Here is a 57,671-nt window from a genome sequence, read left to right as displayed (position 1 = left end):
GCGCGGTCTGGCGGCTGGCGGCGTAGCCGAGGCAGAATTCGTTGGAGCCGACGGTGTAGCTCTCGGCACCGATGCCGAACAGCTTGCTTTCCACGGCGTCGATATGGTGCGCCGGGTTCAGTTTTTCGCTGATGATCTCGTCCAGCGAATTCATCAGGCGCTGGCGCGGTGCCAGACGATCCACCGTCAGATCCTTCATGCCGTCCGGCACCCAGATATTCATCACCGACGGCGTACCCAGCTGCTCGCCAAACCAGGCAGAGATTTTGCGGCTGGCCTTGCAGTGTTCGATCCAGAACTGGCGAATTTCAGCGTTGGCATGGGCCAGGGTAAAACCATCGGCGCTTAATGCGTGCGAGAAGCAGGTCGGGTTAAAATCCAGCCCGATCTTCTGCTGCTTCGCCCACGCCACCCAGCCGGCAAAATGCTCGGGTTTGATTTCATGGCGATCCACCGCCTGCTCGCTTTCCAGATAGATGGCGTGCAGATTGAGGCGTTTCGGGCCGGGGATCAGCGCCATGGCCTGTTCCAGGTCGGCACGCAGTTCGTCCGCGCTGCGGGCGCGTCCCGGGTAATTACCGGTGGCCTGAATGCCGCCGGTCAGCGCGCCCTGCGGGTTTTCAAAACCGCGCACGTCATCACCCTGCCAGCAGTGCATGGAAACCGGTAAGCGATCGAGCTGCGCCAGCGCGGCTTCCACATCAATACCGATATCGGCAAAGCGCTGCTTCGCCAGCGCGTAGGCCTGTTCAATAGCCTGGGTCATATACATAGCTCCTTATCTGAGTGGGTCAGTGACTGAAAGCGTGCCTGACTGCGGCGAAACGCCTCACTGCCCTGGGAATCAAAACGAATGAGGGGGAAATTATGGGTAATCAGCTGGCGGAAGGCGCTGACGTCCGCCACATCGCCCGCGGCAATCAGCTGGCAGCCGATATTACCGAGCGTGGAGGCTTCAACCGGCCCGGCATACACCGGAATGCCGCAGGCATTGGCGCATAGCTGGTTAAGAAACTGGTTCTGACAGCCCCCGCCGACGATATGCAGCTGGCTGAACGCCCTGCCGCGCAGGCGTTCCAGCTGCTGCAGGACTTCCCGGTAGTACAGCGCCAGGCTGTCGAAAATACAGCGGGCCAGCTCGGCGGGCGTGGCCGGTACCAGCATCGCCTGTTCGGCGCAGGCGTCCTGAATTTCACGCACCATGCTGGCCGGATTCAGGAAGCGATCGTCATTGGGATTGATCAGCCACTGGCAAACCGGCTGCCGTTCGGCATCGGCAATCAGCTGGCAGAGATCGTCAATCGCCAGCTCGTCGCAAACACGCTGCAGCAGCCACAGCCCCATGATATTTTTCAGCACCCGATAGCGGCCTTCGGCCCCGCCTTCGTTGGTGATATTGGCGGCCAGCGCCGCCTTCGAGGTAAACGGCTCTCGGCTCTCAAAGCCCATCAGTGACCAGGTGCCCGAGCTGAGATACGCGGCCTGCGCATCGGCCAGCGGAGCCGCCAGTACCGCACTGGCGGTATCATGCGTGGCGACCGCAATCACCGGAATCGCCTTTCCTGACGGGCTGTGCCAGTGCCCCACCTCGCGCCCCGGCTGCGACGGCAGACCGAACCACGCCGGATTTGCCCCGGTCCAGTTCAGCAGATCGCGGTCCCACTCGCCGCTGCGGATGTTCAGCAGCTGGGTGGTGGTGGCGTTGGTGTATTCCCAGTTCAGCTTTCCGGTCAGACGGAAGTGCAGATAGTCGGGGATCAGCAGCGCATGTGCCACGCGGGTCAGTTCCGGCGGGTTATCGCGGCACAGCGCGCGCAGCTGATAAAGGGTATTAAACGGCAGAAACTGAATGCCGGTGCGCTGATAGATAGCGTCGTGGCCCAGCTCCCGGGCCGCCTCGGTCATCACGCCGTGGGTGCGTTCATCGCGATAGGCGATCGGCAGCCCCACACGTTCGCCCTGCTCGTCCAGCAGCACATAGTCCACGCCCCAGGTATCAATACCGATGCTGTCAACCCGGATCCCCCGGCGATCGAGCTTCTCCAGCGCGGCAACGATAAACGCTTCCAGCGCATCCAGATCCCAGCACTGATGATTATCGACGGTGACCAGCTGATTCACACAGCGGCTCACCTCTTCGAGGGTGATGCTCTGGCTGTGTAGATCGTGGCGGGCCAGGATCACGCGACCACTGGATGCGCCAAGGTCAATAGCCACAAGGTGACGAACAGTCATTTGATTTACTTCCTGATGATTCAATGTCACCAGTGTAAAACAGCGTAGTTTCGCCACCTTCTTGTTACTGCCAGCGGATTTCCCCTGCTGGCAGGATGGCAAAGATGAACGTGAAGCAGTTCACATTTTCGCATCCTGTCCCCTTGGCAGGGCGGGATGTGATGCCTGCCGCAATTCTCAATCTTTCCCGTCGTTTCTTTAAAAATTAGCGCCATGGCGGGGATTTAACGTCAAAAATTCAAGGTGGCAGCGCTCACGGCTTCGTACACTCTGTTGCAGGCATGTTACGAGGAAACCATCATGACCGTGTTACACAGCGCCGATTTTTTCCCCTCCGGGCACAGCCCGGTGGCTATCGAACCCCGCGCGCCGCAGGGGGCGTTCCCGGAGCATCATCACGATGATTTTCACGAAATTGTCATCGTCGAACAGGGTTCCGGGATCCACGTCTTCAACGGCCAGTCGCAGCCGCTGTGCAGCGGCTGCGTGTGCTTCGTGCGTAATCATGACCGCCATATGTATGAGCAAACGGAGAATCTGACGCTGACCAACGTGCTGTTTCGCGGGCCGGAGTCGTTCCGTTTTCTTACTGGGCTACAGCACCTGCTGCCCGCCGAGCACGATGGGGTTTACCCCTCGCACTGGCGCATCGGTAATAAAGTGCTGGCCCAGGCCAGACAGTTGATCGAGGGGCTGGTTAATTCCCCGCACCGTGCGGGCATCGCTGGACAGGCGGAGCAGGAAATGCGCTTTATGCAGCTGCTGGTGCTGCTGCAACAGGGCTGCAGCGCCGCGCAGGGCGACGATCAGGATGGCCGCCTGCGCGCGCTGCTCGACTGGCTGGCCGAGCACTACAGCGAAGAGATTGACTGGGAAAATCTGGCGGACAGCTTCTCGCTGTCCCTGCGCACGCTGCATCGCCAGCTGAAGCAGCAGACCGGCAGTACCCCGCAGCGCTACCTCAATCGTTTGCGTCTGCTGGAGGCGCGCCACCTGCTGCGCCACAGTGAGATGCGGGTGACGGATATTGCCTTCCACTGCGGTTTTGGTGACAGCAATCACTTTTCTACGCTGTTTAAACGCGAGTTTGGCTGCTCACCGCGTACACTGCGGCAAAATGACTGAAAAGGACATGCATGGTGACTGCCCCTCTGCGGCTGGCCAAAGCCGACTATATTCCCGCCGAACAGATGCCGGTTGCGGTGGCCGAACGCACGCCGCAGCCCTCCTTTCCGCCCCACGTTCACGAGTTTAATGAGATCGTGCTGGTCTGGCGCGGTAACGGCCTTCACGTGATGAACGATCGTCCCTGGCCGGTGACCTGCGGGGATATCTTTTATCTGCACGCCGACGACTGCCACAGCTACGAATCGGTGCAGGATCTGGTGCTGGATAATATTATCTACTGCCCGGAACGCTTCCAGCTGGCGCTGGACTGGCAGCAGCTGTTGCCCGCCCGCCACGAAGGATGCTGGCGGTTGACCACCCGCGGGATGGCGCTGGCGCGCGGGGTGATTAAGCAGCTGGAAGTGGAAAGCCGCAAAAGCGACCTGCTTTCAAGACAGCTGACCGAAGCGCTGTTCCTGCAGCTGGCGCTCATTTTACAGCGCCATCGCTACGCCTCCGATCTGCCGTGGCAGTTGCCGGAGGGCGAACAGCTGGATCTGCTGATGGCGGCGCTTCAGGGCCATATCGCCAGCCCGTTCGATCTCGCCACGTTTTGCCAGCAGCATCGCCTGTCAGAGCGGGCGCTCAAGCAGCTGTTCCGCCAGCAAACCGGCATGACTATTGGTCACTATCTGCGCCAGCTGCAGCTGTGCCAGGCGAAATACCTGCTGCGCAGCGGCGATCTGCTGATTGGCGAAGTCGCCTCGCGCTGCGGGTTTGATGACAGTAATTACTTCTCGGTGGTATTCACCCGTGAAACCGGCTTCACGCCCAGCGCCTGGCGTCAGCGCTTTATCAGCAGCGGCGAGGCGCAGCGCCTGCATAATGCAAAAGGCTGACCCGGAGGCCAGCCTTTTTGTGACAACGTCACGATAACGCTATGACACCATTCCCATCCCCACGATGTTAGCCGCAAGGATAATCACCACGCAGCCCACGCTCAGCACGCGTACCGGCCTGCGCCCGACGTTGCTCCACTCTTTCAGCAGCAGGCCCACCAGGCCACCGCACAGTACGTAGAAGCTCATATGCAGCATCCAGCTGACGAAATCATACTGCGCCGGTATGCGGGCGTGGCCCCAGGCATAGAAGAAGAACTGCAGATACCACATCGTGCCGCCGAGCAGCGACAGGCCGATGTTAGCGAACAGCAGCGGTTTTGCCACCGAGAAGTCGGCTTTGACCGACAGGTTCGATTTGGTGGCCAGGCGAATGAAGCAGTAGCCGAGGTTAATCAGCGCCCCGCCGCCCATAATCACCACGTAGCTCGGCAGCGCCACGTACAGCGGGTCAATACCCGCGGCGGCGGCGGCTTCGTGCATCGGTTTCGCCGCGTCCATCGCGAATGACATACCGGCGGAGAAAATACCGCACAGCACCGCCAGCACAAGACCTTTCTTGAGATTAAAGTCTTCCGCCGCAATGCCCATCGCCCGCTCTTTCAGCAGCCCGGCGCGGGAAACAATCGCCACGCCAACCAGCGCCACCAGCACGCCGAGCAGCGTCAGCCGACCGCCGGTAGAGCTGAACAGCTCAACGAAGCGCCCCTGTAAGAGCGGCGTCATCAGCGTGCCGACTACCAGCGTAATGCCGATGGCAATGCCGATGCCCATCGACATGCCGAGGTAGCGCATGGTTAAACCGTAGTTAATGTTACCAATGCCCCACATCGCGCCAAACAGAAACACCGGCATCAACTGGGAGAGAGAGAACGAACTGTAGTAGCCCCAGAAGCTGGGCAGCAGCATGGCGCTGATTGCCCACGGCAGGATGATCCACGACATCACACCGCCCACCGACCACATGGTTTCCCACGACCAGTTGCGGACCTTCTTTAATGGAGCATAAAAGCAGGCGGCGCTGGCTGCACCGACCAGATGCCACAGAATACCCGAGAGAATGGCTTCACTCATTTTGTTTACCTTCGTTGTTGTTTGCCCTGTATGACGAAGGAGTCTACGGATAAGCGCCACCGGGCAACCTTACGCTGGCTGCCCCACCGGCGGCAGATCTGGCAAAATTCAGCGCCTTCAGCCGACTTCGATCACAATTCGCTCATCTGATGTCCGGCGGCCACATCCACCCGGATTTTCGTTAAGTTGCTCATAATTATCACTAAATAGTAAAAATGCCAGATCGGGCATCTGCTTCTTTTCGTTTTTGCCACCCGTCTCTCATTGCTGGCAGCCAGATCAAGGTGATTACTCCTCGGCTGTAGCACTTTCTAAGACCTGTAACAGTTATTCTGCTGTTAATTAACACACCGATAAAAAATGCGTCACGGAGAACCAGCCATGAACCCAGTTCAGCAACAAATGTATATCAACGGTCAGTTTGTCGAGAATCGTTCCGACCGCTGGATAGAGGTGATCAACCCGGCCACCGAGGCGCTGCTGTCGCGCATCCCGGAAGGCAGCGTTGAGGATGCGCAGCGCGCCATTGACACCGCAGCTGATGCACAGCCGGGCTGGGAGGCGCTGCCGGCCATCGAGCGCGGCAACTGGCTGCGTAAAATCGCCGCGGGCGTGCGCCAGCGTGCGGCGGAACTGACCGCGACGATCGTTGCCGAAGGCGGTAAAACGCAGGAACTGGCCGAAACCGAGGTGTTTTTTACCGCCGACTACCTCGACTATATGGCCGAGTGGGCGCGCCGCTACGAGGGTGAGATCGTGCAAAGCGACCGCCCGCAGGAAAACATCCTGGTGTTCAAAAAGGCAATTGGCGTCACCACCGGGATCCTGCCGTGGAACTTTCCGTTCTTCCTGATCGCCCGCAAGGCGGCCCCGGCGCTGCTGACCGGCAATACCATTGTGATCAAACCGAGCGAGCTGACGCCCAACAACGCGATTATCTTCGCTGAAATCGTCAATGAGATCGGCCTGCCCGCCGGGGTGTTTAACCTCGTGACCGGCTACGGCCCGGTCATTGGCCAGGAGCTGGCGGCCAACCCGAAAGTCGGGCTGGTCAGCCTGACCGGCAGCGTGAACGCCGGGATCGCCACCATGAAGGCGGCGGCGCAGAACGTCACCAGGGTATCGTTAGAGCTGGGCGGCAAAGCCCCGGCTATCGTGATGAACGATGCCGATTTAGACCTGGCCGTGAAGGCCATCGTTGCCTCACGCATGATCAACACCGGGCAGGTGTGCAACTGCGCCGAACGGCTCTACGTGCAGGAGGGCGTTTACGATGAGGTGGTGAAGCGCCTGACCGCCGCGTTTGAGCAGGTTACCTTTGGCGATCCTGCCAAGCAAAAAGGGCTGGATATGGGTCCGCTGATCACCGCCGCTGCCCTGCAGCGCGTGGAGCAGAAGGTCACCGATGCGGTAGCGGCAGGCGCGACGGTGGTCACCGGCGGCAAACGTGCGGGCAGCACCGGGTTCTTCTTCGAACCCACGCTGCTGACCAACGTCAGCCAGAAGATGAACATCATGCAGGAAGAGACGTTTGGCCCGGTGCTGCCGGTGATGAAGTTCAGCACCTTCGAGGAAGCGATCGCGCTGGCCAACGACAGCGAGTACGGCCTGACCTCATCAATCTTTACGCAGAACCTGAATACTGCCATGCAGGCGCTGAAGCAGCTGAAGTTTGGCGAAACCTATATCAACCGCGAAAACTTCGAGGCGATGCAGGGCTTCCATGCCGGATGGCGTAAATCCGGCATCGGCGGTGCCGACGGGCGTCACGGCCTGGAAGAGTATCTGCAAACCCACGTTGCCTATCTGCAATATCAGTAATTCACTGCCGCGCGGCGTCTCCACCGACGAGACGCTGCCGCTCCACGCTTTATGCCCTCATGCCGCTGTTGTATTTCTGCAGCGTTATGTTCCTGCCGCATATCGTTATCAGATCAACTCGCTAAGCCGCCTTCATGCATTTTGATATGTTTTTCTGACAGCGCTTATCACTTCGGGAAATAACATGAACAAAGCACTTCTTAGCGGCCTGATTAGCGGCCTGGTAATTGCCACCAGCGTTTCGGCTACCGCAGCGGAAAAACTGCCGGAAACGGTGAATATCGGCTATCAGAAAGCCAACATCTTTGCCCTGCTGAAATATCGCGGCACGCTGGATGAACAGTTTAAAAAACAGGGGATCGCGGTGAAGTGGGTGGAATTCCCCGCCGGTCCGCAGATGCTGGAAGGGCTGAACGTCGGCAGCATCGATCTGGCCGCCACGGGCGATGCCCCGCCAACCTTTGCCCAGGCGGCGAAAGCCGATCTGGTGTACCTCGGCCACTCTCCGGCGAACCCAAAAACGGAAGCGATTGTCGTTCCTGAAAATTCGCCGGTGAAATCGGTTGCCGATCTGAAAGGCAAGCGCGTGGCGCTGAATAAAGGCTCGGACGTTAACTATCTGCTGGTTCGCGCGCTGGAAGATGCCGGACTGAGCTACAAAGATATCACCCCGGTTTATCTGCCTCCGGCGGATGCCCGCGCCGCATTTCAGCGCGGTGCGGTGGATGCCTGGGTGATCTGGGACCCGTTCCTGTCTGAGGTGGAAACCAATGCCAAAGCCCGACTGGTGAAGAACGCCGAAGGGCTGGTACCGCACTACACCTTCTATCTTGCCAGCCGTAAATTTGCCGATACCTGGCCGCAAACCGCGAAGCAGGTGGTGGATGAGTTAGGCACGCTCAGCCAGTGGGCGAACGGCCATCCGCAGGAGGCGGCGAAGATCCTTTCCACCTCGACCGGCCTGCCGGAACCGATCTGGCAGCGGGCGCTGGCGAGAATGCCGTACGGCGCAGAGCGCATGACCCCGAAGGTCTTTGCCGAACAGCAGGCGCTGGCGGATAAATTTACCCAGATCGGTCTGCTGCCGGTGAAAGTGGACGTCAGCAGCGCAACCTGGTCGCTGGATAAGTAATTTTTATTGCCGATGGTTAGAGATGCCGGGCAGCGATGCCCGGCAAAGGCGGTTATGGCGCACTCACCCCTTTTCCCATGCGTCTCTGGCGCGCAATGTCGATTTCTACCGCCATTCTGATGGCCTCCTTCTGTAACGCGATCGCGTCGATTTGCTTTTCCATACTTTCCAGCCGCGCCTCCAGTGCTTTTATGTTCTCAGGATTGCGTTCATATTTTAATTGCACCTCCGGCTCGATCATCTCCATTTTTATTTGGTGGATGCGCTGATTATGCGACTCCGTCTTTTCACCGATGATTCTGTTTTTCTCGTTGTACCAGTGCAGACTTTCATTGACCTGCGCCAGACCGGCGTTGGTACTGGATAACACGCTGGACACCGTGCTGGAAACCGGGCCGGGCTCCTGCTGTTTTTTAGCAGATAACTTCATCAACAAACCGGAAATGACAATAACCGGCACGGCCACGTAGGTTAAATAAACACCAACATAGGTCACGGTCAGTAACGTCAGGACGTAAAGAATCAATGTGGAATAAAAAACGTATTTTGAGAATGCGTGCATGCTTCAGACCAGAGTGGGGGTTGACGGTAATACAATTAAGCTAAAATTTTGCTCTATGCCGCACAACTCGTCCAGCCGTTTCTCATTCAGCATCTCAGAGTGACGTGAACGGCCTGAGCATCATTTAACTGGCGTGAAACAGGATCCCCTTCAAACAATCACAAATTCGTATGCCCGAAATTCTGAATTCTGTTGCACAACAGGGCACCTTCTCTCACGATAGGTAGAACGTTCTACTAAAACGTTCTACTCACAACAATAGCGCATCATCTGCGCAGAATAATGGTCGGTAATCGGGGGAAATCGGGATGGGACTGTTATCAGGGTTTATTAAATCGCTATCAAAGCTGTCGATGATTGGCCGCGCGCTTATGCTGCCAATTTCACTGCTGCCTGCCGCCGGTCTGCTGCTGGCATTCGGTGATAAGTTCCACCTGCCGCTGATGATGAACGCGGGCGGGGTGATCTTCGACAACCTGCCGCTGCTGTTCGCCATCGGTTCGGCGGTGGGCCTGGCGTCGGAATCGGGTATCGCTGCCCTTTCCGCCGCCGTTTCGGTGTTTATTACCAACATCACCATCGGCACCGTGCTGTCAATTACGCCAGAAATGGCGGCGCAGGGCGGAAAATATGCCATGGTGGTCGGCATCCCGACCCTGCAAATGGGCGTTTTCGGTGGGCTGATCTGCGGTATTCTCGCCGCCTGGTGCTATAACCGCTTCCATACGCTGCAGCTGCCGGAATTCCTCGGCTTCTTTTCCGGTAAGCGCTTTGTGGCGATAGCGACGGCGTTTATGTCGTTTATCCTCGGCCTGCTGCTGCCCTATGTCTGGCAGCATATTCAGGCGGGGATCGATGCCCTGTCGGTGATCGTCAACGGTGATAACCAGGCCGCGTCGACCTTTATCTTTGGTCTGGTGGAGCGCGCGCTGATCCCGCTCGGCCTGCACCATATCTGGTATCCGTCGTTCTGGTACTCTTTCGGCGACTACACCACGCAGGCCGGTCAGGTGATCCACGGCGACCAGACCATCTGGTTCAAAATGCTGGAAGAAGGCACCAAATCCTTCAGCAGCAGCACCTATCAGAACGCCGGTAAGTTTATGCAGGGTGAGTTTCCGCTGATGCTGTTCGCGCTGCCCGCCGCCTGCCTGGCGATGTACCACGAGGCGCATACCAAAAACAAAAAGATTGCCGCCGGTATCCTGTTCTCCGCCGCGCTGACCTGTTTCCTGACCGGGATTACCGAACCGGTTGAGTTCACCTTTATCTTCGTCGCACCGATTCTGTACGTTTTCAACGCCATCATGGCCGGTCTGGCCTACATGTGTATGTATCTGCTGCATGCGCATATTGCCAAGTCCTTCTCCGCCGGGCTGATCGACTACATCTCCTTCGGCATCCTGCCGTCGTTTAACGGATATCAGACCAACTTCCTCAGCGCGGTGATGATTGGCGTGCCGATGGCGCTGATTTACTACTTCACCTTCCGCTTTGTGATCCGCCGCTTTGACGTGAAAACGCCGGGCCGCACGGAAATCTCGGTCAATGCCAGCGATAAAACCGATGACGAACTGGTCAGCGAGATTATTGGCCTGCTGGGCGGAGCGAAAAATATCGATTCCGTCGGTTCCTGTATCACCCGCCTGCGTATCGAAGTGCTCAACGGCGATCGCGTGGATAAAGAGGGGCTGAACGGCGTGGGCGCACGCGGCGTGGTGTTCGTTGGCGACAAGGGCGTACAGGTGATTTTCGGCGCACGCGCGCAGTTTATTGCCCAGGCGATGTCAACAACGCTTGGCAAATAGCCCGGTGCTGTTAAGGTAGCTAAGCCTCCCGTATCTTTACGGGGGGCTTTACTGTTTCTGTCTGATTATTCTGGTGTTTCAGGGAGCGCGTTTGAAAAAGGTCAGCATTATTGATGTCGCTAAACTGGCGGGCGTTTCCGTCTCAACCGTGTCTCTGGTGCTGCGCCAGAAGGGAAAAATTTCCGAAGCGACCATCGAACGCGTCCACTCGGCGATAAATGAGCTGGGCTACGTGCATAATGTCGCCGCGGCAAACCTGCGCTCCAGTACCTCAAACCTGATTGGGCTGATCCTGCGGGATTTCAGCGACAGCTTTTCTATTAAGGTGATGGCCAGCATCGTCAAGGAACTGGAGCGTGAGGGCTTTATGGCGTTTCTCGGCCAGCCGCAGGATGACCAGCAGCACCTCGAGCGCTGCCTGCTCTCCTTCAAACAGCAGGGCGTGGCGGGCGTGATCTATCTGGCCAGTGATGCGACCACCGACCGCCTGCCGGAAAAAATTTGCCAGTGTCCGCTGCCGCTGGTGGTGGTCTCGCAGGCACTGCCGGAACAGCCCTGCAACCTGGTGATGCGCGATAACCGCCAGGCGGCCAGCATGGCAATTCGCTATCTTATCGATCGCGGGCACCGCAACATCGCCTATATCGGCGGGATGGAAAACGATCGGGTGCGCCACCAGCGTCTGCTGGGCATGCACGGCGCGCTAAAGCAGAACGGGCTGGCGCTGCGCGATGAGTTCACGCCCGCCTGCCAGGAAAGCACCCATTCGGTCAGCCTGGCTACCCGCCAGCTATTGGAAAAGAACAACACCATTACCGCGCTGCTGTGCCATTCGCCGACGGCGATCATTGGCGCGATCGGCGGCATTCATCAGGTGGGGCGCACCGTCGGTAAGGACGTGTTCCTCACCCAGCAGGTGGCGTTGATTGGCTTTGAGGATATGCTGCACGTTAATCTCACCTCGCCGTCGTTTACCTATGTTTCCTCAGCCAGTGAGGAGACCGGTCGCCAGGCCGCGGGACTGATGATGCGCAGGCTGAAAGAGCCGGAGCTGCAAACCCAGCGCATCACCCTTTCCGGCCAGTTGGTAATCCAACAATCAGCCTAGCGACCTTTCTTCTTACGTCCCGGCTGAGCAAAGCGCTTACGCCCGGCAGCAGCAGCTGCACCCGCGCTTTTCTCGCCGGGTTTAGATGCCGGTTTGGCCGCCGGCTTTTTCTGCGGTGAGGATTTCGGCGGAGATTTTTTGGCCGTAGCGTCTTCCGAGCTGGAGTCTTCGATCAGCTTAAACAGGTCGATCAGCTCATCATCGGTCAGATCGCGCCATTCGCCCGGCGGCACGCCCTTCAGGCTGACGTTCATGATGCGCGTACGTTCCAGCTTGGTGACTTCATAGCCGAAGTGCTCGGCCATTCGGCGGATCTGGCGGTTAAGCCCCTGAACCAGAATGATGCGGAAAACGAAGGTCGACTCTTTCTTCACCTTACATTTTTTGGTCACCGTGCCCAGCATCGGCACTCCGGCACCCAGCCCGCGAATAAACTCTTCGGTAACCGGCTTGTTGACGGTGACCAGGTATTCTTTCTCGTGGTTGTTCCCGGCGCGCAGGATCTTATTCACCAGGTCGCCGTGGTTAGTCAGGAAGATCAGCCCCTGCGAGTCTTTATCCAGTCGCCCGATCGGGAATATGCGCTTGCTGTGGTTAACGAAATCGACAATGTTGTCTTTCTCGCCGTCTTCGGTGGTACTGACGATACCCACCGGTTTGTTCAGTGCAATCAGCACCAGATCTTCGGCATCACGGGGTTCAATCAGTTGACCGTTCACTTTAACTACGTCACCGTCCGACACCCGATCGCCCACCGTGGCGCGCTTGCCGTTGATGAAAACATTTCCCTGTTCGATATAGCGGTCGGCATCGCGGCGAGAGCAGATACCGCTTTCGCTGATGTATTTATTAAGACGTGTGGATGAGTTGGTCAGCATGTTACCCCCGTGCAAAAAAGCGGACTATACCTTACCGCCGGGCAAGCCTGGAGTAAAAAATGCAGATTTTGTCGAAAGCGCGGCATTCCGCGGCCGTCGGGCCGTTTTTTCGGCACACGGCGCGGAATACCGCGCTTTAATAATACGCAAAAAGCAGGCTTAACACCCGGAACCGTCAGCGGCGTTGGAGCCAGCCAGTAGCTGGTTGGCAACGCTTTCGGCATGCTCGGCCACCTGCGGCAGCCCCATCAGTTCGCCGAAGCGGCCGCGCGCGGCGGGGCCGGCCACCCAGAGATGCAGATTCGGTGCGCCAAAGCGGTTAACGGCCTGCGAACGGCCATTCACCTTAATACCCAGCGCCAGCTCGTCCGGTTGGATTACGCCGTCCAGCGCCAGCTGGTGCAGCAGCGCATCGCTTTGCAGCAGCCCGCCGTGCGCCGGACCGGTGGTGACGATCAGCCGATCAACCTTCAGGGTGCGAGGCGCGCCGCGCCGGGGCTGCAACGCCAGCCGGATGGCGCGTCCTTCCGCCGTCACGGTTTTCAGGCGTGCGGCCAGTACCGCCAGCTGACCGCTGGTCTGCCACTGCTCCAGCACCGCATTGACCTGCGGAGCGATGCGGTAGCGGTGAACGTCCCACCATGGTCGCAGATGGCGCAGAAAACGCCGCTGTTCGGACAGCGAAAGCCGCTGCCAGATCGCCTGGCCGTTTACGCGAACATCATCCAGCACCAGCTGCCACGGCAGCCGTTCTTCGGCGGCCGCGTTCACCTCGCGGCGAATACGTCGCAGCCAGCCGAGCGCGGTGTCCGGCTGAGGCGACGCATAATCCAGCGCTCTCGGCTCAAAGCTGCCGCTGAGATTGGAACGCGGCAGCAGCCCGCGCCGGGAGAAAGCGACGATCGACCCGCGATGCCCGTGACGGTGTAACGTCGCGACGGTGTCGGCCATGGTCAGACCGCTGCCGATAATCGCGATGGATTCATCCGGCGCGATATCCGCCAGCGCGTTGTGACGCCACGGATCGGCAATCAGCCTCGGATGCCCTTCCAGCGCCAGCGCGATTGCACGCGGCAGCGCGGGCGGCGGATGACTGATCGCCAGCACCAGCTCATCTGCCCGCAGTCGTTCACCGCCTGCGGTAACGACTTCACCGTTTTCCAGCGCCACGGCGCGGTCGCGCAGATGGCGCAAATCCACCGCTGATTCCCTTTGCACCTCGGCAAACAGCCCGGCGATCCAGGCGGCAAACTGGCCGCGCTGCGGATAAACCCGCCCGTCCTGCCAGCGCGCCGCCGGATCCTCGGCATAAGCCGCCGAGGCGCGGAACCAGCGGTCGAAGTCGCCCTGTTCCGCAGCGGTCAACTGCATGCGATCGGCGGGCACGTTAATGCGGTGCGCCGGATCGCGACTGCCGTAGGCCACGCCCTGCGCCACGCCTTCGCGCGGTTCGATCACCGTGACCTTCAGCCCGGCACGACCGCCGCGCGCCAGATGGATAGCCAGCGCGGTGCCGCTGAAGCCGCCGCCGACGATCACGATATGGCGATCAGCCATGCGCCAGTTCCCGCTCTTTCTGCCGCTCCAGTTCGCGTACCAGCGGGATCACCTCGCGACCGAAGAACTCCACCTCTTCCTGGAAATGCAGGAAGCCCAGCAGCATCAGGCTCACGCCCGCCTCCTTCAGCGCGATAATGCGTTCGGCGATCTGCTGCGGCGTGCCGATCAGGTTGGTTTTGAAGCCGTCGTTGTACTGCACCAAATCCTCCAGGGTCGATTTTGCCCAGTTGCCTTCGCCCTCCGGTGAGGCGCTGCCGGCATTTTTCACCTCGTGCTGGAAGCCTTTGACCGCGTCCGGGTTGGCGTGGTCGAGGATCTCCTGCAGCACCTGCTGCGCTTCTTCCTCGCTATCGCGGGCGATAACAAAGCCGTTAACGCCGACTTTGACCTGGTGCTGATTATAGGCCGCCTTGCGCTGGATATCCTCCACCTGCTGACGGATGCCGTCCACGGTGTTGCCGTTGGTGAAGTACCAGTCCGATACGCGTGAGGCCATATCGCGGGCGGCGCGGGAGCTGCCGCCCTGGAAAATTTCCGGGCGCGGCGACAGCGGTTTGGGCTTCAGCGAATAGTCGCGATAGCGGTAGAAATCACCGGCGAAGGTAAAGCTCTCCTCCTGCCAGATGCCCTTCAGGCAGCGGATAAACTCTTCCGAGCGCAGGTAGCGCTCTTCGTGATCCAGCCACGGTTCACCGATGGCTTTGAATTCGCCACGGAACCAGCCGCTGACGACGTTGACCGCGATGCGCGCGTTGCTCAAATGGCTGATGGTGGCGATCTGCTTGGCGGCCAGCGTCGGGTTCCACGGACCGGGCAGCAGCGCGGCAATCACTTTGAGTTTTTCCGTCGCGCCCAGCAGGCCCTGCGAAAAGCTGACCGATTCGTGCTGGTTATCCGCGCCGTATCCGGCGGTAAAGCGGATCTGGGTTAGCGCATAGTCAAACCCGGCGCGCTCGGCAATCTGCGCCAGCTTGCGGTTATAGTCAAAATCCCAGCTGGTGCGCTGCGGAATATTGCTGATCACCAGGCCGCCGGACACGTTCGGCACCCAGTAGGCGAATTGAATAGGTTGTTGGCTCATTGTTGTTCTCCTCAGCTCACGCTGGTCTGTTTTTGTGGCCGGCGGTCGCCGCCAATCGTTTCACCAAATGGTCCGGTATTGACCGTTCCCTGACGTTTTTCACCGTTTGTCGCCAGCGGCAGCAGCGGCATGACCAGCTCGGCAAAGCGGTGTGCTTCTTCAAGATGCGGATAGCCGGAGAAGATAAAGTTGGTGATCCCCAGTGCCTGATATTCGCGGATACGTGCTGCAACCTGCTGCGGGTTCCCCACCAGTGCGGTGCCCGCCCCGCCGCGAACCAGGCCGACCCCCGCCCACAGGTTTGGCGCAATGCGCAGATCGTCGCGCGATCCGCTGTGCAGCGCGCTCATTCGCGCCTGGCCAGTAGAGTCCATGCGGGCAAAGATTTTCTGCGCGCTGGCGATGGTTTCGTCATCCAGATGGGCAATCAGCTTATCGGCAGCGGCCCAGGCCTCTTCTTCGGTTTCCCGCACGATAACGTGCAGGCGGATGCCGTAGTCGAGTTGACGACCGCGCTGTTCGGCGCGCTGACGCACCACCGCCAGCTTTTCAGCCAACTGCTCCAGCGGTTCGCCCCACGTCAGGTAGGTATCCACCTGATTGGCTGCCACGTCGATCGCCTCATCCGACGAGCCGCCGAAATAGAGCGGCGGGCCATTTTCCTGCACCGGCGGGAAGAGGATTTCAGCGCCTTCCACGCGGATATGCGCGCCGTCGTAATCCACCTTTTCGCCTTTCAGCAGGCGGGTATAGACATCGAGAAATTCGCGGGTGACCTGATAGCGATCGGCGTGGCTGAGGAAGATGCCGTCACCGCGGTTCTCTACCGGATCGCCGCCGGTGACCACGTTGATTAAAAGCCGCCCCTCCGACAAACGATCGAGGGTGGCGGCCATGCGCGCGGCGAGGCTTGGCGGCTGTAAGCCCGGGCGCACCGCCACCAGATAGCGCAGGCGACGGGTCATCGGGGCCAGCGCCGAGGCGACCAGCCACGAATCCTCACAGCTTTTTCCCGTGGGGATCAGTACGCCGTAGTAACCAAGATTGTCCGCCGCTAACGCAACCTGCTGTAAATAAGGCAGATCGACCGCCCGCCCGCCTTCGGCGGTCCCCAGGTAGCGCCCGTCGCCGTGGGTAGGCAGAAACCAGAATACGTTGATGTTGTCCTGTACCGACTCGCTCATTTGCCATTTCCTATATAACTACATCTGAATTTATTCATTAGAAAATACCGCTTTGGTTATAAAACACTAAGCAGGAAGCATGCCAGTTCTCAATTTGATTTTTATCGTTAACAATCAGTATTTTAAAATTATTTCCATCGACATTTTTTGCTGCAAATGCAGCAGCAAATGATGTTGGCCTGCTGCAATTGCAGCAGCCGGGCCCTTTACCCCTCTCGTCGCCGCCTCCGCGCCAGGCTACTCTGGCCGCAGACGCTATCCCGCAGGAGTGAACCATGCAGAATCCCGCCCCCATACTGATCGACCCGGCCTCCATCGCCTTTCAAAGCGTGCTGGACCGGCTGGCCCCGACCGACGCCACGGTGCTGATCGTCGGCGAAACCGGCACCGGTAAAGAGGTGGTGGCGCGCTATCTGCATCATCACAGCGCGCGGCGCGGCCAGCCGTTTCTGGCGGTGAACTGCGGGGCGCTGACCGAATCGCTGGCGGAATCGGAGCTGTTTGGTCACGAAAAAGGCGCGTTTACCGGCGCGGCCGAACGCCATCAGGGCTGGTTTGAGGCGGCGGAAGGCGGCACCCTGCTGCTGGATGAAATCGGTGAGCTGAGCCTGCCGCTGCAGGTGAAGCTGCTGAGGGTACTGCAGGAGCGTGAGGTCACCCGTGTGGGATCGCGCCGCCCGGTGAAGGTTAACGTGCGGGTAATTGCCGCCACCCACGTCGATCTGGCGCAGGCGATCCGCGAACGCCGCTTCAGGGAAGACCTGTATTATCGCCTGAACGTGGCTGCGGTGACCCTGCCGCCGCTGCGCCAGCGCCGCGAGGATATTCCGCTGCTGGCGGACCATTTCCTTAAGGTGTATGCCACACGGCTCGGGCGGCCGCAGCTGCGGCTGGCGGAAGATAGCGTCGCCACGCTGATGGACTATCCGTGGCCCGGCAATATCCGCGAGCTGGAAAATACCCTGCACAACGCGGTGCTGCTGAGCCGCGAGGCGGTTATCACGCCACAGCAGCTGCGGCTCAACCCGGTGGCGCTGGATCCGCAGCCCGCCAGCGAACTGGCGCTGGACCGCTTTCTGCGCCAGCAGCTGAGCGTCGACAGCGGGCAGATTTATCAGCGGGTGCTGGACTCGCTGGTGCGCAATGCGTTTGAACTCAGCGACGGCAACCAGCTGCAAACCGCCGCGATGCTCGGCGTCAGCCGCAACACGCTGCGCACCCACCTCGGCCATCTGGGGTTGATCAAGGCGCGGCGCAGCACAGCACGCGGTCAGCGCTTTGATGTGGCTCCGGCCGCGCCGCAGGAGCGTGAGCTGCGCATCGGCTATCAGAAGTTCGGCAATCTCGGCATTCTCAAGGCGCGGCAGAGCCTGGAAGCCGAGTTTGCCACCCGGGGCATCAGCGTGCTGTGGAGCGAATTTCCCGCCGGGCCGCAGCTGCTGCACGCGCTGACTCACCACGAGATCGATTTCGGCACCACCGGCGAGGTGCCGCCGGTGTTTGCCCAGGCCAGCGGCAGCCCCCTGCTTTACGTGGCGTGGGAACCGGCCGCGCCGCAGAGCGTGGCGCTGATGGTTGCCAACGACAGCCCAATTCGCACCATTGCCGATCTGCGCGGTAAGCGGATTGCGGTCAATAAAGGCTCCAACGTGCACTATCTGCTGGTGCAGATGCTGGATGAGGCGAATATGAGCCTGGCCGATGTGCGGGTGGTTTATGCGCCGCCGAAATATCCGCTGACGCCGAGCGATCATCACGCGGTGGATGCCTGGATGATGTGGGATCCGCTGCTCAGCGCGGCGGAATATGACGGACAGCTGCGGGTGGTGGGCGACGGGCGGGGCCGGGTGAACAATCATCAGTTTTATCTGACCCACCGTGACTTCGCCGCGCATTCCGCCGACCTGCTGCATACGCTGCTGGCGGCGCTGGAGCAAACCGGGCGTTATATTGACGGCAATCGCCGGGAGGCCAGTGCACTGCTGGCAACGGAGCTGGGGCTGGCACCACAGGCGCTGTCGGACGCGTTGGTGCGCCGCAGCCATCAGACGAAACGGATGGATCTGACAGTGATCCGTCAGCAGCAGGTCATCGCCGATCGCTTCTTCGCGCTGGGGCTGCTACCCCGTGCGGTCAGAGTGCGTGAAGCGATATGGCAGGATCATTCCGCCATATCGCCTGCTTATGATTAAGCGCTACGGGCCTACGGCTGGAGCAGCGCCGGATCGTTTAACAACCGCTGGTAGGCCGGCTGCGCCTGTGGCGCATTCCACTGTCCGTCAAACAGGGTGTACGTCACCCAGCCCCGGCTCAGCCATCCGCCATCGGTGTCACTGTTATCCGCCGCAAAAAGCTGCTGGTTTAAACTCTGCCGCGCTTTACCGTCGGGCAGAAGGTCATAATAGAACTGCGGCGTGGGGTGCAGTTCGTTAGCCACGTATTTCACGCCTTTAATCTCGCTCTTTGCCAGCGGCGGATAGTTGATGCTCAATCCGCTGCCTGCGGGCAGCAGAGGCTGACCGGGTTGCTGCTGTTTAGCCAGCGTGTCCACCACCCGCACCACGTAGTCCACCGATTCCGGCCAGTATTTTTTAGTCTGCGGCCAGCCGGCCTTCATCTCTTCCCGGGTCATGATATTGCCGACGCTGGCGGCAATCGCCGGATAGCCAAAGCGCAGGGCGCGGACCGCTGCGGCCAGCGTGCCAGAATTTAGCTGCGCCGCGCCGGTATTCGGCCCGTCATTAACCCCGGAGATCACCAGATCCGGTGGCGTATCTCGCAGCAGGCCGTGCAGGCCAAAATCGACGGAATCGGACGGTGTACCGGGGAAACAATACTGCCGGTCCGTGATTTTCTGGACCTCAAATTCCTTGCCCGGTTTGAAGGTGATCGCTGACCCGATCGCACTTTGATTGGTGGCCGGAGCGACCAGCCAGACATCATAGCCTTGTGCTGCCAGCTTCGATTGCAGACGGGTGATGCCCGGAGAATGACAGCCATCGTCATTCACCAGCAGGATCCGCAGTGGCGCGGCGTGAACCATACTCGCCACCGCCAGCGCGGCACCGGTCAGAGCTATCGTGACTACCTTTTTCATCTTACTCTCCTTGTTGTGATTGCTCGTTAAGCCGTTCAGAACAGCCCAAACTTATATTCAATACTGACCACGCTGCCAACGCTGCGGGAGTGATGATAGCCTTCTCCATCGACGGTCAGCGTCGGTTTGCCATGGGTATATTTCCAGCTGGTGCTCGGGCCAAGCGCGGCCAGCAGCGTCAGGCCGTGTAGCGACTCCGGTGCCCATGAGACAAAACCGCCAAACTCATATTCATGCAGCGAAACGCCCTGATAGCGCATGCCGTTGCCGTAATAGCCGTAGATCCCGGTCAGCCACTCGGGCGACAGCTGGTATTGCCCGTAAAGGTAAAACATCTGTTCGCCGTCATTAACGTAATCGTTGCCCGGCCCATCGGCCTTGCTGTTAAATGCCCCGCGGGTATTTTTCCCCATATGCCAGTAGAAGCGCCCGAGATTATTGCTGAGGTGCGCGCGGGTTTTCGACCAACCGAAACCGCCTTCAACCCGGTCGTTCTGCAGCCCGGCAAGGCCATAAAGGTGTTCGGCATGATGGTCGAAACCGCGCGCGCCCTCCCACTCACTCAGGCCGCTATTGCGATACCACACCCCGCGCAACAGTAGGTTCAACTCGGCCGTCAGCGGCTGTGTCCAGGCGGTTTCGATACCTTCCCGACGCAAATAGTCCTTACTTTCGCCCGCCACCAGCGTCACCGCCCGCCCTTTCTGTGGCTGCCAGGTCAGATCGCCGGTGGCGATGTAGTCGATACGTTTATTGCTTTTCAAGGTCCTGATATGACGTTTTTCGGGCTCATCGCGCTCGGAAAATTGATTGACGACCGCACCGCGGAGGTAAAACTGCTGGTAACGCGCCTCACCGCTGATACCCTGCCAGCTGCTGGGCGCAGCACGGCTGTGGGTCACGTTCAGTACGGCAAATTTATTAAGCTGCTGCCAGCCACCTTTCATTTTGAGGAAGTGCTGTTTATCTCCCCACTGCGTACGCAGGTAGAGCTGCCCCAGCTTTTGGAAACCTTCAGCATGACCATGATGATCCCGCACGAGGTCACGCCCGGCAAATGAGCGGTTGGCGTGCAGTTTACTGACACCATACCAGGAGGCATCCAGCCCCAGCCATTCCTGAAACCAGCCGCTGCGGTAATCGACCAGCAGCGCCTGAGCCCAGACATTCTGTGGGCCGATATCATCCTCCGCGAAAGCATTATTGGTGTTGACCATCCAGATATTTTTTAAGGTTAAATCCAGGTGGCTTTGTTGGAAAAATCCTTCTTCATCAGACGCGTTCGCCTGAATACCGCTGAGGGCAAAACCGCTAATTAGCAGTACCATCGCCCAATTAAGTTGCTTAACGTTCATTCCCTGCTCCCTGTCTGGCCTGTCCCGCATTGCTAAGGGAGCCGCATCATGCTGCCCCCACTTTGCAGGCAAAAAAAAACCTAAACCCCGGGCATGAAAACTCTTCATACGCGGGATTTAGGTTTTGCCTGCTATTCAGTAACAACCCTAAATAATCACCAGGGTTACGATATCATTGCCAATCTTCTGTTCCAAACAGAAATTTTCTGGAGTGATTAAACTGTGATCGAAGTAACAACCTGACGATTAATAAGGTTATTACTGGCATCAATACGATTACTTTCCGCACGGTATCCGGTCTGAAACCGGATACCGTTAGGCCTGGATTAGCGGCCGGTACGCCGCTGGCTATTCAGCAACGCCACGGCGCTGATCAGCGCCAGAATCACCAGGTAGTAACTCGGTGCCAGTGGCGTTCCCGTCAGGCTAATCAGCAGCGTACAGATCAGCGGGGCAAAGCCGCCAAACACCGTCACCGCCACGTTGTAACTGATGGCCATACCGCTGGCGCGGGTGGTCATCGGGAACAGATCGGCCATCATCGACGGCACCGTCGAGAAGTAGACCGATTTCAGCAGCGCCATCCAGCCCACCAGCAGGATCAGTGTGGTCGGGCTGGTGTGATTCACGACCAGCAGGAACGCCGGATAGATGGTCACGGCCAGCATAATCAGCGAGCCCCACAGCAGCGGCAGCCGCCCCACTTTCTCCGCCCACAGCCCCATTAGCGGCGTGACCACGGTCAGAATAATCCCGGCCACCAGCGTGGCGGTAAACGCCGTCGAGCCCGGCAGATGCAGATTTTTGGTGGCGTAGGTTGGCACGTAGTTCAGCATGTAGTTGACGCCGGTGGAGATCACCATCAGCCCCATCGCCAGCAGCAGCAGGTTTTTCTGCTGTCCCATCAGGGTTTTCACCGGCGCGACGGATTTCTCCTGGCTGACAAAGCTGGCCGGTTCATGCACGTGGCGGCGGATATACAGCCCCACCGGACCGATCAGCAGGCCAAAGGCGAAGGGAATACGCCAGCCCCATTCCTGGATCTGCGCTTCGGTCAGCCAGGCCGTCAGCCCCAGGCCAAAGGCCGACGCCATCAGCGTGCTGGCCCCCTGGGTAGCGAACTGCCAGCTGGCGATGAAGGCACGGCGCTCCGGGAAGTGCTCAACCAGAAACGCAGTGGAACTGCCGAACTCACCGCCGGCGGAGAAGCCCTGAATCAGCCTTGCCAGCAGGATCATGATTGGCGCTATCACCCCGATGCTGCTGTAGGTCGGCATCACGGTAATCATCAGCCCGCCGACCATCATCAGGGTAATCGACAGCAGCAGCGCTTTTTTACGCCCGACGCGGTCGGCGTAGTCTCCCAGCACAATCGCGCCGAGCGGACGGATCAGGAACGACACGCCGAAGCTGCCGAAGGTCAGCAGCAGCGATACCGACGGATCTTCGGTCGGGAAAAACGCATGGGCGATATAGCTGGCGAAGAAACCGTAAACCGCGATATCGAACCACTCCAGTGCGTTACCGACGCAGGTGGCAAACAGCGTTTTATACAGATTCGGCTTCACCGCTGCTGGGGTCTGAATAGTCGTGCTCATTTTGCACCTCCCTGCGTGCGGTGGGCCTGATGGCGAGCAAGCAGTGCGGATCCCTGCTCACCGAGATCCCAGAACAGCCGGGTCATCATCTGCAATCCTTCCCGCGCGATGGACTTCAGCATGTGCTCATCCACCGCGTGCTGGCCGCAGGCCGGATAGGAGTGCGGCACCCACAGCGTGGGCAGGCCGAGAATATCGGCAAAGACATCATTCGGCAGCGAACCGCCCAGGTTTGGCAGCAGGGCCGGTTTTTTGCCGCTGGTTTCCGCCATCAGCCCCAGCGCCCAGCCCACCAGCGGGTCGGTGGGATCGAGCCGGGTGGCCGGAGAGCCGCGCAGCACCTCGACTTCAACCTGCGGGAAACCGTGGCGATCCAGATGTTCGCGCAGGTGCTCGCCGATATGCTGCCAGTCGGTCTCCACCACAAAGCGCAGCTGGCAGACCGCCGTGGCGCTGCCGGGAATGGCATTCATTGGCCGTGCCGGGTTGCCGGTCAGGAAGCTCAGCACCTCCAGCGTATTCCAGCCGTACAGCCGCTCAGTCGGCGTCAGGCCCGTTTCTCCCCACGTGGGATCGATGGCCAGGCCGTCACCGTCACCGACGCTGATATCATCGAGAATAGCCTTCACCGCCGCGCTGATGGCCGGGGGTTTCAGCGCGCTAACCTGCAGCTGACCGTGCTGATTGACGAGGCAGGCCAGCGCATTTGCCAGTTGGGTGCCGGGGTTGGTCAGCAGGCCGCCCCAGTTGCCGGAATGGTAGTCGCGGTCGCGGGCGTGAATGCTCAGGCGGAAGTTCACCGCCCCGCGCGAGCCGAGGAACAGCGTCGGGCGCTCGGCGTTCAGGCGCGGGCCGTCGGAGGCGATGAAAATATCGGCGGCCAGCTCCGCCTGCCGGTCGCGGCACAGCTGCGCCAGACCGGGCGAACTGACCTCTTCACCCATTTCAAACAGGAACTTGCAGTTAAAGCCCAGCGACCCGCGCGCGGCAATTACCTGCTCCAGCGCGGCGATATTCACCGAGTGCTGGCCCTTATTATCGGCGCTGCCGCGCCCGTACCAGCGGTCGCCCTCTTCCACCAGCTGCCAGGGCGTCAGGCCGCTGCGCCAGTTTTCATCGTCGCCGAACACCACGTCGCCGTGGCCGTAGCACAGCACGGTCGGCAACGCGGGGTCTTCCATACGCGTCGCCAGCAGGAACGGCCGCGCCGGTGCCTGCGGATTCGGCAGCTGCCGGCAGGTAAATCCCAGTCCCCGCATCGCCGGGATCATCTCTTCGTCATAGTAGCGCTGGATAATCTCATCGCGATCGTCGCGCTGGCTTTCGCTGCGTATGGCCACGCGCTTCGCCAGCACGCGCTTAAACTCCCCGCTGTCAAAATACGCCGTCGCGCGGGCTACTGCCTGTTCAGCTGTCATAGACTTTTTCCGTAGTTATGTGTTGGTTTGCGTTTTAACGATCTCTTTGGCGGATCGATGTTGTTATCACTCCATCTAAGCTAATATTCAGCTTTGCCACAATTATCAAAATAACAAACGAGCCTTACCTCAAAAGCAACGCTCGCCTGCACCATCACCGATCGCGCACCGTTAAAGAGCAACCCTATGCAAAGCACTGAAATTCGCTATTTTTTAGCCGTGGCCAGCAGCGGCTCGCTGAGCGCCGCCAGCCAGCAGCTGTTCGTGGCCGTTTCCGCCATCAGCCGCCAGATCCAGCGGCTGGAGGCCAAGGTCGGCGCGCCACTGTTCGAACGCCACGCGCGCGGCATGGTGCTGAACGACGCCGGGCAGATTTTTGAGAACCACGTGCGGAAAAGCATGATGGATATGGAACACGCCATCGCGGAGATTAAAGGATTAAAGGCCGTGCGACGCATCGCGCTGCGCGTGGCCTGCACCGATGGGATGGCGTTCAGCCTGCTGCCGGTGCTGTTTACGGAGTTTCGCGTGTTACATCCGGGGGTGAGTTTTCATCTGACGGTGGGCAGCGCGCTGGAGGTGGCGGAAATTATGCGGCGCGGCGAATGTGACGTTGCCTTTCAGTTCAGCCTTCACCCGGAGCGCGGCGTGGAGGTAGTGGCCGCGTGGCCTGCGCCGGTGCTGCTGGTGATGCAGCAAAATCACCCGCTGGCACTTCAGCAGATCCAGCTCTCCGACCTGCTGGCCTGGCCGCTGGCGCTGCCGGATGCGGGAACCACGGTGCGGCAGCTGTTCGACCTCTCCTGCCGGATGAACGGCACGTTCGTGGAACCGACGCTGACCTGTAACAACTTCAGCACGCTCTATTCCTTCCTGCTGAACACGCCGCAGGCCATCACTATTTGCAGCCAGTTTACGGTGATGTACCAGGCCGAGGAACAGGGCCTGGTACTGAAGTCGCTGGGCAGCGAGCAGCTCAGCCAGCGATCGTTACAGGTACAAACCGCGATTGGACGCCCGCCTTCCGCTGCGCTGGCACTGTTCCTGGCATTCGCTCAGTCAGAGCTGAAGCAGCAGGATGCGCGCATCAGAGCGCGCTACGACTTTTAGCGATTACTTAATATCCACCGGATAGAAAATATGTTTGCCGAACGGATCGACCTCATAGCCGCTAACCTCTTTGCGCACCGGTTCGAAGATCGTTGAGTGGGCAATCATCACCGCCGGGGCCTGATCGTGCATGATCTGCTGCGCCTCGCGATACATCACCACCCGTTTCTCGTGATCCTGCTCGGCGCGGGCTTTGGTGATCAGCTGGTCAAACGGCTTATAGCACCATTTCGATGAGTTAGAGCCGCCGTTGGCAGAGGTGCAGCTGAACAGCGGGCCGAAGAAGTTATCCGGGTCGCCGGTGGCGGTGGTCCAGCCCATTAGCGCAGCCTGATGCTCGCCGTTTTTCACCCGCTTGAGGTATTCGCCCCACTCAAAGGTAACGACATTGGCTTTAATGCCCACTTTATCCCAATCTGCCTGGATCATCTCCGCCATGCGTTTGGCGTTGGGGTTATAGGGGCGCTGTACCGGCATCGCCCACAGATCAACCTGGGTACCCGGCGCGATGCCCGCCTCTTTCAACAGCGCTTTCGCCTTTTCCGGATCGTAAGCATAATCCTGCATATCGCTCGCCGCGCTCCAGACGCCCGGCGGCAGCAGGTTTTTCGCGGCGGTGCCGGTGCCCTGGAAGACCGCATCGATGATCGCCGGTTTGTTGATCGCCATCGTTAACGCCTGGCGCACTTTGACATTATCCATCGGCGCTTTCTGGGTGTTGAAAGCAAGGAAACCGGTATTCAGCCCGGCCTTCTGCGCCAGGGTGATATTTTTATTCTCACCCAGGCGCTTCAGATCGGCGGGATTCGGGAACGGCATCACCTGACATTCGTTCTTCTCCAGCTTGGCGGCGCGCACCGAGGCATCCGGCACGATGCTGAATACCAGCCGGTCAAGCTTCGATTTGCCCTGCCAGTATTCCGGGAAGGCGCGGTAGAGAATGCGCGAGTCCTTCTGATACTGCACCAGCTCGAACGGCCCGGTGCCGATCGGCACGCTGTCCACTTTTTCTGGGGTACCGGCTTTCAGCATCGCGTCGGCATATTCCGCAGAGAGAATCGAGGCGAAGTACCAGGCCAGGTCGGCAAGGAACGGCGCTTCCGCATGGGCGAGCGTAAAACGCACGGTGTGGTCGTCCACTTTCTCGATATTTTTCAGCAGCGTGCCAAACTCCAGGCTCTCGAAGTTGGCATAGGTGCCGTTAGAGACGTTGTGATACGGGTTGGCCGGATCTTTCTGGCGCATAAACGAGAAGATCACATCGTCGGCGTTAAAATCGCGCGTGGGCTTAAACGCTTTGTTGCTCTGGAATTTGACGTTCTTACGCAGATGGAAGGTGTACACCGTACCGTCTTGCGAGATATCCCAGCTTTCCGCCAGGCTTGGGATCAGGTCGGTGGTGCCCGGGGTAAAGTCCACCAGCCGGTTGTAGATCGGCACCGCGCTGGCATCGACGCTGGTGCCGGAAGTATAAAGCTGCGGGTTAAAGTTTTCCGGCGATCCTTCAGAACAATACACCAGTGTTTTTGCCGCTGCGCCGGAGGCCATTGAGATTGCCAGCGCCGTTAATAGCGTGCTCAGTACCGCTTTCTTCATCTCCATCCTCGCTTTTTATTTGACATTGTCAGGGGGTGGTGCGTAAAACCAGAGAGTATCTGAGTGATAAATATGACATAAATACAGCGATATGCTGAGCAACGATTAAGGAACTCTGATGACTGACTCCCTCGCGCAGAAGCTGACCGACCGTTTTTACCGCTATCTGGCGGTCACCAGCCAGAGCGATGCCGCCGCTACCATCCTGCCCAGTACGCCCGAACAGCATGATATGGCTCGCCTGCTGGCGGAAGAGCTGACCCAGCTGGGTTTGCAGAATGTGGTAATCGATGAATTCGCTACCGTGACCGCCATCAGGCCGGGCAATACGCCGGATGCGCCGAAAATCGGCTTTATTACCCATATCGATACCGTTGACGTCGGCCTGTCGCCGCATATTCATCCGCAGACGCTGCGTTTTGAGGGTCAGGATCTGTGCTTAAACGCCGAGCAGGACATCTGGCTGCGCACCGCCGAGCACCCGGAAATCAACGCCTATGTCGGGCAGGATATTATCTTCAGCGACGGCACCTCGGTGCTGGGCGCGGATAATAAAGCCGCCGTGACCGTGGCGATGACGCTGCTGGAACAACTACCTGCCGATGCCCCGGTTGGCGATATCGTAATGGCTTTTGTGCCGGATGAAGAGATCGGCCTGCGCGGTGCGAAGGCGCTGGATCTGGAATCCCGCTTCAACGTGGATTTTGCCTATACGATTGACTGCTGCGAGCTGGGCGAGGTGGTGTATGAGAACTTTAACGCCGCGGCGGTGGAAATCCGCCTGACCGGCGTGACCGCGCACCCGATGTCAGGTAAGGGCGTGCTGGTCAATCCGCTACTGATGGCGTGGGATTTTATCGGCCACTTCGATCGCCAGCAGACGCCGGAGCATACCGAGGGACGCGAAGGCTACACCTGGTTTAACGATATGCATGCCAACGCCAGCGAGGCGGTGCTCAAGGCATCGATTCGCGATTTCGATCTCACAGGCTTTGCGCAGCGCAAGCAGCAGATCCAGGACGTGGCGGAAGTTATCCGTAAACGCTACCCGACCGGGCGCGTTGAGGTGAGCATCAGCGATACCTACAGTAATATCAGCAATGCCATCGGCGACGATCGTCTGCCGATCGATCTGATTTTTGCGGCGCTGAAGGAGATTGGCGTGGAGCCGAAGGTGATCCCGATGCGCGGCGGAACCGACGGTGCGGCGCTGTCGGCCAAAGGTCTGCTGACGCCTAACTTCTTTACCGGCGCGCACAATTTCCATTCGAAGTTTGAGTTCCTGCCGGTGCCGTCGTTTGTGAAGTCTTACGAACTGGCGGAGAAGATCTGCCTGCTGGCGGCGCGTCCTTTCGTTAAGTAAGCAGGAAAGCGGGCAGACTCTGCCCGCCATTTTACTGAAGGTGTCCGGGTCAAATCGTTACTGGCCGTGGCGACGGCATTTTTGCTTGATGACCGGACTGAGCGTCACTCAGATCGTCGCGCAAATATGCTGAATTGCACTCACTGGCTACCTCTCCCCCTATGTCGACCGCAGATTTGCACAGTTATTCCTCGTAAACGTATACGCGCAGGCGGTGACCGTCCGGGTCGCTGCAGGTAAAGGTGTAGCCGAAGTCCATTTCGCTCGGCTGCTGGAGGATTTCCGCACCGAACTGCTGCCACTGATGGCAGCAGGCATCCACTTCTGCCCGGCTCCCTAATGTGAAGACCAGCTCCGACTGGCTGGGACCTTTTGTTGCCGGTGGTTGGGTGTCGTTAATCGCCCACAGCCCCAGGCGGCCGGTTGGCAGGACGAACATGTAATAAATGTCCTGCGTGACCACCGGTTCGGCCTGCAACAGGCGCTGGTAGAATTCGGCGCTTTTTTTCGGGTTTTCGACGTAGAGGATGGTGTAGTTGAGCGCGTTCATGGTGATTTCCTTTCATTTCGTGGGTGGGTTTGATGTTGGGAAGGATAGCGTTGGGGGGTGACAGTTTTTGTCAGTAGGGATGAGTTGGGTGTGTTGCCTGCGGGTTGGGTGCTGTCGCTGGTGGGCGGGTATCTTCCTGCCGGGCCGGTCCTCGCGCAGCTGCGCTGTGCCTTCTCTTCGTTCGTCAGCCTCACGGACCGCCGCAGACGCGCGTCCTGCGCGGCTGCGTCTTTTGCCCACGTCCTTGTGGGCAAATCCGGGCTTCCTCTCTACGTTCAGCGCTGCGGATGTCCCTTCAGGAAGACACCTGCCCGCCTGCTTTTCTCCATAAGCGTCTGCTTTCACGGCGAATGGTTGCCGGAACTCCGCAAAAGAATATTTTGCTGTGTTGTTTACAGGCTAGCAGTGGGCACGGGCTGGCAGTGCCCCCGTTCGGGCGGTCCTCGCGCCGCTTCGCGGTACCCTCACTTCGCTCGTCAGCCGGTCGGACCGTCACAGACGGACCGTCCTGGCCCGGCTGTGACTTTCGGCCGCGTCCATGCGGCCGAATCCTGGCTTCCTCTCTGCGTTCAGCGCTGTGGATTGCCTGAACGGGGGCACTGCCAGCCCGCTCTCTGACTTTTGTATTGCCCGAAAAATCAAAAGCCAGGACTACCCTGAAGCAGTAGAGGCTGAACTCAGCCCCACACTTCACAGCAATTTCTTATTCTTTAAAACGCAGAAACGATGAAATTTTGAAAGGGACAGCCTCTGCTGCTGCGCAAGGGCATCCGCAGCGCTGAGGTGGAGCTATTGCGCCACGAGATGACAACAAGGGATGTTGGCGTCAGGCCGGGCTTGAACAGGGACGTTCAATCATGGCCGGTCCGACCGGCACAATGACGTAACCGAGGGAACCGCAACGCGGCGCGAGGACCGCCCGGAGCAGCAGCAGAGACTAAATCCAACCCCGCACTTCGCAGCAATTTCTCATTCTTAAAAACGCAAAAAAAAACCGCCATCCCGAAGGATAACGGCCAGATAAATGCTCACTCTCAGGCAACCCGCATCACGGCCTGCCCGAGGTTTTGATCGGCTTACTTCACCGAAACATCAATTCCCGGGAAGAACTTCGCCGCCAGCTTAGTCAGCGTGCCGTCGGTCTGGACCTTGGTAATCGCCGCATCCAGCTCGCCCTTCAGCTTGGTATCGTCCTTACGCAGACCGAAACCAATACCGGTGCCAAGAATGGTATCGTCTTCAACCGCCTTGCCGATAAAACCGTAGCCCTTGCCCTGCGGCTTATCCAGGAAGCCAGACTGACCCGCAGCAGACATCACCAGCGTTCCGTCCAGACGACCCGCAACCATGTCGTTATACACCTGGTTCTGATCCTGATAGGACGTTACGGTCACACCCTTCGGCTCCCAGTGCTGCTTGGCGTAGGTTTCCTGAATCGAGCCCTGCAGAACGCCAATGCTCTTACCCTTCAGCGCTTCCGGGGTGGCATCCTTCAGGCCCGCGTCGGTTTTACCGACCAGCATGCTTGGAATGCGGTAGATAGGCTTGGTAAAGCCAATGCTCTTCGCGCGCGCTTCGGTAATGTTCATCGCCGAATTGATGGCATCAAACTTCTTCGCCGACAGCGCCGGGATCAGCGCGTCAAAACTGCTCTCCACCCAGCTGCACTTGAAGTTACCGGCCTGGCAAATCGCGTTGCCCAGCTCAATATCAAAACCTTCCAGCTCACCGGAGGCGTTGCGGCTTTCAAACGGTGGATACTGCGATTCCAGACCGTAACGCAGCGTTTCCTGCGCCAGCGCAGAGACGGACGTCAGCAGGCCAATTGCCACAAATAGCGCATTCAACTTCTTCATTCACTTCCCCTTATGATTTTTGATTAGCGAGGCTTGACCTGGCAGAGCGCGCGCGCGCCAGCCTGCAAGGTGGCTTCGTCTTTTGCGAAAGAGAGACGGATCAAATTATTGTCGGTTCCATCGGTATAAAACGCCGACAGCGGGATAGTTGCCACACCGTAATCAACGATGAGACGTTGTACCATTTCACTGTCCGTTTCGTCACTGAAATCCGCATAGCTGGCCAGCATAAAGAAGGATCCGGCGGACGGCAGCAGGGTAAACGGCGAATCCTTCAGCAGAGAAGCCATCAGATCGCGCTTTTGCTGATAAAACGCCCCTAACCCGAGGTAGTTTTCCGGCTGTTGCAGGTAGTCGGCAAAGGCCACCTGCATCGGCGTATCGGCGGAGAACATCATAAACTGATGCACCTTCACCACTTCCTCCATCAGCTCGGCCGGAGCCAGCAGATAACCCACACGCCAGCCGGTGACATGGAAGGTTTTGCCGAAGGAGGAGACGATTACGCTGCGCTGCGCCAGTTCGGGATGCGTTGCCATGCCGTTATGCTTGCGGCCATCAAACAGAATATGTTCGTAAACTTCGTCGGAGAGCACCACGATATCGGTATTGCGGGTCAGCGCCGCAAGGCGGTCCAGATCCTCGCGGCTCAGCACCTGTGAACTCGGGTTGTGCGGGGTATTGATGATAATCATCCGCGTACGCGGGGTGATCGCCGCGCTGACTTCATCCCAGTTAATGGCGAAATCAGGTACCTGAAGCTTCAGGCCGATCGGGGTGGCGCCCTGCAGGCGAACGATCGGCGCATAGCTGTCGAAAGCGGGTTCGAAGAAGATCACTTCATCGCCCGGATGCACCAGCCCGGCAATCGCCGAGTAAAGGCCTTCGCTGGCGCTGGCGGTAATCAGCACTTCGCTGGCGACATCATACTTTTGGCCGTAGAGCGTTTCGACTTTCTCCGCCAGAATCTGCTTCAGCGCCGTCACGCCGGTCATCGGCGCATACTGGTTATGGCCCTGCTGCATCGCCCGGCTGACGCCCGCTACCAGAGCCGGATCGCAGGGAAAGTTCGGCGCGCCCTGTGAAAGGTTAATCGCCTTATGCTGCGCGGAAAGCTGGCCGATCACCGTAAAAATGGTGGTGCCAACGTCGGGTAATTTTGAGCGCTGCTGCACCGCAGAGGTGATAGTCATGGAAGCTCCAGTCAGAGGGTAAACCGTCGGGTGAATTTGCTTATGCTATTCAACGTGGCGCGGCTTGAGGCGACAAGCGAATTGTTGTCATAATAGCTATGACTTTTAAACATAGCTCAGGGTGTACCTATGTCCCAGCGTCCGCTGCCGCTGAACGCCATTCACGCTTTTATTGTCACCGCGCGCCATCTCAATCTGACCCACGCCGCCGGGGAACTGTGCATCACTCAGGGTGCCGTCAGCCGTAAGATCGCCTCGCTGGAAGCCTGGCTGGGCTTCAGCCTGTTCGATCGCCACGCACGCGGACTGCGCCTGACGCCGCAGGGTTCCGCCCTGCTCCCGTCGCTACAGGCGGGCTACCAACAGATTTTCGACGCCGCGCAGGCCAGCAGACAGCAGGCGGTTATCCGGCTTAAGGCGCCGACCTGCGCCATGCGCTGGCTGCTGCCGAAGCTGGTGGCGCTGGAGAAACTGCGGCCCGAACTGCACGTGTCGCTGACCACCACCGTCGATCACAGCATCCAGCTTGAGCACTATGATGCCGCCATTCTTTACGGCAACAGCGGTCGCGGCCTGCCGCTGTTTGAGGAGGAACTGACGCCGGTGATGGCCGCTGGCCTGCTGACCTCACCTTCTGCGGATGCCGGTACGCTCACCGCCATGACTTTTTTGCATCCTACCGCCGACAGCCGCGACTGGCAGCTGTGGCTGAAATCCCAGCAGATGCCCCTTGCCATGCAGCGTAATCAGCACTTCGCCACCATGGATCTGGCGATCAGCGCGGCCATTCAGGGCTACGGTGTGACGGTGGCGGACGTAACGCTGATTACGGAAGATCTGGCGATGAAGCGTCTGGTGGCCCCGTTTAGTGGCAGAGTGAAGACCGGCGCGGTTTACAGCCTGATCCGCCGTCCGGCAGAAGAGGCCCCTCCGCTGCTCGATGAGCTGGTGGCGTGGCTTTCATCCCATCAGGAAACGGATCTCAGACCAGAGTCATGAGCCAGAGAGGCCCGGAGCCCGGCTGGTGAAAATTGATTTGCAGATTATGCTGATAGGAGGCCGATCCTGACGTATGTCACCATCGCCAGCCTGCGGCACATGCGTTTTGCCGCCGAGCACTTCCCCATAACGTTAAGGACTTCACTAATGTTCTCCTCGCTAAATAACGGTTTTACCCGGCTCAGCGATCACCCCGATCTGGGCAGGCTGGTGCTGCGCGTTTCGCTGGGCGCACTGCTGCTGTTTCACGGCGTATTCAAGCTACAGCACGGAGTTGGCTGGATTGCCGGGCTGTTACAGGCCCATAACGTTCCCGGGCTGGTGGCTTACGGTGCCTATATTGGTGAGGTTCTGGCCCCGGCGATGATGATTATCGGGCTGATGACCCGCCCTGCGGCGTTTGTTGTGGTGATTAACCTGGTGGTGGCCACGCTGCTGGTGAAAACCGGCGCATTCTGGGATCGCACCTCGGTCGGTGCCTGGGCGCTGGAGGGTGAAGCGCTGTATCTGTTTGGCGCGCTGGCGGTGATGCTGCTGGGTCCGGGGCGCTTTACGATAGTGCAGGACAGTCGCCTGCAGTAGAAAAGAAAAACCACCTCCGACAGGAGGTGGTTTAAGGCTCTTCAGGACGAAACGATGCGCGTCACGTCATTAAGGTTGCCGTTAAGGATATTCACCAGGTTCGATACGCCAATCCGCTGGTTTTCCTGCATCGAGAAGTCAGAGTAAAACGCCGCGTGCGGCGTGATGATGACGTTATCGCGCCCGACCAGCGGCGAGTTGGCAATATATGCATCGCTCTCTTCAACCAGTACGTCAAGCCCGGCACCGAATATCAGATTGTTATCAAGGGCCTCAACCAGCGCCTGCTCATCGATCATCTGACCGCGCGACACATTGATAACAATCGGCCGCTGTTCCATTTTGGCAAACGCTTCACGGTCCAGGATATTCATATTTCCGGCGTTAAGCGACATGGTTAAGCAAATAAAGTGACTCTCTTTCAGTAGTCGCTCTTTATCCACCAGCGTAATACCCAAGCCCTCAGCTACCGAGGCCGGACAGGACGGGGAAAACGCCACCACCTTCATGCCGAAGCCCTGCGCTTTTCTGGCGACGGCCTGGCCTATTTTCCCCAGCCCCATAATGCCGAAGGTGCTTCCCTCCAGGCGAAACATGCCGCTGACGCAGTTAAAGGCGTATTTCCGCTTCTGTTCAATGCTGCGGCCGTAGGCCTTGATATTCCTTGCCACGGCCAGGCCCAGCGTCATCGCATGCTCGCTGACCTCCTGCGTGCAGTATTCCGCAATCACCGCCACCTGAACGTCATTTCGGCTGGCGGCGTGCAGGTCGATAAAGTTATAGCCGGTGGCGTTGATCGATATGCCTTTCAGCCTGCGGCAGGCGGAAATCATTTCGTCCGTAAACGCCACGTAGGAGGTCATAATGCCATCGGCATCGTCAACAACTGCGTTCAGTGCCTGATTATCTCCGTTGTATTCATGGATAATAACTTCGGTCTCCTGGCCCAACTGTTGTTTAAACAGATTAATTTCAGCCGCGACGTCTCTGTCGAGCGATTCTTTATGATCGCAAATGACTATTTTCATAAGGGGAACTCTTTAAATGACTGCTGTTAATTATTGACCAGATACTCGGCAAGTCGATTTTTCTTTACCGCATTTCTCGACAAGACCCACAGAGATAAAATCACCGACAATACCGCTAGGCAGGCAAGGCTCAGGAAGATGATTTTATATGCCGTCATCGTTTCCGCACCCTGATATTTATCCAGAACCGAACCATAAACGGTATTCATAAACAGGTCCGGTGAGTAGCTGATAATCGAAGCAAAGCCGATCGCCGTACCCGATACCTTGACCGGTACGTTAATCTCTTTAAACGAGGAGAACATAATGCCGTACATCGACATCACCAGCCAGCCCGGAATAATCGACAGAATACTGGTCAACTGTAGATTATCACCGCCGACCATCACCGTGGCGACAATAGACACAGCCAGCAGTATCGAACCATACATAATCCATTTTAGCGTCGATTTAAAAACCTTATCCGCCAGGTAGCCGCCAATCGGCGAGGCAATCATCATTGCCATATTAATGCGCAGTATACTGAGCTCGGCGGAATTATCCGATGACATACCCAACCAGGTCAGATACGGCGTGTAATAGGAACTACAGGTATAGACCGCATAGATACAGAAGAAGATGATGGAGACCATCCACACAGAGGGATTTTTCACCACCAGTGAAAGATCGGCGAATTTGAATTTATCGTCTTCTTTCGTTTGAGACTTTTCAAAACCTTTCAGGAAGAACATCAGCGCGATGGCCGACACGCCGGTAAAACAGGCCATCAGCAGCACGGCCATAAACAATCCGTGACTGCCACCGCCGGAATAGCCGAATACTTTCAGGCACAGGTAATTAATTATCGCCGTAGCGGCACCATTGGCGCTGTAATAGATACCATACATTAATCCCTGGTCCTGCTCTTCACTGATGATCCTCACCGCCTTCAGTACGGCCGACCAGAAGACAAAGCCGGAGGCAAAAGCCATCAGGAACCAGACCACCAGCGCCGAGGCGAAGTTAAAGAAGAAAGCAAACATCAGCGTTAGTGCAGTAGCAGCAAACAGCGAGGCGACCACGGAAATGCGCGGTGACAGTTTATCCGCCAGAATCCCCCCCGGAATATACAGGGCCACACAGCCGAGAGAATACGCCGTTAACAGTAAACCGGAATCGGCATTGCCGATGCCCAGTGAGGTTAATACGTCATCGTAAAAAATATATTTAAGATAGGGAAAGACAAATATCGCACCACCGGAAAAACCCAACAGAAGAAGGGTTATATACTTCTTATACTTTGGCATAATTAAGCACCCTGTAATGTTTGCAACACGCTTTTAAATTTTTCGATAAAGACTGTATTTTGTTCTTCCGTACCGATCGTCACCCGCAGATGGTGATGGTAGCCCCAGCCACCGCACGGGCGCACAATCACCCCTTCCTGCAGCAGTCGATTGGCAATCTCACTCGCCGCAAACGGCGTTGAGAAAAAGACAAAGTTGGTGTCGGACTCGCTGCACGCGCAGCCCGCCTCGCGCAGTTCCGCGATCAGGCTTTCGCGGGAAGCAATAAGTCGGTTGCCGAAGCCGACGCAGGTCGCCAGGTCTTCGGTCAGTACGCTGACCGCGCCGGCCAGACCGATGCGGTTGGCGTTAAACGGCTCACTAATCGTGTCATAGGCGCTAATCACTTCAGGCTGGGCGATACAGTAGCCAATTCGCCCGCCCGCCAGGCCAAAATATTTCGACAGCGTGCCGACCTTAATGATTTTCTTACCAGCATTAATCAGTCGGGTCACGTCGATAAGGCGATCGTTTCTGGCAAATTCAATATAGGCTTCATCTAATACCACCCAGACGTGATTCGGCAACGCATCGATAAAGTCGTAGAATTTACTGCTGTCAACGGTGGTGCCGGTCGGGTTATTGGGATTGCACACCCAAATCAGTTTGGTCTTTTCACTCACCGCCGCAGCCATCGCCGTTAAATCCAGACGGTATTCGCCGTCCAGTGGGATTTGTCTTACCTCGGCGCCCATGCCTTTTGATATTTCTTTATACAGGCCGTAAGTTTCTTGCGGAACAATCACCTCATCACCCTGGCTGATAAAGGTTTTTGCCAACGTATCGAGTACGCCCCCGGCTCCATGACCTAAACCAATATTTTCCGCAGTCAGATTATTTCTTTCTGCCAGAATAGATTTCAGGCGGATAAAGTTTTTTTCCGGATAGCTGTTAATCTTCAGCACCTCATCCATCATTCTCTTCGTAGAGAGGTGAAACGGCGCATAGGGATTTTCATTAGATCCCAATTTAACCGCGCTGGATAAGCCATATTCTTCCATCACATCTTCCATGCTTTTACCCGCTGCATAAGGCACGCAGTTGTATACTTCCTTTCTTATTTCCTTAATCATAGTAACCCCTGAAAATTTTAATTATGATGCAAACATTCCGGCACGGAATCCTTTGATCCAGGCCTGACAGATCGATATGGCATCGTCTGGTTTAAATACGTGGGAGTTAAGGCAACTTTCCACCCATAAACCATCGAGCATTGATGAAAATGAAATACTGGCCAGTCGGATATTACATTCGGTACTGTTTTCCTGCCGCCATAAATCACTCAGTAACTGAGAAAGAAACTCAAGATAACTGGCGTAGGTTTGTGAGTGTGATTTATCGATTTCCGGGCTGTATCGGGTCATGCCCCAGAAAACGATCCACGCATTTAGCAGGTCCGGGTCAAGAATAGACGAATTGAAACTTTCCCGGATAAACACGTCAATTCTCTTAGCGGGATCGATTATTTCCCCTTCGCAGGTTTCCTTTAACGAAAGCAGAATATCACCCGCCATCGATTCATAGGATGCAGATATTAACTTTTCCAGACTGCCAAAATGGTGATTGATCAGCCCAACGGAAACCTTCGCCTCGTCGGCTATTTTTCTCACCGACAATCCTTTGTATCCTTCCTTTTTCAGGCAGGTTAATGCTGCGGAAATAAGTTCCGATTGTCTTTGTATCACCGTCATCTGATAAGCCTGTTGAATTAATAAAACCCTGCGCTTGATTATTAACTTACACAGCGTTGAACACTCGTTCAATCTCTTTTTTCTCAGGGAACTCGGCAAATTAACGACTGCACCACAACGGGGAAAATTAACTAATTTCAATCAGAGGGCGATTTAATAAAGTCACGTATTTATAATGAGTTAACGAATGAATGAACCAGAACGGTGCGCAGGCACCATAATAATGCGGCGCATTTTTTTTCATTTTGAAAGTCAGAGATCGCTACGACGGCGGTCAGAGCCAGACGCCCACCGCGGAAACAGATGCCAGGGCTTGCCGTTAAGCAGGGATTATTATTGGACGTTCGAGCAATTGAACCCCCCTCTTCCCGGGTGCAATAGTGGTGCATTCAGCACAACCATAAATTAAGGATAAAACATGGCCCGATATCGAGTTTCATTCAGCATGATTAAATATTCAGCAGGGGGAAGCAGGAGCACGGCGAATACCTCTGAAACGGTGGAAGCGGACAGCGAAAGCGTCGCTATTGAGATTGCCACCGGCAAGGTCACAGCAAAGCCGACCTATCGCGACTACGAATGCCATTTGAACAAATGCGAAAAGTTAAGATAAGGATGGATCCTGCTGCTGCATAAGTAGAGCTCGGAGGCGGTATCGCCTCCGAGCTCAGAACGGATTTTACCCGCAAAGCCGCTGTTCTGCCCGGCTACGCCCGATAGCCGTAGCGGGATTTGGCCACAAGCATCAGTGTGGTTAACACCGCCGGGATCGCCAGGAAGGAAAAGACATCGGTGATATTCCAGCCCATCGACAGCATCTGCGCCCCGGCAAAGGCGCTGAGGATCGCGCCGACCCGACCGACGCCGTGCATCCAGCTGGAACCGGTGGCGCGAGCGCGCGTGGGATAATAACTGGCGGAGAGCGCATTCATCCCGGTATTGGCCCCGTTAAGACAAAAACCGCTGCAGAAGGCGACGGCGCTGAGCACCATCACGTCAGCCGGTGCGTAGCCAATGCACACCGTCGCAATCGCGCCGGTAAAGTAGATCGCCGCCAGCGCCAGGTTGGCATTAAAGCGGTCCATCACCCAGCCCGCGAACAGCGACCCGATCGTGCCACCCGCCTGATACATGGCGGTAACCAGTGCCGCCTGGGTGACCGTCATGCCGATGTCTTTTACCAGCGACGGCAGCCAACTGCCGATCAGATACACCAGGAACAGCCCCATAAAGTAGCTGCCCCACAGCATCACGCTGCCAAACAGGTAGTGCCGGGACAGCACCAGCCGCACCGCGCCGCCTGTGGTGGTGATTTCACTGAGGGCAAAGCGACACTGGTCGGTGGTCATGCCAGGATGCATTTTTTCAACAATCTGCCGAATTTTCCAGGCGGGTGCGTTGCGCGTCATCATAAAGCGCACCGATTCCGGCAGCCAGCGCAGCAGTAATGGCACAATCATTAGCGGCAGAACGCCGCCCAGGACCAGCACCGAATGCCAGCCATAGTGGGGGATCAGCCAGGAAGCGGCAAAACCGCCGCTGGCGGCACCGAAGGTGAAGCCGCAGAACACCACGGTGATCAAAAAAGCGCGTTTTCGCTCAGGGGAATATTCCGCCACCAGCGTGCCGACATTGGGCATCGCCGCCCCCAGCCCTAAGCCGGTGAGAAAGCGGAACAGCATCAGCTGGTCAAGGTTCTGCGAGAAGGCGGTAGCCAGCGTCCACAGTCCAAAGAAAAATACGCTGCTGATAATAATCACCCGCCGCCCGAACCGGTCGGCCAGCGGTCCGGCAAACATCGCGCCCAGCGCCAGGCCGATAAGTGCAGCGCTGATCACCGCACCCAGCTGATGATTGCTGACGCCCCACGCCGTTTTCAGCGCCGGAGCGATAAAGCCCATCAGCGCGATATCCATCCCGTCCATGGCTACAACGGCAAAACAAAGCGCAATGATGCACTTCTGGTAACGGCTTAATGCATTACGGTTAATTAATGCATGAATATCAATGGCCGCGTTACTGTCCACTGCGTACTCCCTGGCTGGCTGATGAACACCCCTGCTCTTATCGGACAAGAGCCCTGCCGGGCCCGAAGGCGCTGCGGCGGGATGAACAGGAAAAATAGCCCGTTATCATAACGGATTGTTATGGCGTTCTCCTGCTTAATTACGGGCAATTTTCACCCGGCCATTGCATAAGCACACATTAAGGCTGGGGAAATTAACGTCCTGAAAAGTAATGGATACGCGTCCACACGCGGGAAATGTTAACTAAATTTTGCAATAAGGTTAACAAAAACCATAAGGCGAGCTTGCCAGTCATACCGCCAGATAACTAATCTGGGCTATGAATAAAAATTATCAATTTAATCAGCGCATTCGACTGCGCCACCTGCATACCTTTGTTGCCGTCGCGCAGCAGGGCACCCTCGGCCGCGCTGCGGAAACCCTTTCGCTGAGCCAGCCCGCCCTTTCCAAGACGCTGAATGAGCTGGAAGAACTGGCTGGTGCAAGGCTGTTTGAGCGCGGACGCCTCGGCGCGCAGCTGACGATGATGGGCGAGCAGTTCCTCACACACGCGGTGAGAGTGCTCGATGCGCTAAATCACGCAGGACAGTCGTTTAATACGCCGCTGCCACAGGAGCCGGAAGTGCTGAGGGTATGCGTGTTAACCACCGTCGCGCTCGGCATGCTGCCTTCTATCCTCGATCGCTTCCATCAGCAGCGGCCGCAAACCATTGTGCAGGTCGCCACGCTGCACAATAACGTGCTGATAGCCGGTCTAAAGGCCGGAGAGTTTGATGTAGGTATTGGCCGAATGGCCGACGCGGAGCTGATGACCGGGCTGACGTATGAACTGCTGTTCCTTGAGTCGCTGCGGCTGGTGGTTCGTCCGGATCATCCACTGATGAGTGACAACGTCACGCTATCCCGCGCCCTGTCGTGGCCGGTGGTTATCTCACCGGAGGGCACCGCGCCGCGCCGACTGGCCGAAGCGATGCTGAAAGAACAGGGATGCAGCCTGCCGCCTACGCTGGTGGAGACCTCTGCCACCTCGCTGGCCCGCCAGCTGGCGCTGCGCTACAACTATGTCTGGTTCGTGCCGTCGGGTGCGATAAAAGAAGATCTGCTGCACAATTCCCTGGCCGCGCTGCCGATTGCGTCACACGGACCAGGCGAGCCGGTCGGGATCCTGACGCCTTCGGGCGTTCCGCTCAGCCTGAGCGCGGAGATCCTGCTGGCCACCATCCGCAAATCCCACTCCGGCTAGTTTCTCAGCGGCTGCGTCTGGCGTTTTGCTCGCGGTTTTCCAGCCGCGCGCGCTCGCTTTTTCGCAGGGCAACGTAGCAGGCACCGCTGCCGCCGTGGTGAGGCTGCGCGCTGCAAAAAGCCTGGACATCGTCAAACTGCCGCAGCCAGCGCATCAGATAGCTGCGAATAATATTGGCGTGGGAGGTATCGTGGCGCGCCTTGCCGTGAATAATCAGCACATTACGCATATCGTCCCGCTGCGCCTGGCGCATAAACAGGTACAGCTTCTGCCTGCTGCTTTCTGCCGATTGCTTGATCAGATTCAGATTGGCCTGCGGCGGATATTTGCCCTGGCGAAGCTTGTCGAGCACGCCGGGCTGTATGCCATCTGCAAGATACTCCAACGGCTGCGTTCCGGGCACCACCTCCAACAGTCCGGTGGTCAGGGGATTATCCAGCTGCGCTTCCCACTGCCTGTCTCTGGGCGGTTTAGCCGAGGGCGATTTTTGCCACATAATACTGCTGCAGTCTTTCATCGGCGTCACATCTTCCATCGCATGGCGGAAGATATCGCTTTCATCAGGGTTGAAGGTCATCACTCACTCCTTTTACTGGCACCTGCGGCGCGATAAGTCAGCCCGAAACGTTTTAGCGCGTGACGATGAGTTTAGCAAGCGGAGGGATGGAAACGCGAAATCTTGCGCTAAATTCGGTTTTGGCGAGTGCAACAATTTTCCGGTTAAATGTAAATTATGATGGCAGAGAGCAGAATAACACGCTGAGTAAATTGGATTTTAAGGCGATAAATAGCGAATAAATAACCATTGAGCAGATTTAAGTTTGTTAATGGGATGTTTTTTACCATACAATTCACGGAGATAGCATTTGTTAATGACATCCACAGTTTTTATGTGGCTAAAACTGCTCTGATGAGTTTCATTTTGTAAGTCAAAACGGTAAAATTGATATCAGTCAATTATCACAGAGCGTACATTATGATTCCAGAAAAGAGAATTATCAGTCGACGCATACAATCAGGTGGTTGCGCCATTCACTGCCAGGATTGCAGCATCAGTCAACTCTGCATCCCCTTCACGCTAAACGAACATGAACTCGACCAGCTTGATAATATCATCGAGCGCAAAAAGCCCATTCAAAAAGGCCAGACGCTGTTTAAAGCGGGTGACGAACTGAAGTCGCTGTACGCTATCCGCTCCGGCACCATCAAAAGCTATACCATTACCGAACAGGGCGATGAGCAGATTACCGGCTTCCATCTGGCGGGCGATCTGGTTGGCTTCGACGCCATCAGCGGCAGTCAGCATCCCAGCTTTGCCCAGGCGCTGGAAACCGCAATGGTCTGCGAGATTCCTTTTGAAACGCTGGACGACCTCTCCGGTAAAATGCCCAGCCTTCGCCAGCAGATGATGCGTCTGATGAGCGGGGAAATTAAGGGTGACCAGGAGATGATTCTGCTGCTGTCGAAGAAAAATGCTGAAGAGCGCCTTGCCGCGTTTATCTACGGTCTTTCTCGCCGTTTCGGCCAGCGCGGATTTTCGCAGCGCGAGTTCCGTCTGACCATGACGCGGGGCGATATTGGTAACTACCTGGGACTGACGGTAGAAACGATTAGCCGCCTGCTTGGCCGCTTTCAGAAAAACGGAATGCTGGCGGTGAAGGGCAAATATATCACGATTGAAAATCATGAAATCCTCTCCCAGCTTGCTGGCCAAAGCAGAGCTATCGCCTGACGTTTTGCCGGGTCAATATTTGTTATTTTATTGATCCGGCAATATCTTTTCCCCTTTTTCCTTTCGTCCGATTGGGCTATCTTTAACTGACACGCTCAGTGTACGGAGAACCCATTATGGCTAACTATCAAAACATCCTTGTGGCTATCGACCCGCAGCAGGACGACCAGCCGGCCCTGCGGCGCGCGGTGTATCTCAATCAGCGCCTTGGCGGTAAGATTACCTGTTTTCTTCCGATCTATGATTTCTCCTACGAGATGACCACCCTGCTGTCGCCTGACGAGCGCTTAACGATGCGCAAAGGCGTCATCAGCCAGCGCACTGAGTGGATTCGCCAGCAGGCGCAGGCCTATCTGGCCGCCGGGGTGCAAATTGATATTAAAGTGGTGTGGCACAACCGGCCGTTCGAAGCGATTATTCAGGAAGTGCTGAATAACCGGCATGACCTGGTGATTAAAATGACGCATCAGCACGACCGCCTGCAGGCGGTGGTTTTCACCCCTACCGACTGGCATCTGCTGCGCAAGTGCCCTTGCCCGGTGTGGATGGTGAAAGATCAGGTCTGGCCGGAAGGGGCTAAAGCGCTGGTCGCCGTTAACCTCGCCAGCGAAGAGCCGCATCACGATCCGCTAAATACCAAGCTGGTGAAAGAGACGCTGGATCTGGCCGAACGCGTGAACCACACCGAAGTGCATCTGGTGGGGGCCTATCCGGTGACGCCAATCAATATCGCCATCGAACTGCCCGATTTTGACCCCAGCGTCTATAACGATGCGATTCGTGGGCAGCATCTGGTGGCGATGAAGGCACTGCGCCAGTCGTTCGGCATTGATGAGAAATTCACCCACGTGGAGAAAGGTCTGCCGGAAGAAGTGATCCCGGAGCTGGCCGATCATCTGTCGGTCGGTGTGGTGGTGCTGGGCACTATCGGACGTACCGGCCTTTCCGCCGCGTTCCTCGGCAATACCGCCGAGCAGGTCATCGATCATCTGCGCTGCGACCTGTTAGCCATTAAGCCTGACGGTTTTGCTTCACCGGTCGAACTGGACGACGACGAAGACGATTAATCGTCGTGGGCGCAGAAGCCATCGTTAGCCTCTGCGCCCGAATCTTCCTTGCCACGGTCTTCCCGCTATCATCTGCACTTACCCTGCTAATTGGCTGCTCTCTGGAGGAATATATTCCTGCTTTTGAGAAGGCGGCAAGTTTAAATTTCGCCTCGATGTTAAATATTTGTTTAATTCATCCATCCAGAATCGGCGATAATTTATTCCCTGTCGCAATCACGTTAAAAAACAGCTTAATGATAAGAATTATCCTTTAACATTATAAATAAAAGCCGTTACACTCAGCCGGTCTTTTTACTTTGCCAGAGATTGCCCTTTTGGTTTTATATCGTCTGTCACAGCGCCGAATACCCGCACTGATCGCCATTCTGGCGATTTTGCTGCTGTTTATCGCGCCGGACATTTCGCAATCGCTGATGCATCGCCAGTCCTCCGACGAAACGGCTGGCACGATGCAGGATATGGCGTCGATACATCATATGTCCGCGATGCGCGATGATATCAATTTGCAAGGTATGGCTGCTGGTGATAGATCGTCAGCGGTGAACACCTCATTAAATGGCACGCACGATCACTCAGCCATATCACCGCATGTTGGCGTAGATACCCGCGATAGTGCTATCGGCCACAGCAGCCACAGCAGCCACAGCAGCCACAGCAGCCACAGCAGCAGCGTAACCGGCTCCATCGACCAAACGCAACATGCCCTTACTCCCAAGCCGCCTCACACCATGAGCATGAGCATGAGCATTAGCATGAATATGGGCATGGGCATGGGCATGGGCATGGGCATGGGCATGATGGACGAATTTGCCTGCGGCTACTGCCAGCTGCTGGTTCACGTGCCGATGCTGGTATGGATTTTCATTCCGGTGCTGCTACTGATGCTGCTGGTGAGCCAGCCGCCGCGTCCGCGTCCGCTGACCGTTTATCACCCTACCGTTTATCCCGGCCCCTGCCAGCCGCGCGCCCCGCCTGTTTTTTAATTCCTGAGATTTTATTCAAATCCATCATTCGCGTACGATGAATATATCGCCGTGACAAAAATAATAATGTGATTTTCACAGGACTGCGCACGTCTGAATTATTTACCCCATTCAATCTGAAGTGAGTTAATAACAGCACAGATTGGCAGGAGAGAAGTAATTAACGGGCGGGCGTTGATTGTTAAAACAGGAATAATAAATGAAGGCATTTCCCCTGCGCGGCTCACTGCTGAGTGCGGCCCTTTCCATCGCGTGGCAAAGCCAGGCGGCCTCCGATCCTCATCATCCCGTCATTAACGATGATGCCGTGATCACCGTGACCGCGCCGCTGTCGAATCCGCTTAACGTGGTTACATCGCCTAAAACACCACGACAGCCGGTTCCCGCCAGTGACGGCTCTGACTATCTGAAAACCATCCCCGGCTTTGCGCAGGTGCGCAACGGCGGCACCAACGGCGATCCGGTCTTTCGCGGTATGTTTGGCTCACGACTGCGCATTCTCACCGACGGCGGAGAGATGCCGGGTGCCTGCCCGGCGCGAATGGATGCCCCAACCTCATATATTTCGCCGGAAAGCTACGATTTGCTAAGCATCACCAAAGGCCCGCAGACCGTACTCTGGGGGCCGGGAAATTCGGCGGGCACCATTCGCTTTGAGCGCCAGCCGCCGCAGTTTACCGAGCCGGGGATCAAAGGCGATGCCAGCCTGCTGGCCGCATCAAACCATCGCTACGATGAGAATGCGGACCTCAGCCTCGGCAGTGAACAGGGCTATCTGCGTCTGCTGGGCAACAAATCCCGCTCGGATGACTACAGGGACGGTAACGGCGATCGCGTTGCTTCCCGCTGGGATAAATGGAACGCCGACATCGCGCTGGGCTGGACGCCGGACGCCGATACGCTGCTGGAACTGAGCGCCGGGCGCGGCAACGGTGAAGCCCGCTACGCCGGGCGCAGCATGGACGGTTCGCAGTTTAAGCGCGAAAGGCTGGGTCTGCGCTTCGAAAAATCCAATATCGGTGAGGTGCTGGATAAGGTTGAGGCACAAATTTATTACAACTATGCCGACCATATTATGGATAATATCACCCTGCGTTCACCGACTGCCGGAATGGGCAGCATGGATGGCATGGCGATGGGCGGGATGGATATGAGCAGCGGCATGTCGGGTCGGCTCGATCGCCGTACAGTTGGCGGACGGGCGATGGCCACGCTCATGCTGGGTGACGTGAAGCTGGAAAGCGGCATGGATATGCAGACCAGTACCCACCGTCAGCGCAGCGACGATGAGTGGCGTAAAGATGCCCGCTTCCACGATATCGGCGTATTCAGTGAACTAAGCTGGTCGGCGAGCGAGCAGGATAACATCGTTGGCGGTGCGCGGCTGGATCGCACGTGGGTGGATAATTTCAGTATGAGTGGTGAAGGCGAGCGCAGCGATACCCTGCCCGCCGGGTTCATCCGTCTGGAGCATACGCTCAACGACGTGCCGCTGATGCTGTATGCTGGCGTCGGGTATACCGAACGTTTCCCGGATTACTGGGAGCTGTTCTCGCCCACGACCGGCGCAGATGGCCGTTCAGCGGCGTTTGATACGGTCAGGCCAGAGAAGACTACCCAGCTGGACTTCGGCGCCAAGTATTCCGGCGATCGCCTTAACGGCTGGCTGTCGGCCTACGTTGGCCGGGTGAACGATTTTATTTTGTTTAACTACGATGCGGCCGACAGCAGTCTCAGCCGTGCCAGCAACGTTGATGCGACCATCATGGGTGCCGAGGCCGGTTACAGCTACAGGCTGACCGAGCACTGGTCAACGGATGCCAGCCTGGCGTGGGCATGGGGCAAAAACCGCAGCGATAACGCGGCCCTGCCGCAGATGCCGCCGCTTGATGCACGGCTCGGACTGGGCTGGGAGAACGGACCGTTCAGCACCAGCGCCCTGCTGCGGATGGTCAGCCATCAGGATCGCATCGCGCTGAATCAGGGAAATGTGGTCGGCAAAGATTTTAGCCGCAGCCCCGGCTTCAGCATTTTCTCCGCCAATGCGGCCTGGAAGTTCAATCCGCATCTTAAGCTGAGCGCCGGCGTTGATAATATTTTCAATCAGGCGTATAGCGAACATCTTAATCTGGCGGGTAACAGCAGCTTTGGCTACTCGTCCAATACCCCGGTTAATGAGCCAGGTCGTACCTGGTGGGCAAAAGTTAACGTGAAGTTCTGAAGAGCATACAGGAGTAATTTATGGCGTTTTTACCACCGGGCAAAAAGAGAAGGAATTTTCTGACCGCCCAGGCCTGCGTTTTCATTGTCGTAGCCATTATCATGACCCGCGCAATCATTGGCGGAGCCATTCAGGAATACAACATGCCGCTGTCTACCTGGCCGGTAGGGCTGTATATCTCTGAATTCTTCATGATCGTGATTTACAGCAGCGTATTCACCCTGCTGTTCTCCATCCCGCTGTGGTACTTCTTTATTGGTACCCAGGATCCGGAGCAGAAAAAGTAGCGCATGTCGTACTGCGTACCTGATTGAGCGCGCTGTGGGAAACCATCCCTCAGGGGAGTGGGTTTACGCTGGCAATGAAAAAAGGGGCAACCGGTTAACGGTCGCCCCTTTTGTTTTTCGCGGCTTACAGCGCTTTCAGAATGGCATCCACGGTGGCTTTCGCGTCACCGAACAGCATCTGGGTGTTCTCTTTAAAGAACAGCGGATTCTGCACGCCTGCGTAGCCGGTATTCATCGAACGTTTGAACACCACCACGTTTTGCGCCTTCCACACTTCCAGCACCGGCATGCCGGCGATTGGGCTGCGCGGATCTTCCTGCGCCGCCGGGTTCACGGTGTCGTTAGCACCGATAACCAGCACGGTATCGGTACCGGCGAAGTCATCGTTGATCTCGTCCATTTCCAGCACGATGTCGTAAGGCACTTTGGCTTCGGCCAGCAGCACGTTCATGTGGCCAGGCAGACGACCGGCAACCGGATGGATACCGAACCGCACGGAGATGCCGCGCGCACGCAGTTTCTCGGCAATTTCCGCCACCGGGTACTGCGCCTGCGCCACCGCCATGCCGTAGCCCGGGGTGATGATTACCGAGTTGGAGCCTTTCAGCAGTTCTGCTGTGCCCGCCGCGTCGATCTCGCGGTACTCGCCCATCTCTTCGTCTTCGCCGGTTGAGCTGCTGTCGGTCCCGAAGCCACCCGCGATAACACTGATAAACGAACGGTTCATCGCCTTACACATAATGTAGGAGAGGATCGCACCGCTTGAACCCACCAGCGCACCGGTAACGATCAGCAGGTCGTTGCTCAGCATAAAGCCCGCCGCCGCCGCCGCCCAGCCCGAGTAGGAGTTCAGCATGGATACCACCACCGGCATATCCGCACCACCGATCGACGCCACCAGATGCCAGCCGAACGCCAGGGCGATCAGGGTCATCACCAGCAGCGCGAAGCCCTGTGCGCCAACGCTTTCGGAACGCACAAACAGCACCAGCAGCAGGAAAGACACCACCAGCGCCAGCAGGTTCAGCTTATGGCGATGCGGCAGCATCAGCGGACGCGAGGAGATTTTCCCGCGCAGCTTGCCGAAGGCCACAATCGAGCCGGTAAAGGTGACCGCACCGATAAAGATACCGATAAACACTTCGGTCAGATGGATATTTTCCATCACCGGCAGCAGGCCAGGCGCGTGGTCGAGGTAGCTGTTAAAGCCCACCAGCACCGCCGCCAGACCCACGAAGCTGTGCAGCACCGCCACCAGTTCCGGCATTTCGGTCATTTCGACCTTCTTCGCCAGACGAATACCGATCGCCCCACCAATGACCATCGCCAGCAGCACCCAGGCGATGTTGCCGGAGTCCGGGCCAAAGATGGTAGCCACCAGCGCCAGCGCCATACCGCTGATGCCGAAGATATTCCCCTGTTTCGAGGTTTCATGTTTAGACAGCCCGGCAAGGCTGCAAATAAACAGGATCGCAGCAACAATGTATGCTGCAGTCACTAATCCGCCAGACATGGACAAACCCCTCAGTTTTTACGGAACATTTTCAGCATGCGCTGGGTGACGGTGAAGCCACCAAAGATATTGATGCTGGCGATCAGCACCGCGATAAACGACAGGAAGCTGACCCAGCCGCCGTGGCCAATTTGCAGGACCGCACCGATCACGATAATGCCGGAAATCGCATTGGTGACCGACATCAGCGGGGTATGCAGCGCATGGCTGACGTTCCAGACCACGTAGTATCCCACCACGCAGGAGAGCGCGAACACGGTAAAGTGCGAGAGGAATTCCGGCGGCGCCACGTTGGCCAGCCAGCCAAACAGTACGATGGCCAGCGCCAGCAGCAGGTACTTACGCAGCGGAGAGGCCGGTTTCTTCACCTCTTCGGCGGTTTTCACTTCCACTTTCGGCGCTTTTGGCGCGGCGGAAACCTGAATCGGCGGCGCAGGCCAGGTGATTTCGCCATCGCGGATCACGGTTACGCCGCGCACCACGACATCCTCAAAGTCGATAACGATTTCGCCGTTCTTCTCCTTGCACAGCAGCTTCAGCAGGTTAACCAGGTTGGTACCGTAAAGCTGGGAAGACTGCGTCGGCAGGCGGCTAGGCAGATCGGTGTAGCCGATGATCTTCACGCCGTTCGGCGTGACGGTGACTTTATCCGCCACGGTCAGCTCGCAGTTGCCGCCGGTTTGCGCCGCCAGATCGACGATCACGCTGCCCGGTTTCATCGACGCCACCATTTCGGCGGTAATCAGTTTCGGTGCAGGCCTGCCCGGGATCAGTGCGGTGGTAACGATGATGTCCACTTCTGCGGCCTGAGCCGCAAACAGCGCCATCTCGGCCTTAATAAAGGCTTCCGACATCACCTTCGCGTAGCCGTCGCCGCTGCCCGCTTCTTCCTCGAAGTCCAGCTCAAGGAATTCGGCGCCCATACTCTGCACCTGCTCCTTCACTTCCGGGCGGGTGTCGAAGGCACGGACGATCGCACCCAGGCTGCGCCCGGCTCCGATTGCGGCAAGACCGGCCACGCCCGCACCAATCACCATCACTTTGGCAGGCTGTACTTTACCCGCGGCGGTGATTTGTCCGGTGAAGAAGCGGCCAAACTCGTGAGCGGCCTCCACAATCGCGCGGTAACCGGCGATGTTGGCCATTGAACTCAGCGCATCCAGCGACTGCGCGCGAGAAATACGCGGCACGGCATCCATCGACATCACGGTCACTTTCCGCGCCGCCAGTTTTTCCAGCAGCGCCGGGTTCTGCGCAGGCCAGATAAAGCTGACCAGCGTGCTGCCTTCGCGCGTCAGGGCGATCTCTTCATCAACCGGCGCATTGACCTTTAGTACGATATCCGACTGCCAGACGTTCACCGCATCGGTGATGGTGGCACCGGCGGCAACATAGGCTGCATCGTCAAAGCTGGCGAGCTGACCCGCACCGCTTTCAATGGTGACGCTGAAGCCGAGTGATAGCAGCTGTTCCACCGTTTTCGGTGTTGCTGCCACGCGGGCTTCGTTGGCCAACCGTTCTTTGGTAATACCAATAAGCATAATCTTCCCTTTCATCAGAGAGTATGACGGTTTGTTGATACTGCTCCGGCCCATATGACCGAAACCATCTTGTTTCAAACTGTTTATAACCTACTGAAAATGTGTCTTTCGATCCAGCCACCACGAGCACTGGGGGCACTTTACCTATAAAAATTCAGTTCAGGCCCGGTTGAACCCTATATTGGACCTGAATTACCCGCTAAACCAACTATATTATGCTACGTAAAAATTTAACATTCTCAGTGTAGTCTTATCAAATACCATTAATTAACAATGCATTAACGAGTTAAGTGGTAATAATTACCTGCATAAGTGGTATGGAATGCACAAATGACTCGATTCAGCCAGCTTTCCTGACTATTCCAAAAAACGGAATACCCCCCCGCATAAAACCATAAAAAATGGCTGAGACAGGGGCATTATTACATGTAATAATCGTGAGCTAATCTGTTGAACATCAAGACTCCAGCACGTTTTCGTACTCATTTTGCGTAAGGCGAAGGATTATTTTTATGAAGCTGAAGAACACCATCCTGGCATCAGCCCTGTTGTCACTCACATCATTAACCGCAGTTCATGCGGCACAGGAACTGACGCCGGAGAAAGCCGCCGCGCTGAAACCGTTTGATCGGATCACCATCAATGGCCGTTTTAATGCCATCAATGAAGCCAGCAGCGCCGTCTCTAAACGTGCTGATGCGCTCGGTGCCGCCTCCTACTATATTCAGGGCATCAACGACACCAACGGCAACGGCGGCAACTGGAACGTGACTGCCGACCTGTACCGCGCAGATGCACCGGAAGCAACAAAGAATAAAGATCGGGTGATCAACGGCGTGCGCGAGCTGACTAAATCAGAAGCCTACACGCTGGAACCGTACGACACGGTCAGCGCCAGCGGCTTCTTCCGCAGCCAGCCGGATGTGAACGATGCGATCAGTCGTTCAGCCAAAGATAAGGGGGCGGCGTCCTTCTTTATCATTCGCCAGATCGATACCAACAACGGCGGCAACCAGATGATCACCGCCTACATCTATAAGGCCGATGCGCCTAAGCGTGTGGTGCAGCAGTCGTCTAACCTGATTCCTGCCGATTCCGAAGCGGGCAAAGCAGCACTGGCTGCCGGCGGTGCCGCAGCGAAGAACGTCGAGATCCCGGGCGTAGCGTCTTCAGATACTCCAAGTAAAAACGTCGGTCGCTTCTTTGAAACGCAGAGCTCCAGTGGCCAGCGTTACACTGTCACACTGCCTAACGGCAAGAGCGTGCAGGAAGTGAATGCGATTACCGCAGCACAGATGCAGCCATTTGACAGCGTGACCTTTACCGGCCACTTCAGCACGCCAACCGAAATCTCGGAAGAAGTCGGTAAGCGCGCCGTTGCCAAGGGTGCGAAGTACTATCACGTCACTCGCCAGTGGTCTAACCAGAGCGGCGGCAACCTGACCGTCAGTGCCGATCTGTTTAAGTAACGACCAAACAGTATGCAACGCGGGCAGCCTTCGGGCTGCCCTTTTTGTTGGTGAATAATCTGCGGTGATTTGTGCATAGTAAATCATTGCATCCCCTCTCCTCACTCCGTAAAATCGCCCCCCTTTGCAGGGCTATCGTTCACCTAATCGCACAATTACCCTGAGTAAAATTCACACCCATCGAATTAACTGGCTTTTTATTCTGTTTCTGGAGTCATTTTTGGACAAAAAACTAGGGCTTACTGCCCTTACCGCGCTGGTGCTCAGCTCTATGCTCGGTGCCGGGGTTTTCAGCCTGCCGCAAAACATGGCAGCGGTCGCCAGTCCGGCGGCATTGCTGATTGGCTGGGGCATTACCGGCGTCGGGATCCTGCTGCTGGCTACCGCCATGCTGCTGCTGACCCGGATGAAACCAGAGCTGGATGGCGGGATATTTACCTATGCGCAGGCGGGTTTCGGTGAGCTGATTGGCTTCTGCTCCGCGTGGGGCTACTGGCTGTGTGCGGTGATCGCCAACGTGTCATATCTGGTTATCGTTTTTTCCGCGATGAGCTTCTTTACCGATTCACCGGATCGCATCGTGTTTGGCGACGGCAATACCTGGCAGGCCATGCTAGGAGCCTCGGTGCTGCTATGGGGAGTGCATGCGCTGGTGCTGCGCGGCGTGCAGACCGCGGCCGGGATCAATCTGGTTGCCACGCTCGGCAAACTGCTGCCGCTGGGGCTTTTCGTGGTGCTGGCTATTGCTGCCTTCAACTACGACCGCTTCCGCATTGATTTCAGCGGGCTGTCGCTGGGCAAACCGGTGTGGCAGCAGGTGAAGGACACTATGCTGATTACCCTGTGGGTGTTTATCGGCGTGGAAGGCGCGGTGGTGGTGTCGTCCCGCGCCCGGCACAAGCGCGATGTCGGCCGCGCGACGCTGCTGGCGGTGGTGGCTGCGCTGGTCGTTTATCTGCTGGTGACGCTGCTCTCGCTCGGCGTGGTGCCGCGTGCCGAGCTGGCGGAAATGCGCAACCCGTCGGTGGCGGGCCTGATGACCACGCTGATCGGCCACTGGGGCAACCTGATAATCGTCAGCGGGCTGATTGTTTCCGTCTGCGGTGCCTATCTTAGCTGGACGATTATGGCCGCCGAAGTGCCGATGATTGCCGCACAGCACGGCGCATTTCCGCGCATCCTCAGCCGTCAGAACGCGCGGGGCGCACCCGCCGCCTCGCTGTGGCTGACCAACGGCTGCGTCCAGCTGTGCCTGATCCTGATCTGGCTGACCGGAGCGGACTACAACACGCTGCTGACTATCGCATCAGAGATGATTCTGGTGCCGTATTTTCTGGTGGGTGCCTATTTATTCAAGCTGGCGTATCGCAAGGGGCAGCCAGCCGTGACGGCGGTCGCCGCAGGTGCCAGCCTTTATGGGCTATGGCTGCTGTACGCTTCCGGACCGCTGCATCTGCTGCTGTCTGTAGTGCTTTACGCCCCGGGAATGCTGCTGTTTTTATTCGCCCGCCGTAAAGGACGGGCGCTTGCGGCACTGAATCCGCTGGAGAAGGTCGCGATGGGTATACTGGTCGTGGCCGCCCTGCCGGCAGCCTGGATGCTGATGCAGTAACCGTCAGTGCGACAGCGGCGGGATGACGATATGCAGTCGATCGTCCTGCTGCCGGATCTCCAGCGGACGGGCGTATTCCTCGCGTACCGTGGTCAGTTGCGATTCAGAAAGCGGATAAGGCAGAAGGATTTCAAAGCGAGAGATTTGCTGCTGCTGCGCAAGCGCGATCAGCCGAACGATGTTGATTTCATCACTGACCTGGGTGGAGATAATCTGTAGCGCAAGGTCTTTCAGTCGTTCCGGCGCGGCGCGGGGGGCGGCAGCCGTTTTCCGGGTGACGATGCCAAAAAACGGGATAACGCCGTAAATTGCATCAACAAAGCTCCAGCGTTTCTTACAGGAGGCGGAAAGGAAATCGATATAATTTATACAGACAGGATCGCTGTTTCCCACTGCAGCCAGCTTAGTTTCTGACACCCTTTCCTCCTTTTTGTTACACGCCTGAACAGCCCTGGCGGCTATAATGACATACTCGACGGCCATTATACTACATTCATAAGATTAACAGATGTAAGGATCCTCCCAGGCGTTTCTCCGACGATTTCACACAGGTTAATAGGCGTTATCCCTGAGAAAGGATAAGCTACTGTCATCTACGGCCCGATAAATCGCATCATGAATAAAATAGTATTTGTTGAAGACGACAAAGACGTAGGCGAGCTGATTGCCGCCTACCTGGGAAGGCACGACATCGAGGTCATCGTTGAAGGCCGGGGAGACAAGGCGGAAGCGACGATTATCGCCCACAACCCGGACCTGGTGATGCTGGATATTATGCTGCCCGGCAAGGACGGGATGACGCTGTGCCGCGATATTCGCAGCACCGGCGACTGGTCCGGCCCGATTGTGCTGCTCACCTCGCTGGACAGCGACATGAACCATATACTGTCACTGGAGATGGGCGCAAACGACTACATTCTGAAAACCACCCCACCGGCGGTGCTGCTGGCGCGCCTGCGGCTGCATCTGCGCCAGGCCGGGAGCAAAACGCAGGGAGAAGAGATCGCCCCGGCGGTTTCCAGCCAGAAAGGCCTGCGCTTCGGCACGCTGAGCATTGATACGGTTAACCGCCAGGTGACTCTTTCCGGTGAGATCATCGCCCTTTCCACCGCCGACTTCGATCTGCTGTGGGAGCTGGCAACCCATGCCGGAACCATCCTCAACCGCGATGCCCTGCTGAAAACCCTGCGCGGCGTCAGCTACGACGGCATGGATCGCAGCATCGACGTGGCGATTTCACGCCTGCGTAAAAAACTGCTGGATAGCGCCACCGAGCCGTACCGCATCAAAACCATCCGTAATAAAGGCTATCTGTTCGCGCCGCACGCCTGGGATGCCCAATGAGAAAGCTGTTTATTCAGTTTTATCTGCTGCTGTTTGTCTGCTTCCTGGTGATGGCGATGCTGGTCGGGCTGGTGTACAAATTTACCGCCGAACGCGCCGGTCGCCAGTCGATGGACGATCTAATGAAAAGTTCGCTGTATCTGATGCGCAGCGAACTGCGGGAGATCCCGCCGCGCGACTGGAACCGCACCATTAACAATCTCGATCTGAATCTTTCCTTTAAGCTGCACATCGAGCCGATGAGTAAATACCAGCTCGACCCGCCGACGCTGCGCCGCCTGCGCGCCGGAGAAATTGTCGCGCTGGACGACGAATACACCTTCCTGCAGCACATTCCGCGCAGCCACTACGTGCTGGCGGTAGGCCCGATCCCGTATCTGTTCTACCTGCACGAAATGCGCCTGCTGGATATCGCCCTGCTGGCGTTTATCGGTATTTCGCTGGCGCTGCCGGTGTTTATCTGGATGCGCCCGCACTGGCAGGACATGCTCAAGCTGGAGAATGCCGCGCAGCGCTTCGGCCAGGGCCATCTTGGCGAGCGCATTCATTTTGACAGCACGTCAAGCCTGCTGCGGCTCGGCGTCGCTTTCAACCAGATGGCCGATAATATCAACACCCTGGTCGCCAGTAAGAAGCAGCTGATCGACGGCATTGCCCATGAGCTGCGCACCCCGCTGGTGCGGCTGCGCTATCGTCTGGAAATGAGCGACAACCTCAGCGAGGCCGAATCCACGGCGCTGAATCGGGATATCGGCCAGTTGGAGGCGCTAATCGAAGAGCTGCTAACCTATGCCCGCCTCGATCGTCCGCGCGTGGAGCTGAATCTGCAAACGCTGGATCTGGCACAGTGGTTGCATGAACGGCTGCAGGATATCCGCCTGGTTAATCCCGATACCGAAATCGCGCTGGATACCCCACAGCGCGAAAACCACGGCGTCGCCGATACCCGCCTGATGGAACGCGTGCTGGATAATCTGGTGAATAACGCCCTGCGCTATGCCGACAAACGGCTGCGCGTCGGGCTGTGGTTTGACGGGGATATCGCCTGCCTGCAGGTGGAAGATGACGGCCCCGGCATTCCACAGGAAGAGCGCGAGCGGGTTTTCGAACCCTTTGTGCGGCTGGATCCGAGCCGCGATCGCGCTACCGGCGGCTGCGGCCTGGGGCTGGCGATTGTCCACTCCGTCGCTCAGGCTTTTGGCGGCTACGTCACCATCGACAGCAGCCCGCTCGGCGGTGCCAGCGTGCGCTTCTGCTGGCCGATAAATCATCCTTTGCGCGACGCCTGAGGCGTCTGATTTTCTCTTTTATTAAGGAATAGTATGTCATCTGCTTACGCGAATCTGACCCGCACCTTCCAGCGCCTGTCGCGCTTTGGTCATCTTGCTGCGATTACCGGCTGGGATATGCAAACTATGATGCCCGCCGGCGGCAGCCGCGCGCGCGGTGAGGCACTGGCGGAACTGAGCGTGCTGCGCCATGAAATCCTGACGGCAAAACAGGTGGGCGAATGGCTGAACCAGGCGCAGCAGGAAGATCTGGACGACGTAGCGCAGGCAAATCTGTACGAGATGCACCGCGCCTGGCAGCAGGCATCCCTGCTGCCCGCTTCGCTGGTTGAGGCCAAGTCCATCGCCGGTTCCCGCTGCGAGCATGCGTGGCGTCAGCAGCGTCCCGCCAACGACTGGACGGGCTTCGCCGCCAACCTGAAAGAGGTGGTGAAACTCAGCCGCGAGGAAGCGGAGATCCGCGCGCAGGCCAACGGCTGTTCACGCTATGACGCGCTGCTGGACGTTTTCGAACCGGGTATGACCAGCGCCAAGCTGGACAGTACTTTTGGCGATCTGAAACAGTGGCTGCCGGAACTGCTGCAAAAAATCGTTGAGCAGCAGGCGAAAGAGAAGGTTATTGTCCCTGCCGGGCCTTTCCCGCAGGAGCAGCAGAAAGAGCTGGGGCTGGCGATCATGCAGCTGCTGGGCTTCGATTTTAACGCCGGTCGCCTGGACGTCAGCGCGCATCCGTTCTGCGGCGGCGTACCGCAGGATGTGCGCATCACCACCCGCTATAAGAACGATGAGTTTATCAGCGCGATGATGGGCGTGATCCACGAGACCGGCCACGCGCGCTATGAGCAGAACCTGCCGCAGCAGTGGGCCGATCGGCCGGTGGCGCTGGCCCGTTCAACCGCCATTCATGAATCACAAAGTCTGTTCTTTGAGAAACAGCTGGGTCGCAGCCCGGAATTCCTCAGCCTGATCCAGCCGCTGGCTGTCAAGCTGCTGGGCGACCGTCCAGGTATGGAGACCACAAACTTTATTACGCTCAATCAGCGGGTGAAACCGGGGCTGATCCGCGTGGACGCCGATGAGGTCAGCTATCCCGCCCACGTGATCCTGCGCTATGAGATTGAACGTGCGCTGATTGCCGGAGAGATTGAGGTCGAGGATATCCCCACGCTGTGGCAGGAAAAAATGCAGCACTGGCTGGGCATTAATACCGCCGGCAACTATCGCGACGGCTGTATGCAGGATATCCACTGGACCGATGGCGCATTCGGCTACTTCCCGACCTATACGCTGGGCGCGATGTACGCCGCCCAGCTGTTCCAGGCGCTGAAGCGCGCCATTCCGCAGGTCGATGCACTGATCGCTCAGGGCGATTTGCAGCCGGTCTTCCACTGGCTGCAGCAGAATATCTGGCAGCACGGCAGCCGCTTCTCCACCCGCCAGCTGATTGAAAACGCCACCGGCGAAGATCTCAACCCGATCTGGTTCCGCCAGCATCTTGAGAGTCGCTATCTAAAGTAAATCCGCCGCTGTTACTTTCCCACGAGGGGGATGCGATCGCCGCATTCCCCTTTGTACATTCGGTTACACGCCGATACCAATCACTCACTGAAGCGCCCATCCCGTTCTCATATAGTTTACTCACCGGCCCCGCAGTGGGCTGACACATGAATAAACATTTGAGGGTTTTGCAATGAAAAAATTATTTGCTCTGGTTGTAGCCGCTGCAATGGGTCTGTCTTCAGTTGCTTTCGCCGCTGAGACCACAGCTGCCCCAGCTACCGCCGCACCAGCTGTTGCTGCTACCACCACGACTGCGGCGCCAGCTCCGGCTAAAGCCACCGCTAAACACCACAAAAAACACAAGAAAGCGACCGAGCAGAAAGCACAGGCTGCCAAGAAGCACCACAAAGCCGCTAAGAAACCAGTCGCTCAGAAAGCTCAGGCCGCTAAAAAGCACCACAAAGCTGCCAAGAAGCCAGTCGCTCAGAAAGCTCAGGCCGCTAAAAAGCACCACAAAGCTGCCAAGAAACCAGTAGCTCAGAAAGCTCAGGCCGCTAAAAAGCACCACAAAGCTGCCAAGAAACCAGTCGCTCAGAAAGCTCAGGCCGCTAAAAAGCACCACAAAGCTGC

48 protein-coding genes and 1 pseudogene (2 of these 49 cut by a window edge) are annotated in these 57,671 nt (G+C 57.4%); 24 read left to right on the top strand and 25 right to left on the bottom strand.

The window, feature by feature from the left end; translation table 11 throughout:
• Positions 1-766, bottom strand: the 5' portion of a protein-coding gene (locus tag EC836_RS02590; protein ID WP_123329858.1) for an L-rhamnose isomerase. Its footprint begins 491 nt before the window's first position; the window shows 766 of its 1,257 coding nt (coding positions 1-766); the start codon lies at positions 764-766; its stop codon lies beyond the left edge, outside the window.
• The gene (gene rhaB, locus EC836_RS02585) at positions 763-2,235 is read right to left on the bottom strand and encodes a rhamnulokinase (protein WP_123329857.1); all 1,473 of its coding nucleotides are present in this window, start codon (positions 2,233-2,235) and stop codon (positions 763-765) included. The genes EC836_RS02590 and rhaB overlap by 4 nt, the downstream gene beginning before the upstream one ends.
• 300 nt (positions 2,236-2,535) lie before the next feature.
• Here rhaB and rhaS point away from each other — a divergent pair, with 300 nt between their 5' ends.
• Both rhaS and rhaR read left to right on the top strand, forming a co-directional pair.
• The gene (gene rhaS, locus EC836_RS02580; RefSeq protein ID WP_123329855.1) at positions 2,536-3,360 is read left to right on the top strand and encodes an HTH-type transcriptional activator RhaS; all 825 of its coding nucleotides are present in this window, start codon (positions 2,536-2,538) and stop codon (positions 3,358-3,360) included.
• 11 nt (positions 3,361-3,371) lie between these two features.
• A complete protein-coding gene (gene rhaR, locus EC836_RS02575; RefSeq protein WP_123329853.1) occupies positions 3,372-4,241 on the top strand; it encodes an HTH-type transcriptional activator RhaR in 870 nt (289 codons plus the stop codon).
• Between the two features lie 39 nt (positions 4,242-4,280).
• Here the strand turns inward: rhaR and rhaT are convergent, their stop codons facing one another.
• On the bottom strand, positions 4,281-5,315 hold the full coding sequence (gene rhaT, locus EC836_RS02570; RefSeq protein WP_123329851.1) for an L-rhamnose/proton symporter RhaT: 1,035 nt from the start codon (positions 5,313-5,315) through the stop codon (positions 4,281-4,283).
• A 381-nt stretch (positions 5,316-5,696) separates the two neighbouring features.
• Here rhaT and aldA point away from each other — a divergent pair, with 381 nt between their 5' ends.
• Positions 5,697-7,136, top strand: a complete 1,440-nt coding sequence (aldA, locus tag EC836_RS02565; protein ID WP_123329849.1) for an aldehyde dehydrogenase — start codon at positions 5,697-5,699, stop codon at positions 7,134-7,136.
• Between the two features lie 184 nt (positions 7,137-7,320).
• Entirely contained in the window at positions 7,321-8,268 is a 948-nt protein-coding gene (locus EC836_RS02560; protein ID WP_123329847.1) for a sulfonate ABC transporter substrate-binding protein, read from the top strand.
• Between the two features lie 52 nt (positions 8,269-8,320).
• Here EC836_RS02560 and EC836_RS02555 read toward each other — a convergent pair whose 3' ends face one another.
• Positions 8,321-8,830 (bottom strand): hypothetical protein, encoded by a 510-nt coding sequence (locus tag EC836_RS02555; RefSeq protein WP_123329845.1) that lies wholly within the window; start codon positions 8,828-8,830, stop codon positions 8,321-8,323.
• 308 nt (positions 8,831-9,138) lie between these two features.
• Between EC836_RS02555 and EC836_RS02550 the strand changes: the two genes are divergently transcribed.
• Positions 9,139-10,638 (top strand): PTS transporter subunit EIIC, encoded by a 1,500-nt coding sequence (locus EC836_RS02550; protein ID WP_123329843.1) that lies wholly within the window; start codon positions 9,139-9,141, stop codon positions 10,636-10,638.
• Between the two features lie 91 nt (positions 10,639-10,729).
• A complete protein-coding gene (locus tag EC836_RS02545; protein WP_123329841.1) occupies positions 10,730-11,746 on the top strand; it encodes a substrate-binding domain-containing protein in 1,017 nt (338 codons plus the stop codon).
• Here the strand turns inward: EC836_RS02545 and rluF are convergent.
• From rluF to ssuD, 4 genes are all read right to left on the bottom strand, one after another.
• Positions 11,743-12,624 carry a 23S rRNA pseudouridine(2604) synthase RluF gene (gene rluF / locus EC836_RS02540; RefSeq protein ID WP_123329839.1) on the bottom strand — a complete coding sequence of 294 codons (882 nt, stop codon included), beginning with the start codon at positions 12,622-12,624 and terminating at the stop codon, positions 11,743-11,745. The two genes, EC836_RS02545 and rluF, sit on opposite strands and share 4 nt — an antisense overlap.
• A gap of 159 nt (positions 12,625-12,783) precedes the next feature.
• On the bottom strand, positions 12,784-14,181 hold the full coding sequence (locus tag EC836_RS02535) for an FAD/NAD(P)-binding protein (RefSeq protein WP_123329837.1): 1,398 nt from the start codon (positions 14,179-14,181) through the stop codon (positions 12,784-12,786).
• Positions 14,174-15,265 (bottom strand): dimethylsulfone monooxygenase SfnG, encoded by a 1,092-nt coding sequence (gene sfnG / locus EC836_RS02530; protein WP_123329835.1) that lies wholly within the window; start codon positions 15,263-15,265, stop codon positions 14,174-14,176. Before sfnG ends, EC836_RS02535 begins: the two co-directional genes overlap by 8 nt.
• 11 nt (positions 15,266-15,276) lie before the next feature.
• Complete coding sequence (ssuD, locus tag EC836_RS02525; RefSeq protein ID WP_123329834.1) at positions 15,277-16,449, bottom strand: FMNH2-dependent alkanesulfonate monooxygenase; 1,173 nt, start codon at positions 16,447-16,449, stop codon at positions 15,277-15,279.
• A gap of 275 nt (positions 16,450-16,724) precedes the next feature.
• Here ssuD and EC836_RS02520 point away from each other — a divergent pair, with 275 nt between their 5' ends.
• Positions 16,725-18,641, top strand: a complete 1,917-nt coding sequence (locus tag EC836_RS02520; RefSeq protein WP_123329831.1) for a sigma-54-dependent Fis family transcriptional regulator — start codon at positions 16,725-16,727, stop codon at positions 18,639-18,641.
• A gap of 11 nt (positions 18,642-18,652) precedes the next feature.
• Here EC836_RS02520 and surE read toward each other — a convergent pair whose 3' ends face one another.
• From surE to EC836_RS02500, 4 genes are all read right to left on the bottom strand, one after another.
• Positions 18,653-19,546: a 5'/3'-nucleotidase SurE gene (surE, locus tag EC836_RS02515; RefSeq protein WP_123329829.1), complete on the bottom strand. Its 894-nt coding sequence runs from the start codon at positions 19,544-19,546 to the stop codon at positions 18,653-18,655.
• Positions 19,547-19,581: 35 nt separating this feature from the next.
• Entirely contained in the window at positions 19,582-20,901 is a 1,320-nt protein-coding gene (locus tag EC836_RS02510; protein WP_123329827.1) for an OprD family outer membrane porin, read from the bottom strand.
• A gap of 326 nt (positions 20,902-21,227) precedes the next feature.
• On the bottom strand, positions 21,228-22,499 hold the full coding sequence (locus tag EC836_RS02505) for an MFS transporter (protein ID WP_123329825.1): 1,272 nt from the start codon (positions 22,497-22,499) through the stop codon (positions 21,228-21,230).
• Positions 22,496-23,917, bottom strand: coding sequence for a M20 family metallopeptidase (locus EC836_RS02500; protein WP_123329823.1), 1,422 nt, complete (start codon positions 23,915-23,917; stop codon positions 22,496-22,498). The genes EC836_RS02505 and EC836_RS02500 overlap by 4 nt, the downstream gene beginning before the upstream one ends.
• 186 nt (positions 23,918-24,103) lie before the next feature.
• Here EC836_RS02500 and EC836_RS02495 point away from each other — a divergent pair, with 186 nt between their 5' ends.
• Positions 24,104-25,027 carry a LysR substrate-binding domain-containing protein gene (locus EC836_RS02495; RefSeq protein ID WP_123329821.1) on the top strand — a complete coding sequence of 308 codons (924 nt, stop codon included), beginning with the start codon at positions 24,104-24,106 and terminating at the stop codon, positions 25,025-25,027.
• Positions 25,028-25,030: 3 nt separating this feature from the next.
• Here the strand turns inward: EC836_RS02495 and EC836_RS02490 are convergent, their stop codons facing one another.
• Positions 25,031-26,623 carry an ABC transporter substrate-binding protein gene (locus EC836_RS02490; protein ID WP_123329819.1) on the bottom strand — a complete coding sequence of 531 codons (1,593 nt, stop codon included), beginning with the start codon at positions 26,621-26,623 and terminating at the stop codon, positions 25,031-25,033.
• Positions 26,624-26,741: 118 nt separating this feature from the next.
• Between EC836_RS02490 and pepT the strand changes: the two genes are divergently transcribed.
• Positions 26,742-27,986, top strand: a complete 1,245-nt coding sequence (pepT, locus tag EC836_RS02485) for a peptidase T (protein WP_123329817.1) — start codon at positions 26,742-26,744, stop codon at positions 27,984-27,986.
• Between the two features lie 184 nt (positions 27,987-28,170).
• On the opposite strand, the gene EC836_RS02480 is transcribed toward pepT, so the two are convergent.
• From EC836_RS02480 to EC836_RS02470, 3 genes are all read right to left on the bottom strand, one after another.
• Positions 28,171-28,536 carry a VOC family protein gene (locus EC836_RS02480; RefSeq protein WP_123329815.1) on the bottom strand — a complete coding sequence of 122 codons (366 nt, stop codon included), beginning with the start codon at positions 28,534-28,536 and terminating at the stop codon, positions 28,171-28,173.
• 1,076 nt (positions 28,537-29,612) lie between these two features.
• Complete coding sequence (locus EC836_RS02475) at positions 29,613-30,392, bottom strand: transporter substrate-binding domain-containing protein (protein WP_123329813.1); 780 nt, start codon at positions 30,390-30,392, stop codon at positions 29,613-29,615.
• Between the two features lie 23 nt (positions 30,393-30,415).
• Positions 30,416-31,585 (bottom strand): methionine aminotransferase, encoded by a 1,170-nt coding sequence (locus EC836_RS02470; protein ID WP_123329811.1) that lies wholly within the window; start codon positions 31,583-31,585, stop codon positions 30,416-30,418.
• A gap of 129 nt (positions 31,586-31,714) precedes the next feature.
• Here EC836_RS02470 and EC836_RS02465 point away from each other — a divergent pair, with 129 nt between their 5' ends.
• Together EC836_RS02465 and EC836_RS02460 are read left to right on the top strand one after the other, a co-directional pair.
• The gene (locus tag EC836_RS02465) at positions 31,715-32,584 is read left to right on the top strand and encodes a LysR family transcriptional regulator (RefSeq protein ID WP_123329809.1); all 870 of its coding nucleotides are present in this window, start codon (positions 31,715-31,717) and stop codon (positions 32,582-32,584) included.
• Between the two features lie 147 nt (positions 32,585-32,731).
• Positions 32,732-33,166 carry a DoxX family protein gene (locus EC836_RS02460; RefSeq protein ID WP_123329807.1) on the top strand — a complete coding sequence of 145 codons (435 nt, stop codon included), beginning with the start codon at positions 32,732-32,734 and terminating at the stop codon, positions 33,164-33,166.
• A gap of 41 nt (positions 33,167-33,207) precedes the next feature.
• On the opposite strand, the gene EC836_RS02455 is transcribed toward EC836_RS02460, so the two are convergent.
• From EC836_RS02455 to EC836_RS02440, 4 genes are read right to left on the bottom strand one after another with little or no spacing between them, the layout of a single operon-like run.
• Positions 33,208-34,194: an NAD(P)-dependent oxidoreductase gene (locus tag EC836_RS02455; protein WP_123329805.1), complete on the bottom strand. Its 987-nt coding sequence runs from the start codon at positions 34,192-34,194 to the stop codon at positions 33,208-33,210.
• Between the two features lie 26 nt (positions 34,195-34,220).
• Positions 34,221-35,480, bottom strand: a complete 1,260-nt coding sequence (locus EC836_RS02450) for a nitrate/nitrite transporter (RefSeq protein ID WP_123329804.1) — start codon at positions 35,478-35,480, stop codon at positions 34,221-34,223.
• Positions 35,481-35,482: 2 nt separating this feature from the next.
• Complete coding sequence (hisC, locus tag EC836_RS02445) at positions 35,483-36,592, bottom strand: histidinol-phosphate transaminase (RefSeq protein ID WP_123329802.1); 1,110 nt, start codon at positions 36,590-36,592, stop codon at positions 35,483-35,485.
• A 21-nt stretch (positions 36,593-36,613) separates the two neighbouring features.
• Positions 36,614-37,210 (bottom strand): TetR/AcrR family transcriptional regulator, encoded by a 597-nt coding sequence (locus tag EC836_RS02440; protein WP_123329799.1) that lies wholly within the window; start codon positions 37,208-37,210, stop codon positions 36,614-36,616.
• Positions 37,211-37,628: 418 nt separating this feature from the next.
• Between EC836_RS02440 and EC836_RS02435 the strand changes: the two genes are divergently transcribed.
• Positions 37,629-37,823, top strand: a complete 195-nt coding sequence (locus EC836_RS02435) for a hypothetical protein (RefSeq protein WP_123329797.1) — start codon at positions 37,629-37,631, stop codon at positions 37,821-37,823.
• 94 nt (positions 37,824-37,917) lie between these two features.
• Here EC836_RS02435 and EC836_RS02430 read toward each other — a convergent pair whose 3' ends face one another.
• Entirely contained in the window at positions 37,918-39,237 is a 1,320-nt protein-coding gene (locus EC836_RS02430) for an aromatic acid/H+ symport family MFS transporter (RefSeq protein WP_123329795.1), read from the bottom strand.
• A gap of 319 nt (positions 39,238-39,556) precedes the next feature.
• Here EC836_RS02430 and EC836_RS02425 point away from each other — a divergent pair, with 319 nt between their 5' ends.
• Positions 39,557-40,480 (top strand): LysR substrate-binding domain-containing protein, encoded by a 924-nt coding sequence (locus tag EC836_RS02425; RefSeq protein WP_123329790.1) that lies wholly within the window; start codon positions 39,557-39,559, stop codon positions 40,478-40,480.
• Positions 40,481-40,484: 4 nt separating this feature from the next.
• On the opposite strand, the gene smrA is transcribed toward EC836_RS02425, so the two are convergent.
• Positions 40,485-41,057: a DNA endonuclease SmrA gene (gene smrA / locus EC836_RS02420; protein WP_123329788.1), complete on the bottom strand. Its 573-nt coding sequence runs from the start codon at positions 41,055-41,057 to the stop codon at positions 40,485-40,487.
• A 399-nt stretch (positions 41,058-41,456) separates the two neighbouring features.
• On the opposite strand from smrA, the gene EC836_RS02415 reads away from it, so the two are divergent.
• The 5 genes from EC836_RS02415 (at position 41,457) to EC836_RS02395 (ending at position 46,773) form a co-directional block, all read left to right on the top strand.
• Complete coding sequence (locus EC836_RS02415; protein WP_105594649.1) at positions 41,457-42,212, top strand: FNR family transcription factor; 756 nt, start codon at positions 41,457-41,459, stop codon at positions 42,210-42,212.
• 116 nt (positions 42,213-42,328) lie between these two features.
• A complete protein-coding gene (uspE, locus tag EC836_RS02410; RefSeq protein ID WP_123329786.1) occupies positions 42,329-43,279 on the top strand; it encodes a universal stress protein UspE in 951 nt (316 codons plus the stop codon).
• 317 nt (positions 43,280-43,596) lie between these two features.
• Positions 43,597-44,265: a DUF2946 domain-containing protein gene (locus EC836_RS02405; RefSeq protein ID WP_158612765.1), complete on the top strand. Its 669-nt coding sequence runs from the start codon at positions 43,597-43,599 to the stop codon at positions 44,263-44,265.
• A gap of 199 nt (positions 44,266-44,464) precedes the next feature.
• The gene (locus tag EC836_RS02400; protein ID WP_123329782.1) at positions 44,465-46,486 is read left to right on the top strand and encodes a TonB-dependent copper receptor; all 2,022 of its coding nucleotides are present in this window, start codon (positions 44,465-44,467) and stop codon (positions 46,484-46,486) included.
• A 20-nt stretch (positions 46,487-46,506) separates the two neighbouring features.
• Positions 46,507-46,773, top strand: coding sequence for a DUF2534 family protein (locus tag EC836_RS02395; protein ID WP_123329780.1), 267 nt, complete (start codon positions 46,507-46,509; stop codon positions 46,771-46,773).
• Positions 46,774-46,897: 124 nt separating this feature from the next.
• Here EC836_RS02395 and pntB read toward each other — a convergent pair whose 3' ends face one another.
• Both pntB and pntA read right to left on the bottom strand, forming a co-directional pair.
• Positions 46,898-48,286 carry a Re/Si-specific NAD(P)(+) transhydrogenase subunit beta gene (pntB, locus tag EC836_RS02390; RefSeq protein WP_123329778.1) on the bottom strand — a complete coding sequence of 463 codons (1,389 nt, stop codon included), beginning with the start codon at positions 48,284-48,286 and terminating at the stop codon, positions 46,898-46,900.
• An 11-nt stretch (positions 48,287-48,297) separates the two neighbouring features.
• Positions 48,298-49,827, bottom strand: coding sequence for a Re/Si-specific NAD(P)(+) transhydrogenase subunit alpha (gene pntA, locus EC836_RS02385; protein ID WP_123330722.1), 1,530 nt, complete (start codon positions 49,825-49,827; stop codon positions 48,298-48,300).
• Between the two features lie 512 nt (positions 49,828-50,339).
• Between pntA and ydgH the strand changes: the two genes are divergently transcribed.
• Together ydgH and EC836_RS02375 are read left to right on the top strand one after the other, a co-directional pair.
• A complete protein-coding gene (gene ydgH, locus EC836_RS02380; RefSeq protein WP_123329777.1) occupies positions 50,340-51,296 on the top strand; it encodes a DUF1471 family protein YdgH in 957 nt (318 codons plus the stop codon).
• 220 nt (positions 51,297-51,516) lie between these two features.
• The gene (locus EC836_RS02375; protein ID WP_123329775.1) at positions 51,517-52,908 is read left to right on the top strand and encodes an amino acid permease; all 1,392 of its coding nucleotides are present in this window, start codon (positions 51,517-51,519) and stop codon (positions 52,906-52,908) included.
• 3 nt (positions 52,909-52,911) lie between these two features.
• Here EC836_RS02375 and EC836_RS02370 read toward each other — a convergent pair whose 3' ends face one another.
• Entirely contained in the window at positions 52,912-53,325 is a 414-nt protein-coding gene (locus EC836_RS02370; RefSeq protein WP_123329773.1) for a hypothetical protein, read from the bottom strand.
• Positions 53,326-53,523: 198 nt separating this feature from the next.
• Between EC836_RS02370 and rstA the strand changes: the two genes are divergently transcribed.
• The 4 genes and pseudogenes from rstA to asr form a co-directional block, all read left to right on the top strand.
• Positions 53,524-54,252, top strand: coding sequence for a two-component system response regulator RstA (gene rstA / locus EC836_RS02365; RefSeq protein ID WP_123329771.1), 729 nt, complete (start codon positions 53,524-53,526; stop codon positions 54,250-54,252).
• Positions 54,249-55,541 carry a two-component system sensor histidine kinase RstB gene (rstB, locus tag EC836_RS02360; RefSeq protein WP_123329769.1) on the top strand — a complete coding sequence of 431 codons (1,293 nt, stop codon included), beginning with the start codon at positions 54,249-54,251 and terminating at the stop codon, positions 55,539-55,541. The genes rstA and rstB overlap by 4 nt, the downstream gene beginning before the upstream one ends.
• A gap of 33 nt (positions 55,542-55,574) precedes the next feature.
• Positions 55,575-57,059: a carboxypeptidase M32 gene (locus tag EC836_RS02355; RefSeq protein WP_123329767.1), complete on the top strand. Its 1,485-nt coding sequence runs from the start codon at positions 55,575-55,577 to the stop codon at positions 57,057-57,059.
• A 172-nt stretch (positions 57,060-57,231) separates the two neighbouring features.
• Positions 57,232-57,671, top strand: a pseudogene (asr, locus tag EC836_RS24900) (acid resistance repetitive basic protein Asr) (its annotated part continues 109 nt past the right edge of the window); the annotation flags it as partial.

The sequence above is a fragment of the Erwinia sp. JUb26 genome (genome assembly GCF_003751505.1).
In the GTDB taxonomy this organism is placed as follows: Bacteria; Pseudomonadota; Gammaproteobacteria; order Enterobacterales; family Enterobacteriaceae; genus Erwinia.
Note: the sequence above shows the minus strand (reverse complement) of the source record. Positions and strands in the feature narration are given on the sequence as shown.

Coding starts and splice junctions, on each gene's coding strand:
- rhaB (WP_123329857.1), bottom strand. CDS start 2,235: ATGACTGTTCGTCACCTTGTGGCTATTGACCTTGGCGCATCCAGTGGT.
- rhaS (WP_123329855.1), top strand. CDS start 2,536: ATGACCGTGTTACACAGCGCCGATTTTTTCCCCTCCGGGCACAGCCCG.
- rhaR (WP_123329853.1), top strand. CDS start 3,372: ATGGTGACTGCCCCTCTGCGGCTGGCCAAAGCCGACTATATTCCCGCC.
- rhaT (WP_123329851.1), bottom strand. CDS start 5,315: ATGAGTGAAGCCATTCTCTCGGGTATTCTGTGGCATCTGGTCGGTGCA.
- aldA (WP_123329849.1), top strand. CDS start 5,697: ATGAACCCAGTTCAGCAACAAATGTATATCAACGGTCAGTTTGTCGAG.
- EC836_RS02560 (WP_123329847.1), top strand. CDS start 7,321: ATGAACAAAGCACTTCTTAGCGGCCTGATTAGCGGCCTGGTAATTGCC.
- EC836_RS02555 (WP_123329845.1), bottom strand. CDS start 8,830: ATGCACGCATTCTCAAAATACGTTTTTTATTCCACATTGATTCTTTAC.
- EC836_RS02550 (WP_123329843.1), top strand. CDS start 9,139: ATGGGACTGTTATCAGGGTTTATTAAATCGCTATCAAAGCTGTCGATG.
- rluF (WP_123329839.1), bottom strand. CDS start 12,624: ATGCTGACCAACTCATCCACACGTCTTAATAAATACATCAGCGAAAGC.
- EC836_RS02535 (WP_123329837.1), bottom strand. CDS start 14,181: ATGGCTGATCGCCATATCGTGATCGTCGGCGGCGGCTTCAGCGGCACC.
- sfnG (WP_123329835.1), bottom strand. CDS start 15,265: ATGAGCCAACAACCTATTCAATTCGCCTACTGGGTGCCGAACGTGTCC.
- ssuD (WP_123329834.1), bottom strand. CDS start 16,449: ATGAGCGAGTCGGTACAGGACAACATCAACGTATTCTGGTTTCTGCCT.
- EC836_RS02520 (WP_123329831.1), top strand. CDS start 16,725: ATGCAGAATCCCGCCCCCATACTGATCGACCCGGCCTCCATCGCCTTT.
- surE (WP_123329829.1), bottom strand. CDS start 19,546: ATGAAAAAGGTAGTCACGATAGCTCTGACCGGTGCCGCGCTGGCGGTG.
- EC836_RS02510 (WP_123329827.1), bottom strand. CDS start 20,901: ATGAACGTTAAGCAACTTAATTGGGCGATGGTACTGCTAATTAGCGGT.
- EC836_RS02505 (WP_123329825.1), bottom strand. CDS start 22,499: ATGAGCACGACTATTCAGACCCCAGCAGCGGTGAAGCCGAATCTGTAT.
- EC836_RS02500 (WP_123329823.1), bottom strand. CDS start 23,917: ATGACAGCTGAACAGGCAGTAGCCCGCGCGACGGCGTATTTTGACAGC.
- EC836_RS02495 (WP_123329821.1), top strand. CDS start 24,104: ATGCAAAGCACTGAAATTCGCTATTTTTTAGCCGTGGCCAGCAGCGGC.
- EC836_RS02490 (WP_123329819.1), bottom strand. CDS start 26,623: ATGAAGAAAGCGGTACTGAGCACGCTATTAACGGCGCTGGCAATCTCA.
- pepT (WP_123329817.1), top strand. CDS start 26,742: ATGACTGACTCCCTCGCGCAGAAGCTGACCGACCGTTTTTACCGCTAT.
- EC836_RS02480 (WP_123329815.1), bottom strand. CDS start 28,536: ATGAACGCGCTCAACTACACCATCCTCTACGTCGAAAACCCGAAAAAA.
- EC836_RS02475 (WP_123329813.1), bottom strand. CDS start 30,392: ATGAAGAAGTTGAATGCGCTATTTGTGGCAATTGGCCTGCTGACGTCC.
- EC836_RS02470 (WP_123329811.1), bottom strand. CDS start 31,585: ATGACTATCACCTCTGCGGTGCAGCAGCGCTCAAAATTACCCGACGTT.
- EC836_RS02465 (WP_123329809.1), top strand. CDS start 31,715: ATGTCCCAGCGTCCGCTGCCGCTGAACGCCATTCACGCTTTTATTGTC.
- EC836_RS02460 (WP_123329807.1), top strand. CDS start 32,732: ATGTTCTCCTCGCTAAATAACGGTTTTACCCGGCTCAGCGATCACCCC.
- EC836_RS02455 (WP_123329805.1), bottom strand. CDS start 34,194: ATGAAAATAGTCATTTGCGATCATAAAGAATCGCTCGACAGAGACGTC.
- EC836_RS02450 (WP_123329804.1), bottom strand. CDS start 35,480: ATGCCAAAGTATAAGAAGTATATAACCCTTCTTCTGTTGGGTTTTTCC.
- hisC (WP_123329802.1), bottom strand. CDS start 36,592: ATGATTAAGGAAATAAGAAAGGAAGTATACAACTGCGTGCCTTATGCA.
- EC836_RS02440 (WP_123329799.1), bottom strand. CDS start 37,210: ATGACGGTGATACAAAGACAATCGGAACTTATTTCCGCAGCATTAACC.
- EC836_RS02435 (WP_123329797.1), top strand. CDS start 37,629: ATGGCCCGATATCGAGTTTCATTCAGCATGATTAAATATTCAGCAGGG.
- EC836_RS02425 (WP_123329790.1), top strand. CDS start 39,557: ATGAATAAAAATTATCAATTTAATCAGCGCATTCGACTGCGCCACCTG.
- smrA (WP_123329788.1), bottom strand. CDS start 41,057: ATGACCTTCAACCCTGATGAAAGCGATATCTTCCGCCATGCGATGGAA.
- EC836_RS02415 (WP_105594649.1), top strand. CDS start 41,457: ATGATTCCAGAAAAGAGAATTATCAGTCGACGCATACAATCAGGTGGT.
- uspE (WP_123329786.1), top strand. CDS start 42,329: ATGGCTAACTATCAAAACATCCTTGTGGCTATCGACCCGCAGCAGGAC.
- EC836_RS02400 (WP_123329782.1), top strand. CDS start 44,465: ATGAAGGCATTTCCCCTGCGCGGCTCACTGCTGAGTGCGGCCCTTTCC.
- EC836_RS02395 (WP_123329780.1), top strand. CDS start 46,507: ATGGCGTTTTTACCACCGGGCAAAAAGAGAAGGAATTTTCTGACCGCC.
- pntB (WP_123329778.1), bottom strand. CDS start 48,286: ATGTCTGGCGGATTAGTGACTGCAGCATACATTGTTGCTGCGATCCTG.
- pntA (WP_123330722.1), bottom strand. CDS start 49,827: ATGCTTATTGGTATTACCAAAGAACGGTTGGCCAACGAAGCCCGCGTG.
- ydgH (WP_123329777.1), top strand. CDS start 50,340: ATGAAGCTGAAGAACACCATCCTGGCATCAGCCCTGTTGTCACTCACA.
- rstA (WP_123329771.1), top strand. CDS start 53,524: ATGAATAAAATAGTATTTGTTGAAGACGACAAAGACGTAGGCGAGCTG.
- rstB (WP_123329769.1), top strand. CDS start 54,249: ATGAGAAAGCTGTTTATTCAGTTTTATCTGCTGCTGTTTGTCTGCTTC.
- EC836_RS02355 (WP_123329767.1), top strand. CDS start 55,575: ATGTCATCTGCTTACGCGAATCTGACCCGCACCTTCCAGCGCCTGTCG.